Raw genomic sequence first — 57,671 nt, 5'->3', positions numbered from 1 at the left:
GGACGCTGAGAAGTTTACCCAACGCGCCGACATGGTCGGCAAGCAGTACGACGCCTTCTCGCCCCTGGACTCGGTGTACGTGAACGGCAAGCTGACCATGGGCGAAAACCTAGCCGACTTCGGCGGGTTGAGCGTAGCGTACAGCGCCCTGCAGAAGCAGCTCCAGCAGAAATACGGCAACGGCCCCCGGCCCAAATACGACGGCTTCACGCCGGAGCAGCGCTTCTTCCTGGCCTGGGCTCAAATCTGGCGTACCAACGCCCGCCCCGAATACCTGCGCCAGCAGGTGCTAACCGACCCCCACTCACCCGCGCAGTTCCGGACCAACGGCCCCCTGATGAACATGCCCGAGTTCTACGAGGCTTTCGGCTGTAAGGAAGACGCCAAGATGGTGCGCGCCCAAAACCTGCGCGCCCGCGTCTGGTAAACCCGCAAGCAGCCCGTTAAACTTGTTCAGAGGATAACAAAAGGGCAAAATAGGCCCTGTCATGCAGAGGCGGAGCCGAAGCATCTCGCTCGAATTGTTGGGTTGCCATTGCAACCTCAGCACGCGAGATGCTTCGGCTCCGGCTCGGCATGACGGTCTTCCGATTTGCTAAACAACTTTACTAGTAAAAGCCCGCTTGCCCACCGCAAGCGGGCTTTTTTGTGTACCGCTAAAAAATATTTCACTACTTCCTGTATCTAATTACGAAATATTCGTAGTATTACGAAAAGATAGTAATTGCTGATATGGAACGACTTACTCAACCCGAAGAAGAGGCCATGCGCGGCTTCTGGCAGCTCGAGGGCGGCTTTATCAAGGACGTGCTGGAGCTGCTGCCCGAGCCCCGCCCACCCTACACTACCCTGGCCTCCACGGTGCGCAACCTGGAGCGCAAGGGCTACCTGCGCAGCGAAAAGCTGGGCAATACCTTCCGCTTCACGCCCCTGATTCCGGCCGAGGACTACCGCAAGCGGTTCCTGGGCGCCTTCGTGGGCGACTACTTCCGCAACTCCTACAAAGAGCTGGTTTCCTTCTTTGCTAAAGACCAGAAAATCAGTGCCGAGGAGCTGAAGGAAATCATTGATATGATTGAGCGGCAAAAGCCCCAGCAGCCATGATACCCGAGCTACTAGTGTACTTGCTGAAGGTGAACGGGGTCCTGCTCCTGTTGCTGGGAGTGTACTATGCCCTGCTGCGCCGGCTCACCTTTCATCAGCTGAACCGCGCCTACCTGCTGGGGGCGCTGGGGTTTTCGGTGCTGTATCCGTGGCTGGATGTGTCGGCGCTATTGGCCCGGCCGGCTGCGCTGGATAACCAGCTTAGCGTGCTGCTGCCCAACTGGCCCGGGAGTGGCAGTGTCGCGCCCGTAATGCCTGCTGAGGAAGGCGTGAACTACGGATTCTGGCTGCTGGCCATTTACTGGGTAGGCGTGGGGCTGATGACGCTACGCCTACTGCTGCAAGCAGCTTCGCTGGCCGGCGTGCACCGCGCCTCCCGTCCGGCGCAGGTGGCTGGCGTGGCCTGCCGCCAGGTAGCCGCCGACATCAACCCCTTTTCCTTCTGGCAGACGATTTACCTGAATCCAGCCCAGCACGCGCCTGCGGAGCTACCAGCCATTGTGCTGCACGAGCAGGTGCACGTGCGCCAGTGGCACACGCTGGATGTGCTGCTGGGCCATGTCCAGCGGATTTTCGGGTGGTTTAGTCCGGGGGCGTGGCTGCTGCTGCGGGCCGTGCAGGAAAACCTGGAGTTCATCACCGACGAGGCCGTGCTACAGACCAAGCAGCTCGATGTCAAAACGTACCAATACAGCCTGCTGCAACTCAGCACCCTGGCTTCTGGGCCGGCGCTGGTTACTCCTTTCTCCTTTATCACTCTTAAAAACCGTATTCGTATGATGAACGCGCAACGATCTGCCCGCGCTCAGGCGGCCCGCTACCTCCTGGTGCTACCGCTGGCCCTGGGGCTACTCAGCCTCTCGGCTCCCGAAGCTGCCTCCGCTGCCTTGACTTCTTCCGGTGTAAGCACGCCCACGGGACCCGATGTTGAAAAGGAAGCTCCCATTAGTGCCCTACCCCCCGCCGCGCTGGCCTACATCGTAAAGCAGTACCCCGGCTACCGCCTCATTGGCGTCTCGGAAGTGCGCGCCGCCGATGGCAGCAACCTGCGCTACCGGGCCGAAATTGCCTATGGTCGTCGGCCGGAAAAAGTACTGTTCGATGAAAAAGGTAAGCCGCTAGCCGTTGCCGCCGAGCCCCTGTATTTCCTGGACGGCAAGCCCAGCACCAAGGCGGAAGTGCAAGCCCTCGACCCGAAAGCCATTGAGAGCATGAGTGTGCTGAAAGGTGAGCAAGCCCGCACTGCCTTCGGCGAAAAGGCCACGGATGGTGCCATCCTGATTATCACCAAGAAAAACCGAGATTCGGCTGCGGTTCAGGCCTTTATCAAAGAACATAACCTGAGTTTCGAGCCGGCCAAGCCCGAAGATCAGCGGGTCATCAACCTGATAAGCGCCGGTCGGGGCCTGAGCCCGGCTGATGTGGGCGGACGGCTACTGATCATCAACGAGAAGGAAGCCACCATCGAGCAAACCAAAATTCCGGCCGCCCAGCTTTCCTCCGTTTTCGTGATGGATGCCGAGCGGGCTACCAAGAAGTTCGGTGCAAAAGGTCGGCAGGGAGCTATTGTAATAACTACCAAGTAGATAGCGCTGGCTAGATGAACGCTTTTCGCTAGTGACAATAGCTATAGAACAATAGGTTACCGGGCCGGTTGCGGAAAGCAGCCGGCCCGGTTTTGTATCTTGGGAGCCGAACTTTTGTTTGTTGCTACTATGCTCACCTTTTCCTCTTCACGTTGCGCGGTTGTCCTAGCTGGTCTGCTTGTGGCAACTACCTGGTACACTGCTGATAGCCAGGCTGCTGGCCCGGTGCCGGCTGCGTGGGCCGCCGCAACAGAACCCAGCTTGTATTTTCTTGATGGTCAGCCTTCGGACCAGAAAACCATTGAGCAGCTCAACCGCCGGACCATTGCTTCGGTGAACGTAGTGAAGGGCGACGAAGCCCGCCGCATCTTCGGGGCGGAAGCTGGCGAAGGGGTGATGATTGTGGTAACCAAGCGCAACGTAGGCTCGGCGGCCGTAGCCGAGTTCAACCGCCGCTACGATATTCGGCCCGCGGAAACTCCCGTGCCCCCGGCCGTTCCTGGTAAGCCCTAAAACGCCGGTTTCGGGGGCGGCCTCACCTACTGGGCTAGGCAATGCCCCGCGTACTACCTGGGGCAGGCTAGCCTGACTCCTCTGCCACTGGGCCAACGTGCGGCCCGTATGCCCCGTATCCGGACCACTTTATTTTCTCGTCAGCTTCTCCGCTCGCCCCGCATGAATCCTACCACGCTTGCCGACTTTCTGGACTTATCATACCGGCCCGACTTAGGGATTGTGGCCGCCCGCTGGACGCGCCCCACGGCCTCACATGAGCTGCGCGCCGGCTACCAGGAAGTGCTGCGCTACGCCGCTACCTGCGACTCCTGCCGCCACTGGCTTGTGGACTCCCGGCGCCGGCTAGAGGTAGACTCCCGCGACGTGCACTGGCTGACCACCGTGTTCTACCCCCTGTTGCGCCAGCACCTCGGCGACCATGTGTACCTGGCCTTTCTGGTGGCGCCCTACCAGCTCGACGACGTACACGACGAAACCCTGCCGCCCCTGCCCCACACCCACGGCGACTACTGCTCCCTCAACCAATTCACCGACGAGGGCGAGGCTGTGCGTTGGCTCTGCTCCCGAGGGTAAGCGCCTGAACTACCCATTATATACTCTTCTAAGTACTTGCCAGGGCTCCGGGTGCGGACTGCCCGCTAAGTAGTATTGGCTTTAGCAGAAGCTTTCTGTAACCGGTGGGCAGGGGAGGGCAGACCTAGGTAAACAGGTGCCCACCGTTACCGTCCTGGCTACGTCCTGTAGTTTCCGCCGGCTGATTTAGAAAGCAAAGGTGCTAGGAGGCATTGCTAGGCTAGCATAGGAAGCAATGACAGAGCTTCCTCTTGAGCCGGCAGAAGCCAGTACGAATATCAACGAGCTATTTACCTGAGGCTTCAGCATACGCGGGGGGGCTAGCACTAGCGTGCGTCGCTTTCTGTCATCATGCAACTAGGCTCAGGAAAGCTCACAAGATTTAGGTTGATACACGGATCGTATTAGAAAAGTTAAAAGGAATGACGCTAACGTTAGAGAAATAGAAATGAGACTTGACATAGAATTTTTCTTAGAATAAATCTTTATTTCAGCTTGTTACGATAATTATCTAAAGATTCGCTTTATTTGGAGGTACCGTGTGGTGCAGTGCTTCTCTCACCTCTTATTCTTTCTTATGTTCAAAAAGATACTCCTGCTACTTTTGGGCTTCCTTTTGTTCCTAGAGCCGGCTCCTACGCGGGCCGAAACGGGAAGCACCGCCACTTCATCAGTCAGCGCTGAAACGGTAGCCAGCGTTCCGGTCTTTCGTCGTTCATACAAGCGCGGCCGGCCTAACTACAAAGCTTACCGTGGCAACAGCCGTCACAAAATGAAGAAGTTGGGCCCGTTTCGTCGCTGGAAGCTGCGCCTCAAAGCCCAACGCAAGCGCAAGCGTAACCCAAGCGTAAAAGTGGGAGCACCCACCCGCAGTATGCCCAAGAAGTAATTCCACTCCCCTCACACGCAACAAGCCGGTTCCCGTATTCACGGAAGCCGGCTTGTTGCATTATGGTGGCGTAGTAGGTTGTTACCCTTTGGCCCGGCCCCTCAGCCGGAGCCGGCTGGCGTTACCAGCTGCCACTCGTGTTGTCGTCACTGTCGAAGCCCCCGCCGCCGGTATCGTCCGACGACGTGTCGTCGTAGGAAGAGCTGTCGTCGGAGGAGGAGAAATAGTCTGGGGAATCGTTTGCCGTGTAGTCCTCCGAGAAGTAGTCTGGTTCCGCTTCGGGGGTAGCATCGGTGCCGCCCAAGGCCGGAAAGCCACCCGTTGAGGCCGCTCCACCTACCGCGCCAGCTGCCGCTGCTCCACCCGCGGCACCCGCCGCGTCCGGGTCGAAAGTGCGGGAGCCGTCGGGGTGGAAAGCAGAACTGTCGGGGTTGTCGTGGCCCTGGGCCATGCGGTTGCCAAGGTAAGCGCCGGCGGCGGCGGCAGCACCCGTCATGAGCATGCCGCCCACACCACTACCGCCGCTCCCGCCCCCAAAACCAGAAGTACGGTTAGGCAAGAAGTCCGGAACGTTACCGGGCTGGTTTACTGGCCGCTGCCCGTAGCCGCGGGTAGCATCGTTGGGCTGGCCTGGCTGCGTCGATTGGTTGGGCAGAAAATCAGGGGTAGGGCTCGGGCCTGGCGCAGCGGGTGCCCGGCGCCGAAATAGCTTGGATACCAGCCAAATGCCGCCTCCTATAACCAGGGCGCCCAGGGCCAACGTGCCCCAGCCAAACCCCGATGAAGCAGGTTCCGCCGCCGGCAGGGTAGGCGCTACGGGTTCCGGAACGGCGCTTTGGGCCGGAAACTCGCTGGCAAGTTCGGCTCCGCTGCCGGCCCCGTTGGCGCCTACCCCAGCGGCGGCGCTAGTTGCCGGACTAGTGGCAGCGGCTGGGGAGCTAGCCGGAGCAGAGCCTGGGTTGGCGGCCAGCATCAGGGCATTAAGGCCCGAACGCAAGCCGGCGAAATAGCGGCCTTGCTTAAAGCTGGGCGTCATTTTTTCGTTGATAATCTGGCTGGTCAGGGCCGGAGTAATCTGCTGGCGCAGCCCCGAGCCGGCCTGAATGGTGACGTTGCGCTCCTGCGCGCCGATTAACACCACCACGCCGTTGTTTTTGTCGCGCTGGCCGATGCCCCAGGCCGTGCCCAGCTCCCGGGCGTACTCGGCCACGTTGCGGCCTCCCAGGGAAGGCACCGTTACCACCACAATCTGGGTACCGTTTTCGTCGGCGTAGCGGCGCAAGCCATTTTCCAAGGTCTTGGCGTTGGCTGCGGGTAGCAGTTGGGCCTGGTCATTTACAAACCGGAAGGGAGCGGGGCGGGGTGGCAGCTCTTCCGCGGGGGCGCCCACGGCGGTCTGGCTTAGGCCGGCCACCAGCCCCAGCCACAGAAAAAGAAGGATGCGGTGCATAAGGAGTACGAAGTGAAGTGGAAAGATGCTCGTAGCGGTGTTTTACGATGCGGCGCGCGACGCGGCTACCAGCCGGGCCGCTTACCCACCAAAACCAAAAGCCGATTCGGAATCCGAACCGGCTTGGTGCACCAACAAGAGGCAAGACCTTAGGAGCCTACCCCCGAGCTTTGCGGGCGGTTTTTCATTTCCTCGGCCGGATCTACGGAGCCGGTGGCTTGGGGCTGGCCGTTGCCATTGCTGCCCGTTTGCACGGCTACGTCGGTGGCCTGCTCTCCCAGGCGCTCCGACATCTGGCCGGGGCTACTACCCTGGTTCTGGCCGCCGCGCACCTCAATCTGGTGGCGCATGGTTTTCTTCTCGTCCTTGGGCACGCTTACCCGCAGCACGCCATCTTCAAAAGCAGCCTGAATGCGGCTGGCATCCACGGTATCGGGTAGCTGGAAGGCGCGGTGAAACGAGCCGAAGGAGCTTTCCACCACGTGGTAGCGGCGCTGGTTTTGCTCGTTGCGGAAGTGTCGCTCCCCCGATATGGTCAGGCGCCCCTGGTGGAAGTCAACCTTAATGTCTTCGCGCTTCAGGCCAGGTAAGGCGGCCTCAATCTCGTAGCTTTTCTCCGTCTCGTAAGCATCTACGTGGGGCGAGAAACTGTTCACGCGCCCCCGCGAGGCCAGGGAGTCGTTGAAAAACCGGTCGAGCATGGTGCTGAAGCTCGAGGAGTTCATGTCAGAAAAGGAATCCTGATATTTCTGAATAGCCATGACGGTACGCTGTTGTAACGTGAAACATCACTGAAAACGGCGTTTTATACGACCTTGAAAATCAGAGGTTATAGGCGAGCTAGAAGCACCCTGCGCCCGGCTGCGGTAGTAGTACAGTGGCCGGATTATCAGCCCTGAAACCGTCATTTTGCTACAGCCAGCGGTTTGGGTAAGCCCTCCTCCAGGCAAGCGGCATCTAGCGGGCCACCGCATGGCCCTTGGCAGCGCCAGCATGCCGGCTTCGTGTGTTACATTTCCTGGAAAAGGACCGATTGGCAGCTTCGCCGCCGCTGCCGGGCAGGTAGGCGCTGTCGGTGTACTAGTGGGCAATATGGGCCTTGCTACCCAAGCAGGGCGGTTCTGGTTCTGAATGTCACTTCATGTAGAAACCGTGCTTGGCTGCTAGCAGACCCGGCGTAAAGGCGTACTTTAGGCCCAATGAAACCCACCGAGCAGCAGCCCTTGGTATATTTTGAGAATGCAGCGGGCCGCCTGCTAGAGGATCCGGCTGGTTTCATTCGGGCCAATTGGAGCGGCAGTACCTACGGCTTGGCCGATGTGCGCGGCTTGTTCACCCACATGATGCTGGGCTTGCAGCGGCGGGGCTGGAGCCGGATCCTAATCAACCAGCTTACCATGCGCCCGTTCACGCATCAGGAGCAGGAATGGATAGCGCAGAAATGGCTGCCGCAGGCCGTAAGTGAGGGCGGCTACCGCCACGGCGCCGTGGTAGTTTCGCCGGAAGTAATGGTGCGTCTGGCTACGGCTTACATCACCACCCAAAGCCAGAGCCTCGCCATCACCTACCGTTCTTTCGAAACCGACGCCGCCGCGCAAGCCTGGCTCTTGCAACAGCCCAGCTCCCCGCTGAAATATTAGCCTGACGAGCCTGGCCCCACGCCCCTAGCTAAATGCGCCAGCAAGCGAGAGGCCGTTCCAACCCCTGCACGTTGCCCCGCTGGAAGCACCAAATGGTATGTGTTGTAGCAATTATTGTAGAGAATAAATTAAATGCTACTTACTTGTGTCATAAGTCGTAGAAGTATTAAAATACGACACAGCGAAGGTGCATCCTGATTTTCCCCAGCTGGCTCTACCTGCCTACCCAAGGAAAGTGCGGGGAGTAGCGTGGCGTTAGTCAGCCTGGTGCTGTTGAAAGCCAGGTAATGATACTGAGACGCGGGTGAGGACGCCAGTGGCAAAAAGATTAAGTCTAGAAGCCGTGGAAGCCGATAGGTTAGGCTGGTAAAGTGCTGCTTGGTGAAGCCAGGCTTGCTTGAACTTGCGGTGGTAGCGCGCCGTACTGCTACCAGCTGGTTCTGCACTAGGCTTCTGCCGGGAGCAGAACCGTAGCCGGGCGGTGCCGCCCGTTGCCCTACCCTTTTCATTTAATGCCGCGTGCTGCTATATGCTCCGCTTCCTGTCGATTACTCTGCTAACCTTGAGCCTAGCCGCTGAGGCTGCCCAGGCCCAAAACCGGCCACCCGTGCAGTCTGTCCGGCGCCACCCTACTGAGCGCGTAAGCCCCGTGCCCGGTGTGACTCTGCCCGCCGGCGTGGGGCAAGACAAGGCCGAACCCGTTCCGGCCCCTACCCAGGTGCTGCCCAATCATCCGCTGCCGCTGCCCTCCGTGCCAAGCGGACAAGTAACCGTAGGCCCCCTCGACTCGGCCCAGGTGCAGCCCGCCCCACGCCGCCGCGCCACGCCTGCCCGCTCGCCGAAGCGCCGCCCCTAACTCTGGGGTGCAACTCCGGGAGTATAGGCAGTGGGTGGGGCTGCCGATAGGGTAGGAGCGCACTAGGGCGCTGGGCGGCGCGTGCGGGTTGGGCCAAGGCCGACAGTATCCTTTGCTTCCTTTATATTAGGCTTCCCTTACACTGCTTTCCCTATTGCCCCTCTCATGAACGAGCAACTTGACGTCATCAATTCGTATTTCGATCTGGTTCAAGCGTTCAACACCGACCCCGCCGCTTACGCCGCCGTGCTGCATCCGGAAGTAGAGCAAACGGAATATCCTAACCTGCTGTACCGCAGCATCCAACGCCGCTCCTTCACGGATATCCTCGACAACCTGCGCGCCGGCCGGGAGCTGCTCCGCGACCCGCAGTTTGAGGTGCAACGCACCCAAGTAACCCCCGACGGTAGCGTACTGGTAGAAGGCCTCTGGCAGGCTACCACCACCAGCGACATTGGCCCCCTCTTGCGCGGGCAGCGCCTGCTTGGGCAGCTATGCCTGATTTTCGAGTTCAAGGACGGGAAGATTTTCCGGCAGCGGCGCTACCCCTGCTACGAACTAGCATAGCCGTTGCGCCACTACCGGCAGCCTGCTCATTCGGCGGCAAGAATAGTTCTGCCGGGGCAATAAGCAGCTTATGTACGTGGCCTCATATTTGCCCGCGCTACTGCGCTGAAACTGGTTGCGCTGGTTTCAGGAGTTGTATTCTTTCTACTCTCTCCCACATGATGAAATCTTTTCTCGCTGCCGCCTTGCTCACCCTAGCGGCTCTGGCCCTTAGCCCTACCTCGGCCCAAGCCCAGGTCTCTATCAACATCGGCCGGCCCGCGCCCCAGTACGTGGTAGTGCATGAGGCCCGGCCCGTAAAGAAGTACAAGGCCCCCAAATACAAGAAAGGCACCGTTCTGCTCGTGCCCGCGGGGCCGGCCTACTACGCCCCCCGAGGCGGCCACGGGCACGGCCACGGCCGAGGCAAGGGGCGCCACTAAGCAGCAGGTGTTATAAGTAAAAAAGGCTTCCACGGGTTGTGGAGGCCTTTTTTATTGATGAACAAGTGGTAAAGCGGGGAGGCAATGAGTCATCAGGCCTTCATCAGCAGGAAGCTGTGGTTAGCCGATAATCTGGCGAGCCAGGGAGGGCAGATCTTTCCCTTGATAAGTGGGCGGCGTGGCTAGGGGGTAGAGGGTTTGGCCCGGGCGGGCGATAAAGCCACTGCGCAGTCCGGCGTCCTGGGCCCCGGCTACGTCCCAGCCGTGGGCGGCTATGAGCAGGGCCTCCGTGGGAGCTACGCCCAGGGTTTGCACGGCCGCTTGGTAGGTATGGAAGTGAGGTTTGTACAGCTCCACCGCCTCCACGCTCAGGCCTTGCTCGAAGTAGTGAATGATGCCGGCGTAGCGTAGTTGCGCATCCAGGGTTAGCTGGGGAGAGTTGGTGAAGGCCACCAGCCGAAAACCAGCATCGAGCAGCATTTGCAGGCCGCGGGGCACGTCGGGGTGGGCGGGCAGCTGGGTGAGCAGACCCACCAGCTCCTTTTTGGTGGTGGGCGAGAGGCGCTTTTCCTCCAGCATGTCGGCCGTCATGTCCAGGGCCGCTTCCGCAATGTGGCCGAAGGGGTGGTAGGTGCCCGTTACGGTATTTACCAGCGAGTAGTGCAGTAGCAGCCCAAACCACTGCTTGAAGGCGTGTTTATTGCCGAAGGCTTTCGGCACGGCCCGCTTGAGCTTGCCCATATCGAGCAAGGTTTCGTTCACGTCGAAGAGCAGCACCTTCGGCAGCGGGCGGTAAATGGACGTATCAGGCATAGAGAGTAGCAGCTAGAGCCGGCACGCGCCGGACTACCCGGTGGTACGCAGCCGCCCCCGCCGCGGCGGTACAGGATGATGGGGTTACGACTATTCCTACCCCACTCAATGCCCCGACCCTCACGCCTCAGCCGCTTCTCGGCGGCCCCGCCGCCCCTATTACCGGGCAAGCGCCCTCAATCAGTCCCACCCGGCCACCTCGCAACGGGCTACCTACCCCAATGGCTTGCCGGCCGAAGCGGCCAAGCGCAACCGCAGGTATTGTTGCAGCCAGATGGGGTACAGGTTATAGCCTATGTTGAGCACCGTCAGCAACCCGGTCCAGCCCCAGTAGCCCCGCGCGGCAGCATACGCACCGGCCCATAGAAAGACCAGCAGCGCCGCCACGTGAAACCGCTCCATGTGGTAGCTGCTGCCCACTAGTGCCGCCACCGACGGGCGGCCCCGTACCCGGCGGTACTGCGGATAGCGCCGCCGGATAAGCGCGTTAACTGCGGCGCCGTGCTGGGCCAGACGGTTAACCCAGGGCACACCTAACCGCCGATAAACGGCCGGCGACTTGCTCAACTGCCAGTACCGAAACCAGGCGCGGGGCACAACATACGCTAGCACACTCACCCCCAGTAGCCCGTACAGCCACGGCCGCGCCATGTGCTGGTAGCAGAACACCGTCAGCGGCCCCCAACTCAGCCCCGACCATACCACCGACGGCACGGCATTATAAAACGCCAGCCGGCCAGCCAGCGGAGCATCAGCGTTTCTGGGAGGTGCCATAGCAGCAAAGTACGCACCAACGCGCAGGTAGTAAAACCAGCCTCAACCACCCCAAGCGCCCGCGCTCCACCAGCTTCTTAGATGTACGAGAAATTCCCTGCACCAACGGCCCCAGCTAGGGCACTAATGGGGTGCGGTTTTACGCACAACATACTTCCATGAAGTTTAACCTACTCTATCGCTAGTCCAGTGTATGTGGCCTAGCGGGCTGGCTATTCTGCCTGCTTCAACGGCACGTTGGCGAAGGTGCCCGTAATAGTAATGTCGCACTTTCGCTTCGGGAAGGTGCTGTAGGCCACTGTTGGGTCGCCAGACCCAGTTAAGGTGGCGGTGTAGGTGCCGCTCAGGAGTTGCCGCTTGGCATCGTAGCTGCTGATGGTGAAGCTACCCGTAACGTGCTGCATGCTGCTGAAGTACAGAATGGTACCGCCGCCCAGGCTTTCGGGTTGGTCGTAATAGTAGCGCACATCCGCATGAAGCGTTTGGTCGCGGAGGGTTTTAAGGGTGTATGTGCCGGTAAGAGCGGCGGCTAGTTTCGTGCGGTCCAGCGCGAAGCCAATGCCCTCGGTACGGGTGATGGGCTCCACGCTTACCGATAAACTCTGGGTAGTCTGCGTGACATTGCCCTTCAGTTGTGGCGCCTGAAAGGTGGTATCCCGGTGTTGGCCGTTGTCCTGAAACACGATGGAGCGGCTATAAGTAACGGTGGGCTCCGGTATAGACTCGGGCGTTTCTTCCCGATCATCTTTATCACAGCCAGCGGTAAAGGCTAGCGTCAGGCTCAGTAATAGCGAGGGAGTAGCGTTGTATTTCATAAGGAATAGAGAAGTGTAAAAATGCTATACAGAAAACTGTGCCAGATTGAGCTGCTGGCTTTGTGACTCCTGCCGGAACAAAAAACGCCGCCCGGATTTATCCAAGCGGCGTGGTTTCGGTTTGCCACGTTGCGGCAGTGTAGGTATAACCTCCACCTCAAGGTTGGTCACGAGTTACGCTTTGCTAAACTAGCGCCAGATGGGTGCTTAAGAAACAGGTCTATGCTGCTACAGGTATAGGATCTGGTGGTGTTTCATCAGTACCCAGTTTGGATGCGACTACTTGTTTAAGGCGATTTTCCCATCCCCTCTTATGCTCAATGCGTGTATAGTCCTTTTCAGGTCTACTTAGTACTTCGGTTCTGCTCAGCTTGCTGAGCTCAGTCCAGTTTTCATACATGACATAGAGTGCGTTACCATAGTCAAGATTTTCAAAGACTGCTAAATCAGGTGCAAAACGAGCCCCAAAGTATTTCCTTACGCCACTTGCTCCTAGTATGATTTCTGGAGTCGGCTTAATACTGAATAGCAAATCGTAACGCTCCTGAATTTGTCTCTTGAGTTCTTCAGTCACCTTGCTGTATTTGCCCAAGATTCTCTCCAAGTCCTTGTCTCGTTCACCGGGAGGGAAAATTTCCCAAGCAACATTCAGCGTTTTGAGGTAATCAGCTACTGTTGCATTTGCAGCAAATACGCTGGCACTAAACACATCTGCACTATATGTTGCCTCCTGCAACACATTTAGATTAAAAAGCAAACTCTCTTCAAAGTCGGGAGCTGTCTTGTCCAATACCTCATCAACTGAAACAGTTATAGTGAACAGTTTCTCGCCGCCTTCATCAGTAGTATCCAGCAACTCAATAGCAACTGCTAGATGCCTAGGGTGCTTGAATTGCTTCTGATAAATGTGTCTTGTTTGATTAAGGGAAAAGCTACCTTTTGACCAATCGCCAAATATGGGCCTCTCACCCATGTAGATGGTCTTGTATACTTTAGGCAGGTCTTTCCTAACTATGGTCTTGCCTGCGGTATTCGCCTTTGCATAGCGCCCAATTGTTGGGTTTGGAACAAAGCTTGGCTCAAATACCAGAGCATTATTCTCAAAACCCAAACTTAGGTTTCTATACCTGCCACGTAGCAAATCTGCCTGGGTGACCTTCAAAACAGTAGCAACAATAACCTCATTTCCAGGAATGGCCGCTATTGTAGCCATAACCTGCTCAGGTATTTTATTTAAGTTCTTTCTCATTACGTTTTCAATGATTTGGATGTAAGCAAAAAGGAGCAGTCATCTTTCGATAACTGCTCCTTCCAGTAAGCCCTAAGACTCCTTTGTGACGCCTTTAAAAGGCTTACTATCGGCCTTCTGGTCCATAAACTGACCGTTGGGGCCTCGCTTAGTCCAAGTGTCATTGCTTGGGTTGTAAACTTGAGTGCGGTCTTTGACGGCACCAATGCGGAAATTCTGACCGGTGTTCCGAGCCATAACTGTTGTTTTGGGGATGTGACCAACAAAAAGAGCTGTTGGACCTATGCTCCATAGTGTAGATGATCCGGTAATGATTACTTTCGCATCCTTCTAAGAAACGTGGCATGGGGTGAAGAGCCCCATGAAACCGCCAAGTTTTACGTTTCTCCATAAAAGCGCCCACTATGAGGGCGCTTTTTGTTTTATGTCGATTGTGTTCCTTCGTGCAACAGACTTTAAAGAGTTATATAAACAAATATAACCTTTGTGCTCAACTATTTAGTACTGAAAACTGCATTTTTTCAAATAAAAAGCCGGTTTCTTATGTGAAACCGGCTTTTTATTTGAAAGCACTATGCTAAAATTATTGTCTTACGAACCGCAGGCCTCGCAAGCGTCTGGGTTATCCAGGGAGCAGGCCATGTCGGAGGCGTTCTGGGCCGATACGTTCAGCGGCTCCAGGGTCTCGGCGGCTTGCTTCTGCACCGTGAACTTGATGGCATCCACGGCGGCTTTGGTGCGCAGGTAGTACATGCCGGTTTTCAGGCCCTTCTTCCAGCTGTGGAAGTGCATGCTGGTGAGCTTGCCGAAGTTCACGTTCAGCACGTGCAGGTTCAGGCTCTGGCTCTGGCAGATGTAGGCGCCCCGGTCGGCCGACATATCAATGATGCGGCGCTGCGAAATCTCCCACACCGTCTTGTACAGGTCCTTGATGTTCTGCGGAATGTTCGGGATGTCCTGTACTGAGCCGTTGGCGGCAATGATGGCGTTCTTCATCTGGTCGTTCCACAAGCCTAGCTTCACCAGGTCCTTGAGCAGGTGCTTGTTCACCACCATGAACTCCCCGCTCAGCACGCGGCGCACATAGATGTTGGAGGTGTAGGGCTCAAACGACTCGTTGTTTCCCAGAATCTGGGCCGTGCTGGCCGTGGGCATGGGGGCTACCAGCAGAGAGTTGCGCACGCCGTGCTCCATTACCTGGGCGCGCAGCGTTTCCCAATCCCAGCGGCCCGACTCCGGCGTTATGCCCCACAGATCGAACTGGAACTGGCCCTTGCTCAGGGGCGAGCCGGGGAAGGTCTCGTAGTGCCCGTCGCGGATGGCCAGGTCCTTGGAGGCCGTCATGGCCGCGAAGTAGATGGTTTCGAAGATGTCCTTGTTCAGGCCGCTGGCTTCGTCGCTCTCGAAGGGCATGCGCAGGGCAATGAACGTATCGGCGAGGCCCTGCACGCCCAGTCCGATGGGGCGGTGGCGGCGGTTGCTGCGTTCGGCTTCGGCTACGGGGTAGTAGTTGATGTCGATGACCTTGTTCAGGTTCATCGTGGCGTGGTAGGTTACCTCATAGAGCTTCTGGTGGTCGAAGATGAGGTTGCCGGCCTCGTCGGGGCGCACGTAGCGGGGTAGGGCCAGGGAGGCCAGGTTGCACACCGCTACCTCGTCCTTGTCGGTGTACTCCATAATCTCGGTGCAGAGGTTGGAGCTCTTGATGGTACCGAGGTTTTTCTGGTTGCTCTTGTTATTGGCGGCGTCCTTGAACAGCATGTAGGGCGTGCCGGTCTCGGTCTGGCTTTCCAGAATGGCAAACCACAGGTCCTGGGCCTTGATGGTTTTGCGGCCGCGGCCTTCACGCTCATACTTCTGGTAGAGGCGCTCAAACTCCTCGCCGTAGCACTCATCGAGGCCGGGGCACTCGTTGGGGCACATCAGGGTCCAGTCGCCGTTGGCTTCCACGCGCTTCATGAACAGGTCGGGCGTCCAGAGGGCGTAGAACAGGTCGCGGGCGCGCATCTCCTCCTTGCCGTGGTTCTTTTTCAGGTCCAGGAAGTCGAAGATGTCGGCGTGCCAGGGCTCCAGGTAAATAGCGAAAGCGCCTTTGCGCTTGCCGCCGCCCTGGTCCACGTAGCGGGCCGTGTCGTTGAACACCTTCAGCATGGGCGTCAGGCCGTTGGAGGTGCCGTTGGTGCCCTTGATGTAGGAACCCGTGGCACGCACGTTGTGCACAGCCAGGCCAATACCGCCGGCGCTCTGCGAAATCAGGGCGCAGTTCTTCAGCGTGTCGTAGATGCCCTCAATGGAGTCATCCTTCATCGTGAGCAGGAAGCAGGAGCTGAGCTGGGGCTTGGGCGTGCCGGCGTTGAAGAGGGTAGGGGTGGCATGCGTAAACCACCGCTCCGACATCAGGTTGTAGGTCTCGATGGCAGCGGCAATGTCCTCCTTGTGAATGCCCACGGCCACGCGCATCAGCATGTGCTGGGGCCGCTCCACCACCCGGCCATCCAAACGCAGCAAATAGCTCCGCTCCAGGGTCTTGAAGCCGAAGTAATCGTAGTTATAGTCCCGGTCGTAGATGATGGCCGAGTCAAGGGTAGCGGCGTGGGCGTGCACGATTTCCCACACGTCCTGGGCAATCAGGGAGGCGTTTTCGCCCGTCTTGGGGTCCTCGTAGGTGTGCAGCCGCTTCATGGTGCTGCTAAACGACTTGCTGGTGACCTTGTGCAGGTTGCTCACGGCAATGCGCGCGGCCAGAATGGCGTAGTCGGGGTGCTTGGTGGTGAGCGAGGCGGCGGTTTCGGCCGCCAGGTTGTCCAGCTCAATCGTGGTTACGCCGTCGTAAATGCCGTCGATAACCTTCTTGGCCACCTCAATCGGGGAGATGAAATTCTGGTTGAGCCCGTAGCAGAGCTTCTCGATGCGGGCCGTTACTTTATCGAATTTCACGGACTCGCGGCGGCCGTCGCGTTTGATTACCAACATAGGCGTAGCAGGTAGATGAGTGTTGGAGTAGGGAAAAGACCGGTGCAGGCCGGCCGAAGCTGTCGAGGTGAAAAGCGGAGCGTTGCCGGGCTAGTAAGCCAGGTCAACGGTTCCGAATATATCCGTCTCGTAATCTCAGGACAAACCTTCTTTTCAGAAGTTTTCCACATAAGCCTAAAACGGTGCTACTCAGGCCGTTTTTCTATGTTTACGCCGGGGTATAAAGCTGGCTAAAATGGTTAGAAATTAGGTTGCGGATTTCGGGGAGAAGTGGTATTGTCGGTGAGGGACGGGGTAGCCTCCAATCACGCACTACCCAATACAAGCACGTCATCCTGACGCAGGAAGGATCTTATCACGCTTGAACAGATTGCACCAGAACAGTTCTAGTATACTTGCTCTGGGCTAGTCGCTCAAGCATGATAAGATTCTTCCTGCGTCAGGATGACGTGCTTATTTTAAGCTATCGATTCAAATTGTTCTCTGTGCTCTACTACGTCTACATCACTACTAACCAGGCCGAAACGTTCTGTACATTGGCGTGACTAATAATTTGTCTGCTCGCATGGCGCAGCATTATGAGAACAGTGGTACCCCGCAAACCTTCGTGGGCCGCTACTATTGCTGCTACCTTGTCTATTTCGGAAAATACCCCAGCAACGCGGCGGCTATTGCCCGCGAGAAAGAACTGAAAGGCTGGCGCCGGGCAAAGAAGGAAGCGCTAATAGCTACTCAGAACCCAAAGTGGGAGTTTCTGGTAGCCGGTTAAGGACTTAGAGGAAGGCCCCCAAAGCACGTCATCCTGAGCGTGCGAAGGATCTTATCACGTTAGCACGAGTCGTTATTACGATTATCGTTCCTACGTGATTAGATCCTTCGCACGCTCAGGATGACGTACTTTGGGGGAGGTTTATGCCAGGCTGATTTGGATCAGCCGGTAATCAACCTACCACTGCCTGGCCTTACCGATTAAAAATCCTCGTCGAGAGAGAAGGCATTGGAAGTCCGCTCGCTCAGCACGCCGGCCTTCTGGTACTCGCCTACCCGCTTCTCGAAGAAGTTGGTTTTGCCCTGCAGCGAAATCATTTCCATGAAGTCGAAGGGGTTGGTAGCGCCGTAAATCTTGCTGTAGCCCAGAGAGTCAAGCAGGCGGTCGGCCACAAACTCAATATACTGGCTCATGAGCTGGGCGTTCATCCCAATCAGGTTCACGGGTAGGGCATCCGTCACGAACTCCTGCTCAATCTGCACGGCGTCCCGGATGATTTCGTGCACCCGCGACTCGGGTAGCTTGTTCTGCAGGTGGTCTTTGTAAAGCAGGCAGGCAAAGTCACAGTGCAGGCCTTCGTCGCGGGAAATCAGCTCGTTGCTGAAGGTCAGGCCGGGCATCAGGCCCCGCTTCTTGAGCCAGAAGATGGAGCAGAACGAGCCGGAGAAGAAGATGCCCTCCACGGCGGCAAAGGCAATCAGGCGCTCGGTGAAGTTCTCGGAGTTAATCCATTTAATGGCCCACTCACCCTTCTTCTTCACGCAGGGCACGGTTTCCAGGGCGTTGAAGAGGTGGTCTTTCTGCTTGGGGTCTTTAATGTAGGTGTCAATCAGCAGGGAGTAGGTTTCCGAGTGAATGTTTTCCATCATCACCTGAAAGCCATAGAAGCAGCGGGCCTCGGCCATCTGCACTTCCTGCATGAAGTTCACGGCCAGGTTTTCGTTTACGATGCCATCGGAGGCGGCGAAGAAGGCCAGTACGTGCGAAATGAAGTGCCGCTCGCCGTCGTTTAGGTTTTCCCAGTCTTTCTGGTCCTGGCCCAAATCAATTTCCTCGGCCGTCCAGAAAGAGGCCTCGGCCTTCTTGTACATCTGCCATACATCATCGTGCTGAATGGGGAAGAGGACGAAGCGGTTGGGGTTCTCGGTGAGCAGAGGTTCCATGGCAACAGGAAGTAGAATGGATAAATGGGTGCCAGACGAGCCGTCTGGGCAAGTGAGGTGCTAACTCCTGCCGCGCCGGTTTGTTTCGGGTAGTACGGGTAGGCGGCTAGCGAGTCAGGATGCCAAAGATAAACCTCACTTCCGGGAAGGAAGGTGGCGTTTAGGCATTTTTTGTATGTTAATTTTTGCGTATGCCACTAAGCTGCTGTCTGTTGCAAAGCCTCTGAAATTCATGGAATAAGGTTCGTACGGAAGGACCGTTGCCAAGAAGTTATCCACATTTGGCTTGTGGACAATTATAGTTATCCACAAAATTCTATTCGCGTACCCGCCAGCGCGTTCCTGCATAAGAGAAGGTAAGGCTGCTATTCTGCGGGGGCAATGAGGTTTAGTGAGTTAGGGTTTGGATTTGTAAAACCATCCTTCTACTTTTGCCTTCCATTTTTCAGAAACCGCGAAGACGCCGATGTACGCAATTGTCAACATAGCCGGGAAGCAGACCAAGGTCGAAGCCAATAAATTTGTATACGCCCACCGTTTGGCTGGCAACGTCGGCGACACTGTGGAGCTGGGCAAAGCCCTGCTGACCGATGATAACGGAACCCTCACCATTGGCGCCCCTGAGCTGGACGTGACCGTAAGCGGCACCATCCTGGCTCACGTGAAGGGCGACAAAGTGTTGGTATTTAAGAAGAAGCGCCGCAAGGGCTACAAGAAGCTGAACGGTCACCGTCAGCAGTTCACCAAAGTAATGATCAACAGCATCGGCTAGTTTACTTGAGCTGTGAGCTGATGGCAATTAGCTGTTAGCTTTCGGTTTGACTGGCTTGCTCTTTTACACAAAAAAGCTAACAGCCACCAGCTAGTAGCTAAAAGCTAAATAATACCATGGCACACAAGAAAGGCGTAGGTAGCTCCAACAACGGCCGCGAATCAGAAGCAAAGCGTCTGGGCGTGAAAATCTTCGGCGGGCAAAGCATCATTGCCGGCAACATCATCGTGCGTCAGCGCGGCACCAAGCACCACCCCGGCCAGAACGTAGGTATCGGTAAAGACCACACCCTGTTCGCTATGATCGACGGTACGGTGCAGTTCCGCAAGGGCCGCAAGGACCGTTCGTTTGTATCGGTACTGCCTGGTGTTGCTGAAGCCGCTGAGGTACACACATCGGCTCCAGCTTCGGCTGAAGCGCACGACAACGCGTAACTTTCGGGATTAACTCGGAATTTTGAGCGAAGGGGACTGTCCGCAAGGGCTGTCCCTTTTTGCATTGTGCTAGCTGCAATCAAGAGCCACCCCAAGGAGTATAGGCTAAACCAACCCTGAGTAAGTTGCAGATTACTACCCCCCCACTAGCAGGGTAAGAACACTACCTGTGCGAGCTTCTCACGCTCAAGTAGGTGCGCCAAGCGGAACAGTACGTTCTATGAGTCCAACCGGCAGAAAACTCCAGGCGTCTAGAATTGCGTGACGGCGGAGTAGTTGAACTAAGAATGCAGCGGCTGTGACTACGGTAGCGTTAACAGGCAATGCCTGTAGTGCAGCTCCGTATAGGTTCAAGAGGCAAATGGCCGCTCCGGTTACAGGTACGGACAAAAAGAAGCGTCCCGGCTGCCGTGGTGGCAACCGGGACGCTGTAGGTAGCGGGGACTGGACTCGAACCAGTGACCTTTGGGTTATGAGCCCAACGAGCTACCAACTGCTCCACCCCGCACTGTTTGGTAATACAAATGTACTAGGGTTTTTCGGATATGCCAGCCCAGGAAGTAGAATTAACCCTAATGCCGCTTCTTATAGTTGATAATCAGGGAGAAAAATTTATTTGGTAAGGCGACGAGTTCCTGTGTAGGTACAGAATTTAGGCATATTCAACACTTCGTAGTAGCTCTACCGTACGGGTATCTGTTTCGTTCTACTTTCTCTTACCCTAATACTATGGCTCTTTTGTCATTACTCCCCTCCCTGCGGTGGGTGGCTCCGGTAGTAGCCGCCAGCGTTGCACTCGCGTCTTGCAATTCCTCCCAAACCTCTGAGTCAACCAATGCCGCCGCCACGGCCACTGACTCGATGAGTACCGCTCCGGCTACCGCCAACCCAGCTACAGCCGGGCCGCAGCCAGTGAAGCCTACGGGGCCGAAACCCGCGTGGGGGCCCACTATTGCGCCAGAAATGCAGGCTGTTATTGAAACGTTGGCTAGCCTCGGTGGAAAGCCTATCGAAACCTTATCGGCCCAGGAAGCCCGGCAGCAGCCTACCCCCGCTGATGCGGTAATGAAGCTGATGCGCGACAACAATATGCCGACGCCGCCCGTTACGGCCGACACGATGAGCCGGATGGTGATGCCGGGAGTGAAAGTGCGCATTTATACCCCCCGCAATGCCAGCGGTACATTGCCGGTGGTGGTGTACTACCACGGCGGCGGCTGGGTAATTGCCAACCTCGATACTTACGATGCTTCCGTGCGGGGTCTCGTGGAAAAAACTGGCGCCATCTTCGTATCAGTAGCGTATCGGCAAGGGCCGGAGCATAAGTATCCCACTGCCCACAACGATTCCTTTGCGGCCTACCAGTGGGTGCTGAAAAATGCTGCCTCTTTCAAAGGCGACCCACAGAAGGTGGCCGTAGTGGGCGAAAGCGCCGGTGGCAACCTGGCCGCGACCGTGAGTATGATGGCTCGCGACAAGAAAGTAATGCTGCCCAAGCATGAAGTGCTGGTGTACCCCATTGCTGGCTACGACCTAAACACGCCTTCTTACCAGAAATATGCCCAGGCTAAGCCGCTGAACAAGCCCATGATGGCGTGGTTCTTTGAGAACTACCTGCGCGGAGCCGCCGACGGCAAGAGCCCCATGATTTCGCTGGTGAATGCTAATTTGAAGGGTCTGCCACCTACCACCATTATTACAGCCGAAATCGACCCGCTGATGAGCGATGGTAGCATGCTGGCTGATAAGATGAAGGCGGCGGGCGTACCCACTAAATACCAGAACTACGATGGCGTGACCCACGAGTTCTTTGGAATGGCTGCCGTAGTGCCCCAAGCGGGCCAGGCCCAGGATATGGCCGCCGCGGAACTAAAGAAAGCTCTGCAATAGGCAGGTAGCTTTAGAAATAAAAAGGCCCTTCGCTGCACGTAGTGAAGGGCCTTTTTATTTCATATAAATTTAGATCGGGCTCCACACGTTACTTGCTAAAGACCCCCCAATTTATTCTGCTCTAATTGATAAAGAGCTTGAATTGTTATAGTTAGCAGCTTAGAAACGACTGGTAATGCCGAAATGGATCTTGCCAGAGTTTAGGGCGAAGCGCTGCTGCCGGTCGCGGCCGAGGGCGTATACGAACTGAAACTGGCCGGCCCCTGTGCGGAAGCTCAGGCCGGCCCCAAGGCCCGTGGGCGTATCGTGGGGTAGGCGGGTAGCGGGTAAGTCGCGGCGCAGGTAGGCTTGGTCCACGAACAGAAACACGTAGGCATCGGGGCCGGTGAATTGGCGGAACTCGGCGGTACCCACCGCGTACTGACTGGCGTAATAGTTCAGCTCGTTGAAGCCCCGCAAGGTTGCCAGCCCGCCCAGCCTGAATAAGTCGTTGAGGAACAGGCGCTGGTTGACGAGGGCCTCACCCCGCAGGCGGGTCAGCAGCACGCCGCCCTGCCCCACCCGGAAGTATCGCTCAACCCGCAGGCCGAGGCTTACCTGAGTGGAGCGCAGGGCCAACCCCGCATACAGGGCCTCATTAACATCAGGATTTTTGCTGATGCGCTTGGTACCGATGGAGGCCTGTCCGCTGGCTAGCAACCCGCGCCGCGGGAAATAAGGGTCGTCGAGGGTATTCCAGGAGTAGTCGAGGCCGTAAGAGGTGAAGCGGGAATCGATGTTTTCGGGTAATACCGTGGCCCGTTTGAGGGTAGTGTCAATCAGGCGGGAGCTACGCCACTCCACGAAAAAGGCGAGGCGGCCGGCCTGGGCCATGGGGTATACCAGCTGTAGGCGCGGCCGGGCCGTCAGGAACAAGTCGTTCTGCTTAAGTAAGTTAAACGAGCCGTTTAGCTCCAGAGGCGTGCCGAAGAAAGCAGGATGCACGTACTGCGCATCCAGCAGCTGGGAGCTGGCATCGAGCTTGCGCCACTGCACGCCTACCCCCTTACCGCCCCCGCCAATGTTGCGCAGGTTAATGGTTACGTCGCCGGTAACCTGGATGCGCTTCTGACCAATGCCGGGGTTGGGGTTCGGCAATACTCCCACAATGGCGTCAAATTGGTTGGCAGTCCGGTCTTCGAGCAGGAAAAAGACCCGCGCCCGCCCGCGGGCAAACCGCACCTCGGGCTCGGCTTTCAGGCGCAGATAGGACAGCTGGCGTAGGCGGCGGGCGGCCTCCTGGATGCGCTGCTGGCTGAAAGGCTGGTTGGGCTCAATCTGCAGGTATTTGGTTAGGAAGCGGGCGCGGGTTTTGTTTTTGCCCACAATCTGCAGGGAGTCGAACACGATGGCAGGGCCGCGCCGCAGCACTACCCGGCCTTCCACATCAGCGCCCCGCAGGGCCACCGAGTCGAGGCCGATGGTGGCAAAGGGGTAGCCCTGGTTTTCCGCCTCGTGCAGTACGTTTTCCTGAAGTTTGGCCCACTCCTGAGGCCGTAGCGGTTGCTCGTAAAATAGCTTCTCGCGGTAGCCGGCTCGGGTCAGGAGTCCGTCGCCGAGGTTGCCGTTGCGCAGGCGGGCCCAGCGGAATTTCTCGCCCACGTACAGCTGCACGCGCAGCGTATCGTGGTGCCAGCGCAGTTCATCGGCCGAGGCCGTCAGGTAGGAGTTGGCCTGCAGGGCTAGCACCAGGGTGCGCACCTCGCGCAGGGCGGCCAGCGAATCGGGAAGGGCGGAGCGGTAGCGGTAGGGGCGCACCACGGGGCGGTCGGCGGCTTCTACTGCCAGTTGCAGCACCACGGGCCGGGCCGGGCGGAGCGGGGCCGGGGTAGCGCGCCGGCCAGAATCGGGGAGCAGGGCCGGCGGCGCGGCTTGCAGAGGGGGCGCGGCCGGATTGAGCGGGGCCGTCTGCTGAGCCCACGCAGCCGCACCCGACCCGAGAGCCAGCAGTAGCAGCCAGAAAACCAAGACGCGGGCGTACATTTGCAGTCAGAAACGCGAAACGCCGCGTTTAATTTCCCGAAAGTACGGTAGCCCCGGGGTTAGTTCCGAAGGCTCCCATTTCCCACGGGTTTTCAGCGGCTTTCTGCTTTGCGCCACTATTGAGTCAGCCTATTGGGGTAGCAGCCTAGGTAGCATACGGCAAAGGCTGCCGCGCCGGAATGGAACGCGCGCCGGCTGGCATCCTGTTTTCACCTCACCGCCCTCTTCCTCGGCCTGCCCGGCACTACCGTTAAGGGTAGGGAGGTAGCCGCCGCTGGTGGGTTTCGTTTCTCATTCATGTCTGGTCTGTACCTTCATATACCGTTCTGCAAGCAAGCCTGCCACTACTGCGACTTCCATTTCAGTACGTCCATGGCCCTGAAAAGCCGCTTGGTGGAAGCCCTGACGCGGGAGCTGGCGTTGCGGCAGGACTACCTCGGGCCGGCGGCCGAACTCACAACTATTTACTTTGGTGGCGGTACTCCTTCTCTGCTGACGGCGGCTGAGCTAGACACGATTTTCGGGGCTATTCACCAGCATTTCCGGGTGGCTTCCGATGCGGAAATTACCCTGGAGGCCAACCCCGACGACCTGACCCTGGCCAAGGTGCGGGAGTTGGCGGCCTCCCCCGTGAACCGCCTGAGCATTGGCCTGCAAAGCTTCCACGAGCCCCACCTGCGCCTCATGAACCGGGCTCATTCGGCCCAGGAGTCGAGGGCGGGCGTGCTGCGGGCCCAGGATGCGGGCTTCGAAAACATTTCCGTGGATTTGATTTACGGGGTGCCCGCGCCTACCCATGCGCTGTGGGAAGCGGATATGGCGGCGGCCTTTGCCCTGAACGTGCCCCATCTGTCTTGCTACGCCCTTACCATTGAGCCCGATACGGTGTTCGGGCGGCAGTTGAAGAAGGGCAAGTTCGCGGCCCCCCCTGATGAGTTCGTGGCCCGGCAATTTGAAATGCTGCTTCTGGAAATGGCGCGCTATGGCTACCAACAGTACGAAATCAGCAACTTCTGCCGGCCCGGCCGCGAGTCGCGCCACAACTCGGCCTACTGGCGCGGGGTGCCCTACCTGGGGCTGGGCCCGAGCGCCCACTCCTTCAACGGCTACAGCCGGCAGTACACGGTAGCTAATAATCCGCAGTACGTGGCGGCGGTGCTGGAACGAGGGGAGGTGCCCGCCACCGTAGAAACGCTCAGCCCCCAGGACCGCGCCAACGAGTACCTGATGACCAGCCTGCGCACAGCCCGGGGCTGCGACCTAGGCCACCTGCGCGACGACCTTGGCGTGGATGTGCTAACCCAACGCGCCGGCTACTTGCAGGAGTTGCAGGTCACTGGCCTCGCCACCCTAACCGGCACCGTACTGCGCCTGACCGATGCTGGTAAGCTCCTAGCCGACCACATTACCCTGGAGCTATTTCAGGGGTAGGGCTGCCCCGGGTCGCATGAGGAAAGTGAGGAAGTAGCCGCGCCAGTGATACACTCCGGCCGGAAATCTGCTAATTTCCCGGCCTGCCCACTCTTTTTACAGTGACTGGTTTGCCGCCGTCCGCTGCAGCCGCGGTGCTGTTTGCTGCCGGGCCGGCGGCTGCCTTTGCTTAACTTCGTGATTATGAGAAGACTGATTGATGCCCTGGCCGACGACACGGATTTTTTTATCGAACAGGTGCAGATAACAGCCATTGTGTTCGATAACTCCGACGACGTTACTATCTGGGCTACCACTTACTTCGACCAGGAATCCCACTTTTTCCATTTGGGCCTGCCTTTCCAGCAGCTCGACCTGTTGCTGCGCCTAGCTGGCGCCCGGGCCGAGGCCTTGCAGGAAGACGTAGCCGATGCCCTGGCTACCGTGCACGAGTGGCCCTGCCTGCTGGAATACACCACCGACGCCGACCCGCCCGTGCCCCTGCCCAACGTGGCCCTGAAGCTCTCCTGCACCTACCCCGCCGATGAGCCCTACGAGGAGGGCGAGGAAGGCGAAGAGGAAGAAACCTTCGACATCAGCATGGACGCCGAGAGTGAGGAAGCCGCCGAATACGAAGCCGGTCAGCCCCACAACATCTTTTACCTGGAAGGCGTGTTCCTGCGCGTGGAGCCGTAAAGGTGAAATAGTGAACTGGTGAGATGGTGAGTTTACCGTTTTATCTGCCCATACACGCGCCTTCTGAACGGCAAACTCACCATCTCACCATCTCACCATCCCACCACTCCCCATATGTTCTACCTTTTGCCCGGGCTGGGGGCCGATGAGCGGGTGTTCCGGAATCTGCTACCGCTCTTGCACGGGCCGGCGCAGGTGCTGCTCTGGCCCACGCCGGAACCCGACGAAACCCTACCCCACTACGCGGCCCGCATGGCGGCCCGTATTCCGCTGGAAGCGGAGGGGCTGTTGGTGGGAGTTTCCTTTGGTGGGGTAGTAGGTCTAGAAATCAACCGATTGCGGCCCCGGTTGCGTACCGTGCTGATCAGCAGCATTCCCGATGCTAGCTGCCTGCCCCCGCTGCTGCGCCTAATTCGGGCAACGCGGGTGTACCGGCTGTTTCCGCCGCAGTGGCTGAAGCTGTTTCCACGGGCCGGACAGTGGTATTTTGGCGTGAGAAATGGAGAAGAGTACCGCCTGTTCAAGCAAATTCTGCGCGACATGGAGCCCGTGTACACCCGCTGGGCCATTCACCGCCTCCTGCACTGGGACAGTACCCACGTTGGGCGCAGCGTCCAAATCCTGGGCACTCACGACCGGGTGTTTCCGCCCGGCCCTACCCCCGTGGAGTACCTGATTCGCGGCGGCGGACACTTCATGGTGCTTAGTCACGCCGAAGAAATCAGCCGCATCCTGAACCGGTTGCTGGAGGAAAACAGGGGAGCAAGTGTGCCCGTCGGCTGAGTTTCGCCCATTTCACTTGGCCCGCTGACGGTAGCTGAAAGCAGCCTCCCGCTGTCATGCCGAGTGCAGCAAGGAACCTGAGCCAAGCAGGTCGAATGATTCCCTAGATGCCTCGCTACACTCGGAACGACAGCGGGAGGTGGCCGGCTCTTGCCTGCATTTCTGTTCACTTTATTACGTTCCTTCATGCTAGCCACCTATTCTTACCAGGGCCGCTCGTTCGCCTTCGATCCGGCCGCGCCCCTGGATATTTCCCTGCCGCTGGCTCCGGGGGAGCAGCAGGTAAACTGCTTCTGGGCCGAGCCGGTAGCGTTTGATGTAATTCGGGTTGGGAATTTCGTGGGCAGCGTGGCCGAAGGAGGCAGCACCAACTACAAGCGGGTGCACCTCACGCCCCACGGCAACGGCACGCACACGGAGTGCTACGGCCATATTTCCCCTGACCCCCGCGCCACGCTGAACCGTTGCCTGCGCCGCTTTCTGTTCGTAGCCCGGCTAGTATCGGTGCAGCCCCGCCCCCAGGCCAACGGCGACGAGGTAGTGCTGCTGGAAGATGTGCGCCGGGAGCTGGAGGGCGGGCCCGATGCCGCTGTACGTCCCGAAGCCCTGATTCTGCGCACCCTGCCCAACCACAAAAGCAAGCGTACCCGCCACTACTCTGGCACCAACCCCACTTACCTGGAGCCCGCCCTGGCTCACTACCTGGCCGGACACCACATCGAGCACCTGCTCCTAGATTTGCCCAGCGTGGACCGGGAAGAAGACGGCGGACAACTTCTGGCCCACCACGCCTTTTGGCAGTACCCCCACGCCACGCGCCAGGCAGCCACCATCACAGAACTGATTTTTGTGCCCGACGAGCTGGAAGACGGACTGTATCTGTTGAATCTGCAAGTCACGAGCTTGGAGCTAGATGCCAGCCCCAGCAAACCCATTCTCTACGCCCTGCGCTAGGGTAGATGGGCAGTGAAAGAACAGTAACAGCTTTTGATTCCAAGAAGGCCGTCATGCAGAGCGCAGCGAAGTATCTGGCGTGCTCAGGTTGCTAGGCTACCCCAACGATTCGAGCGAGATGCTTTGCTGCGCTCTGCATGACGGCCTTTCAATGTACTCGTTCGTCTATACAGCCTACCCTAGCTATTTACAAGCACTTCATAAACGTAAAACGGCTCCTGCTGAGGTAGCAGGAGCCGTTTTACGTTTTGAACAACAAAGGTTAGTTCAGCCACACGGTTAGCAGCATTTCAAAGCGGTGCGGGCCGTAGGCGTTGTAATAAGGAGCTTCGCCCTCAAAGCCGAGCACGTGCACCAGCGGTATGCCTTCCGTACGCGAGTCAACTACGCGCACGGGGTAGAGGCGGCCTTCTTCGGGCCAGTCGCCAACGTGGTTGTAGGGGCGTTGGCCGGCATCAATGCAGCGGGCGTAATCAATGAAGGGCGCGTGACGCGTGGCTTCCGCCAGCGTTAGGTTGGCAACTTCGTACTTAGGCATAGATAAGTCAGTCTACGAAAAAACGGCCCCTAGGCAGCGTCAATTACGGGGTAACTGCCTGGGCTATTTAATGATAAGAGCTGCAACAACCAGCTCATGTGCCCTCAAAGGTACGGGCTCCGAGCGAGTTCCGCTACCAGTGTGGGGTTGTCTATCCAACGCCTACCACCCGCGGATTGTTCTGTGACGGGGCTGAAATACGGCGCCGGGCCGCAGAACCTTGCCATCATCCAAAAAGCTCTTTGATGAACTCAAAAAAGCAGGAGCAGACCCGGGGATTAGGCGATGAAAAACCGCTCCAAAAAAAGAAACGGTTCTGACTTTTTTAAGTTTGGGAGCTATTGTTCAGGTTATTAGCGTACAGAAACAGCTTCGATGAGAAGCGGGTAGCAAGCAGCTTGATTTTTGTCGGCAAGTCTGCTGTATGAGCTATCGGAGCCTACGATTCTACTACTGGTTCAAGGGCGCTAACTCCCGCCACGATGGTGGCCGTGTACGTTTCCAGGGGTAGGCCCAACTGCTGTTGATAAGCGGCGGTTTGGTGGGCAATGAACTGCTCTACCTGGTCCGGGGCTACCAGGTTGATGGTGCAGCCGCCGAAGCCACCGCCCATCATGCGGGCCCCGAACACGCCCGGCGCCTGCTGGGCCGCGGCCACCAGCACGTCCAGCTCGCGGCAGCTTACCTGGTAATCGTCGCGCAGCCCGGCGTGAGAGGCGTACATTTGCTGGCCGAAGGCGCGCAGGTCGCCGGCCAGTAAGTGCTGGCAGGCTGCTTCTACCCGTAGGTTTTCATCTACTACGTAGCGGCAGCGCCGGTACACCACGTCGCCCAACGCAGCCCGGTGGGTTTGCACGTGCGCTAGCGTGGCATCGCGCAGGCTCTGCAGCTGGGGGTAGTGCTCCCGCAGTACGGCCACGCCCTGCTCGCACTCCTGGCGGCGGGTGTTGTACTCGGAGCTGGCCAACGAGTGCTTCACGCCGGAGTTGCAGAGCACAACCTGGGCCGCGCGGGTGTCGAAGGGGAAGTATTCGTAGTCCAGGGAGCGGCAGTCCAGGCGCACTACCTGCCCGTCTTGGCCGAACAAGCTAGCAAACTGGTCCATCAGCCCACACTGCACCAGGGCAAATTCGTGCTCGGCTTTCTGGGCCATGTGCGCCAGCGTCATCCGGTCCAGGTGGGTGTGCAGCAGCGTGTTCAGGGCAAAGGCCAGCCCGCACTCCACCGCCGCCGACGAGGACATGCCCGCCCCCATCGGAATAGTGCCCCCAAATACGCAGTCAAAGCCGGGCACATCAACGCCCCGCTTCTGAAATTGTGCCACTACGCCTAGCAGGTAGTTGGCCCAGGGCGTATTGCTGCGCTGCACGTTGGCCGCCGCCACCGAAAACGTCTTCTGCAAATCGTGGGCTACCAGCCGGATGGTATCAGTCTGGTTGAGCCCCACGGCAAAGCAAATTTCCTTGTCAACGGCCGCCGGCAGCACGTAGCCCGCGTTGTAGTCGGTGTGCTCCCCAATCAGGTTTACCCGACCAGGCGCGCGCACCAGCAGCGGCTCGTGCTGAAAATTTTGACGGAAAGAAGCGGCAATGGCGGAGGCTAAGAGCATGACGAAGAACAGCTTAAGTAGAAGTTCGGAGAAACATAGGCGTCGGCTGCCGGCAACGTGGCGGCGCGACGTAGGGTAGTGGTACGAGAGATAGTCAACTTTCGCTGTTCCGTAGGGCGCCTCGGCTGTACCCACCAAAACGCAAACCTTCGCTGGCCTAGAGCTTAAACTGAAAACTCACTTTCACCCCGAAGGTGCGGGCCCCAGGCGAGTTGCGGTAGGTGAGGCGATGCAGAAAATCAACCCGAGCAACCTTGAAGATATTCTCGACCCCGTAGCCCACCTCCGCGTAGGGCAGGCGACCCAGGGGCCGGAAGGAGGGCAGGGGGCCGCCGTTCACGGGGTCTTCCTGGGGGATGATGCGCCGGTTAGCCTCCCGGACGCTACCCCATAGTACGTTGCCGGTGGCTACCAACCGCCAGTTCAGCTGCTTTACGGCCGGAATGGAGTTGAGCAGAAATCCTTCGAAATGGTTCTCGGCCCGGAAGGATACGTACTGGTCGCTCACGAACTCGAAGTAGCGCATCAGGTTAAAAGCCCCCGCGTTATAGAACGGCGACTGGTTGCCCAAGTGGGTTTTGAGCACCGGATACGGCACCGTGCTAGGGATGTAGCCCGCATCGAGGCGGTAATCAGTGCGGCCCAGCTGGCCCAGCCGGATGCTCTGGTCGACGAGCAGGTTGAGCTTGTGGTAGCGAAAGTCGGAGCCCAGCACTTTGTCAACACCCAGGGTATAGCGCACCGTAAACACCGGCCACCGTTTGAGCCCGATGGCCGTGCGGCGGTTCTGGTTGTTTTCCACCAGCACCTCGTCGCGGGCGTAGCGCGACTCCAGCACAATCTCCGACAGGTCGAAGTGGTCGTTGGTGGGGGCGCCGGGCCGGGGCTCCTGGGTGTAGTAGGCAAACGGATACAGGGGCCGGAACTGCTGGTGGCGCAGCAGCACGCGCTGGGTAAAGCCCCGGAACAGGTCTGATTGCAGGGCTACCGTGGTCAGGTCGCGGCGCAGCGGCCGGCTGCTGCTGATGTCGCCCAGGCGGGCCGAAGCCTCAAACAGCGGATTTTCCAGGGCGTAGTCGTTGTCGAGCAGGGCTACCTGGTCCAGGTCCTGGCGATGCTCAAAGTTGGCTACCGTCCAGTGGCGGCGGTCCAGTACCCGCTGCACCCGCAGGCCATACTTGAAGCGCCCGTCGCGGGTGCCGTAGGCCAGGTAGGTGCGCAGCAGCCAGTCGCGGCTCAGCTCCGGCGTCGTCCGGAATCCTACCCGGAAGCGGTGCCCTTCAATGCTGTTAAAGCTGTACGCCGTCAGAATTGGCCCTAAGTCTACCTTGCCTGCCCGGTAGTACCCATTCACGGCCACATCCGCCACTTCCAGCAGGGAACGAACCGCCGGCAGCTGGCGCACGGAGTCCAGCACCTGCAGGGTGGCAGCTTCCTCCCGGCTCAGCGAGTCGGGCCGGTTCTGCTCGAAAAAGTTTTTGGGCACATCGAAGGCCGAAGCCAGGGTTTCCAGGGGCCGGTCGTAGAAGGGTAAGGGCTTGGGCTGATTCACCACAAAGCCGGAGTTGACCGTGACAAAGCGGGCCACTACCCCAGTGCTGCCCTTGGTCGGCTTAATGCCGATAACTACGCGGGTGCGGCGGGGCAGCTCCGGACCCCCGGCGGGGGTAGGCGTCATTTCCTGGTACACCCGCACCTGCTCCACAAAGTTTAGGTTGGCTTCGGGGCTAACGGCCAGGTCCAGTTGGCGCAGGGCGTAGGTGGAGGAGCTGATCCAGATGGTACCGGTAAACGCCAGGTCTTGGGGGCGGCGGGGCACTACCCCAATCTTGTAGCAGAAGTCCTGGCCCACCATCACCGAGTCCTGCAGCTCATACTCGTAGGTGAACTTCCAGCCATCGGCAATAGGCGAAATAAAGTCCTTGCCTAGGAGCTGCTGCCAGTTGCGGTAAAAATCCCAGTCCTGAAACGAGGAGCCCATAATCTGCGATACCACCGAGCCCTCGCGCGGGGCCGCGCCCCGCATTTGGGTCTGGCGAATTTCCTCGCGCCTCCGCAGGGGTTCGTTGTTCTGGTAAAAGCGCGACAACACCTCGGAGGCGAAGATGGGCACCACCGGCTTGCCGTTAGCATCCCGAGCCACGCCCAGGCTGTCGGCTACCTGGGTCATCTGGCGCAGCAGCTTACGGCGGCTGAGCTGGCTGGGCAGGTTATTGAGCGCTACTTCGGTGCGATTGTAGCTTTCGAATTCGAAAGAACGAAGGAAACGCTTGTCGTTCTGAGGTTTATGCTGCTGCACCCGGCGCAGAATAGCGTAGGCCGGATTTTCCCGGGGCCGCACCACTACCTCACCCAACGACACGCTACCGTTACCCAAACTGAAGTTGATGGTCTGGTGGTCGGGGCTGGCGGCCACCTTTTTTTTCTGGGGCGCAAAGCCAATGGCGGAGGCTATCAGCGTGTCGACTGGCCCGGTTAAGGTGAGCTGGTAGCGGCCGTTGTCATCGGCGGTAGCGCCCTGGCTGGTGCCCCGCACAAACACCGAGGCAAACGGCACGGGCTGGCCCGTAGCCGCCTCCGTGACCCGCCCGCTGAATACCACCCGCTGGGCCCAGGCCACCGGTGCCCCCGCCAGAAGCAGGAGCAGACAGAGCAGCGAAGACACGACTTTCATACAATACACTATATACGGGCAGTTGGACGCAGGTTCGGTAACAAGATACTGGTTAGCCGCTCAGCAAAAGCCAGTCGCCCCAGAAACTTACCCAACCAGTGCCCCGGCTACCCCCAAACAGAAGGGCACCTAGCTATAAGCCAGATGCCCGCAGTGCTAGTTCAGGAAGAATGAAAAAAGAGCAGAGCGGCCCCGGTGGGCTACCCCTGCTACTTCGGACATTCTTCCCGGGTCAGGGTTTCATTGATGCTGATGGCGGCGGCGCTACCCTCCGCGGCAGCCAGAATAGCTTGTTGCGTGCCCGGGGTAGTGTCGCCGGCTGCATAGAGGCCCCGCACGGTGGTTTGCTGCTTTTTATCCACCCAAATGGCGCCTTTACTCGTGAGCCGGCAGCCGATTTTTTCGGCCAGCGGGGTGCGTTGGTGCTGGTGAGCATGCACGAACACGGCCGCCCGCGCCAGCTTCTCCCCCGACGCAAACACAATGTGCTGCAACTCTCCCGTAGGCGTGCCTTCCAGCCGCACGACGGGCTCCTCGCGCACCTGAATTTTCTGCTGGCGCAGGCGGCGGCGGGCGTTTTCCGTCAAGAACCCCGGCCCGTCGATGCAGGCCACCACGTCCTTGCTCCAGCGGCTGACCAGCAACGCCAAGCCGGTTACCATTTTGGCCCGGCCGTACACGGCTAGGGGCTGGTCGCGCACTTCCCAGCCGTGGCAGTAGGGGCAGTGTAGCACGCCCCGGCCCCATAACTCACGCATACCGTCGATGGGTGGCAGTTCGTCCTCCACGCCGGTAGCCAGCAGCACCTTGCGCGCCGTCAGGGTAGACTTGCGCCCGGTTGGGCCTTCCAGGGTCAACTCAAACACGTGTTCCAGGGCCACTATTTCCACCACGCGTGCCTCCCTGATTTCTACTGAGTTGTAAGGGGTCAACTGCTCTCGTCCCAGCCCAAGCAGGTCAGCGGGCAGGGTACCGTCGCGGGTGAAGAAGCCCTGGACGGCGGGCGAAGGAGCATTGCGCGGGGCACCCCCATCCAGCACGACTACCTTACGCAGGCAGCGGCCCAGCACCAAAGCGGCGCTGAGACCCGCGCTGCCCGCCCCCACAATAGCAACGTCGACGTCAGTAAGCGGTTGGGCAAGGGGGCGGTGGCGGGCAGGACGAGGGGTCGGCATAGTTAACTGGGTTTTCCGTCTGCCTATACCAATAATTCCCATCAGAAGTTAGGTTGAGCCTACTACTGCTACCTCACCAATAAGCAAAAAGCCGCTTCCCAACAGGGAAGCGGCTTTTCATGGTTGTAAGGCGAAGCTAGATTACTCTTTCACTAAGCGCTTGGTGAAGCTCTGGCCGTTGCCTTTAATGGTAATAAAGTAGCTACCCTGGGGCAGGCCGTGGAGGTTAATAACCTCCGTAGTGCCACCTTGCTGGGAAAGCGTCCGTACCGTGCGGCCCGCCAAGTCGGTTACGATTACCTGATAAGTGCCCGCAGCCAACGTAGACAGGTTCAGGCGGGTAGGCGTAGCGGCCGAAGTTGGGTTCGGGAACACTGTTACTTCCGTGATAGCGCCAAAGCGAACCAGTTGTACTGCCGTGAGCGAGGCGGTACCATCGGTATCCACCTGACGCAGGCGGTAGTACACCGTGCCCTGGGCTTTGTTGCCTGCCTTGGCATCCACGAAGCTATAGGTGTGCGCCGTGGGGGTAGTGCCGTGGCCTTTGACCGTGCCAATGGCCTCAAAGTTGGTACCATCGAAGCTACGCTCCACCGTGAAGTGGTCGTTGTTCAACTCCTGAGCCGTAGCCCAGGTCAGCTTAGCATCTTGGCCAGCCGCTTGGGCTGTGAAGCTTACCAGTGTTACGGGCAAGGGGTATTGCTTAATAACAATGTTAACTATTTGCGTGGTCAAGCCGCCGGTAGCATCCGCCGTTCTTACCTCCACCGGATAGGTACCGCTGCGCAACAAGAGTCGATTGGTCACGGTAAACTGGCCAGTGCTGCTGTTCAGGCCCACCCCTGCGGGCAACGTAGAGTTATTCAGGACGGCATTGGAAATAGGGCCATCAACGTCAGTTACATTGGCGAGGGCATAGCCATCCGAGTAAGTTCCGCTCGGTTCGGGAGTGGTAGCATATACCGATTCTGTTTCGAACAGAGTAACACCTACGTTAAGAGTCGATTTGCCACCGGTTGCGTCTAATGTATTTACCGTGAAGGAGTAGTTGCCAAGTGTTAAAGCGCTAGTATTGCTAACCATGAATTGGCCAGTAGTAGAATTCAGCGTGGTGCCTGCGGGCAAACTGCCGGAGGAAAGCGCCGCCGATGTGAGGGCTCCATCTTGGTCTGTTACTGTCGCCAGAGAACTGTTAGCAGTCAAAGCATCTACGTTGTAGGCTTGCACGTTCGAATAAGCGGCCTCTATGTCATCCCTAACCGTAATAGTTACGGGAACATTAGTTGAACTACCTCCAACTGCGTCGGTGGTAGTTACGGTATATGTGTAGGTGCCAGCGAAAGGAACGGAGGTAGAAGTAGTGGTAAACTGACCAGTGGTAGTATTGAAATTCATGCCGGTCCCCAATGTGCCCGTTACACGGGCGGCACTGGTAATGGCTGCATCGGGGTCAGTTACCGTAGCCAGCGTAGCACCGGCAGTAAGTGCATCTCGATTGTAAACGTTGTTGGTAGAGTAAACAGCGACAGCATCAGTACCTATAATCTTAATGGTCACAGGGATGCTGTTGGTAGTGCCGCTACCGTTAGCAGCGCCCGAAGTAGTAACCGTAAAAGTATAAGTGCCAGCTGCTGGCGGCGAGTTCTTATTGTCGTTTAGGGCTACGAAGCTTCCAGCTGGGAAAGTAATCTGATTGCTGCCGTTTCCGACAGTAGTTGTGGTTGAGTAAAATACTAGTCCGGCTGGCAAAGCGCCCGTTAGCGTAGCGTTAGTAATTGTACCATCAGGGTCAGTAACGGATGCTAATATCTGGTTATTGGTTACGGCACCGCGCTGATACGTATTGGGTGAGGAGTACACTGCCGGCCGGTCGCCCACCGTAATGGTATAGTTAGCTAAGGCACTAACACCACCGAACCCGTCGGCAGCCGTATAGCGCAAAGTTCCTGAGTTACCAGTTGCCGCTCCCGTAGCTACTGCTTTAAATTCCAGGCTGGCTGCTTCTGCGCCATTCAGCGTCACGTTGTCAGTGCCACTTAGGTTCGTGCGAATACCATCCCGTACAAACGATACGGTTCCGAAACCGATATTAGCAATGCTGGATCCGTCAATTGTATAGGTGAGGGCATCATTATCCGGGTCAGTGCCAGTTAGGGCTGGCAGAGCAGTAAATACGGCCGAATTGCGGGTTACTGTAGCCGATTTGGCTTGGGCTGTAGGTGCTTGATTTGTAGTTGTGGTTACCCGGGCCGCTAGCAGAGAGCCGTTGTTATCCGATGGGTCCGAATCGTCCGTATCAATGGTGCTGCTTGCTGTGCCTGCTATAGTAGTAGAAGGCATATTGAACCGAATAGTGGAGGTGCTGATAGCGCCTACGGCCAAATTAGGAATTGTAGCCAGCGTGAGCAGGCCTGTAGTATTATCGTAGCTGCTGCCAGCTGGAAACACGGGGTTTTGCGAGTTTAGGCCTGCGCTCAGTTGCACCTGTGGGCGCACCCCAGTGGCGGCGTAGTCGCCGGAGGCAGTAGTAGTTACCGTATAAGTTACCTGGGAGCCCGGAAGAGCCCGGGCCGGCCCGCTGAGGGTAGTAGCAACGTTAGCCTGTGTGCACCAAGTAATATAATCAATACCAATGTATTGAATTCCTGGATCCGCAATTGCAAAGCGGTTCTCATAGGTAATAACGAAGCGAGTGATGGGTTTGTTGAAAGTAACGGTGACGGTACCATTCTGCTCAACATCTGGGTTTTGCCGAGCGCCCAGAATCGTATTATTGGTCCGGGAAGTGTAATCAGGGTTGTTTAGCAGCACAGTAGCATCCGCCGTAGCGTTCATGTTTAACAGAACACCGTTGGCTTGATATGCGTCGAAGGTTACCGCGTCAATAAAGTCTGTGGTATTGCGGTCAACATCATTCAGGCGAATGGAGAGGTTATTTACTGGCCGGTTGAAATAGTACGTAATCTGGGTGGTGGTATTGCTCTGGGTCGTATAGTTCGTAGACCAGAACAACTGCTGCCCCGCGCCGCCTACGTTATTGGCTGCTCCAACAGCCAACGTAGTTTCCGCTCCGCCAGTCGGCTCCACGTAAGTGCCGGCCGTGCTGATAGTAGTGTTGTTAGGTGCTCCCCCAATAATTACTGGATTCAAATTCTTCCAGTTTTCGCCAGCCGTTCTTTGGCCAAAATCCAGCGTGGTAGTTACTGCACACGTAGCCGTCGGTCGAGCAAATATCGGACGGACAGCCGGCTTATTTACTACAGGTAGTTGAGGAGTATCCACTGTTTCCTCAATGCGTACCTCTTGAGCAGTAGCAGTGAAGCTACCCAAGGGTAACAGCGCTAACCCAAGAAGCAGTAGGTGTAGTCGTGTTTTCATTTATGAAAGAAAGAATGTAACTATTGAGTAAGAAAACTTGCCGATGGGTAGGTTAAAGTCCTATTAACTGAATGGCAAACGTCTCAAAATTACATCTTTCTATTCCCTAATTGAAAAATTGTACAAACAAACACGTAAAGATAACATAAGATGCAAGTAGGATATTAATCATAATACTGATAATCAGGTGTTTGCTTATAAATGTAGATGAAACCCAATTTGAGACAGGCATCTAGTATAGCACAAAATAGCTGCGTGCTAACAGCCATACACAACAACAGGCCGCCCCGAATACCGGAACGGCCTGCTATTATGAAAAGAGCCTACTTGCTATTCCTTGCTAAACCGCAGGGTAGTAACAGCGCCTTGAGTTGATTGCACACGTACGAAGTAGACCCCAGTGGGCCAGTTTTGTACAGGCAGTTCCAGTGTTTGTTTACCAAGAGCCGTTGTTGTGTAGACTAAGCGGCCTGTGGCATCTAATACCTGCACCTGGTAGCTACCTTCAGTCTGATTGCGCAGATCAAGGGTAGCTTGAGTGGTGGCCGGGCTGGGATATACGGCCACGTCAACTGACGCTTTCGGGAAGGTAACGATCCGTACCTCCGTGCGGGTTGCGGTGCCATCAGTATCTACCTGCCGCAGGCGGTAGTAGCCAACTGAGCTAGTAGCCACTCGGCTTACGCCGCGGTCCATGAAGCTATAGGTGTGCGCCTGGGCAGTAGTACCCTGGCCCTTCACTTCCCCAATTGCCTGGAAGTTCACCGCATCAAAACTGCGCTCCACCACGAAGTGGTCGTTATTCAGCTCCTGCGACGTAGCCCAAGTGATTTTAGCATCCTGACCAGCCGCCTGGGCCGTGAAGCTTACCAGCGTTACAGGCAGCGGACGGGCACCAATGGTGAAGGTAACCGGGGCCGTGTTAGTACCGCCATTGATGTCGGTAGTGGTTACGTTTACCGTGTACGACTGGGCCGAGGTAACGGGCAGCAGCAGACGAGCGTTGCTCACGAAGATGCGGCCCGTAATCGGGTCTAGGCTTACCCCCGCCGGCAGAGTGCCGGAAGCTAGGACTGCATTAGTACCCGTGGTAGGCAGACCGTTAACTGCACCGGTTTGCAGCAAGCCGGTCGCTGGGTCATAGATAACGCCGGCACTGTTGTATACAGCTGTATTCAGGTCCGTAATCTGCGCCAGCACATCACCATTGACGTAAGGATTCGCGCCGCCTTTGCTGTCATTGAAGACAGTATAGGCTGAACTGAGATCCTGAGCTACCGGGATGGTATACAAAGCTGCCGGGGATACCAAACCACCATTGTCGGTGGCCGTGTACGTGAAGAATGCATTACCCACAAAGTTGGGAGCCGGTACGTAGCTGAGCTTCGTGGGGTCCGTAACTAGACCAGCCGCAGTGGTAGCAACTACGCCGTTGTAGTACAGGGTGCCCGAAGTCGGAAGCGACGTGATGGTGTACGAGACAATAGATCCGCCTGCATCCGTGGCGTTCAGCGGGGAAATAGCCAGCGGCGTGGCCGAGGTGTTGCCCCGAACGCTTTGCAAGGTGTTCCACACGTTTTGAGCTACCGGCGCAATGTTGAGCGGAGTAGTGGTCAACTGGTCCGTGTTGGGCAGCGAGTTAGCGTCTTCACCAGCCGAAGTTACCGATGCAGAAAGCAGCAGGTTGCCCGTCGCAGGCATCGGCAGCGAGAAGGAGTGCACTACTGCATTCGCCACCCCAGCCGGCAGGCTAGTAATAGCGCTGAAGGTTAGAGTACCCGAACCAGTGTTATAGGTAGCTACCGGCGTCGAGCCGCTCGTGAACGTGATAGTCGAGCCTGAGAGCGTGCCCGTCAGACCATCTACCTGCAGGTTGGCAACCGTTAGGGCCGAGGGCAAGGTAACCGTCTGGGTAGTGGGAGTCGAAGCAGCCGACGGACCATTGTTAAGCGTAGTTACCGAGTACGTGTTGATAGTGCCGGGAGTCGCCGTGGTGGGGCCTTCCAGGCTGGTCGTCACGTCGAAGCTGTTGTTAACGGTAACGCTGCTGTTAGCGCGGTTGACGCCCGCGCCGCTTTCAGAAGTAGCCGAAGCTATTTCGGAAATTACTACCAACTGACCGCTGCCCACCGGAGCCGGGAACGACACGGTGTAGCTGTCACTAGCAGCATTCACGGCCAAGCTAGCGAGCGGAGCGAAGGTCAAGAGGCCCGTTGTTACGTCGTAGGTGGCGCCGGAAGCCGGGCCGCTGCTGAACGTAATTACGTTACCGGACAAAGTACCCGTTACCCCGCCTACCTGGAGCGTACCAGCCGACAGACCGGTGGGCAGGTTAACCGTACGTACTACGCTAGTGGCTGTGCTGCCCGCCTGGTTTCGGTAAGCAACAATGTACGTGACGGTGGAACCCGCAAGCACCGAGGTAGGTGCACCATTCAGGGAAACGCTGGTTACCAAATCTGCCGTTTCCGTTGTAGTGGGAGCAATGCTGGTAGTCAGAGCCACTCTGTTATTGCTAGCTACTACATCGGTGGTGGCGCTGCTCACGCTAGCAACTGGCGTGAGCGAGCCACCCGTGGGGTTGGGCATGGTAAAAGTCACGTAGTTTACTACGCTGCCACCTGTGGCCAGCGTAGGCGCCGTGGCGAAGGTGAGCAGGCCTGATCCAGTGTCATAGCTGGCAGTGCTGGTGCCAATGCCGGGACCTACTTGCACGTTGGTTAGGTTAGCGGGCAGCTGCAGGGTAGCGAAGGCGTTGCTGGCCGTGGTGGGGCCGTTGTTCGTCATCGTCACAACGTAGGTGACCGGGTTGCCGATTACAGCCGTTTCTGGACCGTTGATGCTCACAGTCAAGTCAGCATTAGCCGTTACCGCCGTCAGTAGGTTGGCCGAGTTGTTGGTGCTCACGCCATCAGCGGTTACGCTGGTAATGGCGCTAATAACCGGGAAGTTCTGGCCAGGAGCCGTGAACGTTACGGTGTACGCTTGTACCGCGCCGGCGGCGTCGAAGGCTACGTCGGGGAAGGTTACCAGGCCCGTCGTGCTGTTGTAGGTCGCGCCAGTTACGGTAGTGCCGTTCGCATCCGTAACGATTACGCCGTTGAGGCCGGCAGGCAGCTGGGCAGTTTCCTTCACCGTGGTAGCGGTAGTAGTGCCGGCATTGGCGAACCGTACTACATAGGACACTGGCAGGCCGGCCACCGTCGTGCTGGGGCCGCTGATGGTCGTAGTTACCTCGGGGGTAGTACGCACCTTCACGGTTACCGAAGCTACGTTATCAGCCGGTACGTTGTCGCTCAGGTTTGATGTCACCGAAGCCGTAGCCACCATCTGGCCATCGTTGCCAACGGTAGGGGGGGTAACCACGGTGAAGGTGGGGAACGTGTTTGTGTTACCGCTGGCTTGGTTGGTCAGCGTGCCGTAGGTCAACACACCCGTCGCTACACTATAGGTAGCCGTGCTACCAAAGGTGATAATAGCTGTTGCTCCCGAACCTGATGCAACGCCGTTGGCACCGGTAACGCTCAGGTTGGCCGTGGTCAGACCGGGCAGCAACTGCACGCGCTGTACTACGCCCGTGGTTGAGGTGGGGCCATTGTTAGTAGCCGTTACGGTGTACGTAACCGCCGTTCCAGCTGCCACTACCGTCTGGTTCGCCGTGATAGTCGTCGATTCGTTGGCGAGCGAAGTGGTAGCGCCCGTCAACGTCAGGTTGGTGCTTGTGGCGCTGTTCAGGTACGCGACGTTGTTGTTCGTAACAGTTTCCGTACCGGAGGTGGTGCTCACCGTGGCCGAAGGCGCAAACGGGGTAGTTGGGGCCAGGAAGCTGATGCTATTGGTTACCGTCTGGCCGGCGGGCAGGTTGTTCAGGGTCGGGAAAGTAACCACCCCGTTGCCGCTGTTGTAGGTGCCGCCGTTGGTGATGTACAGGCCACTCAGGCCGGTAGGGAGCTGCACCACTTGCGCGGCCGTAGCAGCCGTGTTGGCGCCGTTGTTAGTCGTCGTGACGTAAAGCGTAACTGGTGAGCCAGCAATGGCCGAAGTCGGACCGCTGAGCGTCGTTGTCAGGTCGAAGGCCGTACCTATCGTGGCGTAATCCACGTTGTTAGCCGTGCGGCCTGCTTCGTTGGTCGTCGTCGTCACCCGAGCCGTAGCTGTTACCGGCGCCGAGGAACTGCTCAGGGTGTACGTGATGGTAGGAGCAAAAGAGCCGCCGTTAGCCAAGGTGGTAGCGGCCGCAGGGAAGGTCACCAAACCCGTTGCGTTATCGTAGCTGCCGCTGTTGCTGGGGGTTACCGTGTTCCCGGTACCAGTAGTCAGGCCGGCCGGCAACTGTACGGTGTACACTACTCCGGCCGCATCTTGCGGACCGTTGTTGCTGAAGCTCACGTTAAACGTGCCGGTAGTGGCACCAGCTACCACGGGGGCAGCCGTAATGCTGGCCGTTACATCGGCAGCCGTTACCGTGCTCAGTGTCAGCGAAGCGTTGTTAGGTGCAGCATTCGCGCCCTCCGCCGTGGCGGCGCTGGTGCTGGCCGTTACAGCCAGGGTGGTGCTGATGGCAGTTGGAGCCGTGAAGGCAAACGATACGGTGCTCGTGGCGTTATCGGCTAGTGAAGCAACCGAGCCGAAGTTGATGACGCGCGTTGTGGGGTCGTAGCTGGCAGTTGAGTAAGCATTCTGGATGGCTGTCAGCTGATCGGAAGAAAGCGAGGCCCCAACCGGTAAGGTTACCGTGCGGCCTACCGTGGTAGCAGTGCTGGGGCCGAGGTTGGTAAAGGTAGCCGTGTACGCGCCCGTGGGCTGGCCGGCGTAAAGCGTGGTCGGACCAGTGATGCTCACCGTGACGTCGGCAATCGGCGTCACCGTATACGACACGCTAGCTGCATCCAGCGCCGAGTTAGCTCCTTGGCTGGTAGTAGTGGATGTGTTGCTGGTTACAGCCAGAGTGTTGCCGCTGGCGGCTGCCGAAGGCGTAATGGTGAAGTTGTAGCTCACCGTACCAGTTGAACCGGCCGCCACGTTGGTACCGGCTGGGAAAGTAACCGTCCAACCGGTCGCCTCATTACCGCTCACGGTACCAGTCGGAGCCGATACCGCCGAAACCGTGTTAGCGGGAATCGTGACGGTGCGCGTGGTGCTAGCTGCTACGGAAGGACCATTGTTGGTAAACGTAGCTGTGTAGTTGCCCGATACCTGGCCGGTAGCCAAGCTACCTGGACCGGTAATCGTAGTAGTTACATCCGCAACAGGGGTAACAGCAGTGGTTTCCGTATCAGTATCAGCTGCAACGTTGAGGCCTTGGCTGGTGGGGGTGCTGGTATTGCTGGTAACAACAACGTTAGCTACGGGTAATGGCGTTAGGTTGAAGCTGTAGCTTACTGAGTTGCCCGAAGCTACGTCACTTCCGGCCGGGAAGGTAATCGTCCAGCCGCCCGCTTGGCTACCAGTTACGGTGCCACTTGGAGTCGACACCGCCGAAGCCGTATTACCCGGAATCGTGACGGTGCGCGTGGTGCTAACCGCCGCCGAAGGACCGTTGTTGGTGAACGTGGCCGTGTAGTTGCCGGATACTTGACCAGCTGCCAAACTAGCTGGCGCCGTCAGGGTTGTTGTTACGTCGGCTACTGCACCGACGGTGCGAGTTACAGTAGCGGTGTTGGCAGCGGTATTAGCGCCTTCATTAGTGGTGGTGCTCGTGCTGCTAGTTACAGCTATGTCCTGACCGCTGGTAAGCGGGCCGGGCGTCAGGGTAAAGTTGTAGCTTACTGCGCCACCTGCGCCAGCTGCCACGTTAGTGCCGGCCGGATAAGTAATCGTCCAGCCTGCCGCTTGGCTGCCAGTTACGGCACCAGTTGGGGCCGATACAGCCGAGGCCCGGTTAGCCGGAATGCTAACCGTACGCGTGGTGCTGGCGGCTACATCGGGGCCGTTGTTAGTGAACGTGGCCGTGTAGTTACCCGAAACCTGACCAGCGCTCAACGAGCCAGGAGCAGTGATTGAGGTCGTTACATCGGCTTGAGTGCACCAGGAAATCTGTTCAATACCAATGGTTTGCAGGCGCGTGGGGTTGGCAGCTCCAGTGGCCGTAAGATTAGACGTATTAAGGTTACGAAAGAACATCGTGACCGTACGCACAGGTTCAGCAAACGTGACAGTTACGTTACCGGCTCTGTTTGGTGTAGTAGTAGTACCGTTCAGGGCAGTGCCCCGCACGCCTTGTGTAGAGTAAGTACCAACACTGGTGGTAATAGCTACTCCACTAACGAAACTGTTTGTGTTGTTGCTTCCTAGCGTAACATTGCTGCCAGCTAACGGAACCGCTTGGTTGCTGCCGTTTAAGGCGCTGAAAGTCAGTTCGTCTGTGTACTCGCTGCCACCATTCGTAGCAGCATCTGCTGTTTGCCGGCCTTTATCAATATCCTGTACCACAAAGGACAGGTTTGATACCTCACGAGTAAACGTGAGCGTAACCTGAGTTACATAAGGTGTGTTCAGGTTAATATCTGTAGAAGCAGTGCCAGCCGGTAATGCTGACGCCCGCTGCTGACGCCAGATAAGAGCTCGTCCATCTATCTGAGCAGTGTAAGTGCTGCTTAGATCAAAAATATCGAGCGTGGAAGTACCTGGGTTACCTACCGTATAGGTACCATAGGTGAAATTAGTACCGCCAACTGTTTCAGTGGCCGTCCTTTTAGCTACATCCGTAGTTCCGGCATTCGTTCGGTAACCAACGGTACTGGTTTGAGCACAGGTCTGCGCCCGGGCTTGCGGTATTTCAACCGCCCCCCATGCCAACAGCAGGACTGCTGATCGTAAGAGTGTTTTCATGTGTAAGTAAGTGTGTGAAAAGTGTCAGTGCAAAGTGCCGTGTTAAGCGGCGTCTTAAGGAGTAGGTATAAGCTCAAAACTACTTCGCTCGTGTAGTACAGAGGAGTTGTTCTCGCTCAATAGTCCTGTGTTCTCGGTGAATACACAATTTTATTAAGCTAAGCTTAGGTATAAGAATCATCCTATATGCTTCAACATTCACATTCAAATACAATTATACTTTTCCTTCTACGAAATAGAAATACCAATTGGATTTACCGGAAGTGTTAACAAAAAAAGAAGCCTTGCTATGCCAGCAAGGCTTCCATATATGAGATAAAAAGAAGAAAGGCTAGTACACCTGTATTCTGCCGCTCTGGTGTACTGTTTTTTTGATTTCGTGGTTAAAATCAACTTCTTCCAGCAACTCTTCAATTGGAAGGTGGAGCCGGTATTTCCAAAAATGGGTCGGGTTGGCGGGCACGTTAATTTGTTCGGCCAGTGGGTCCTGCCGGCGTAGTGGTTCGCTCATGGCCAGCAAATCCTGCAGGGGGAAGATGGCCCACATGGCGGGGGAGTGCAGGTGCTGCTCCGTGATTTCGCGGGCTACCCAGGGCTCGCAGTACTGCGGCGCCTGCTGGCCCCAGTGCCCGAGCAGATGCTCGAAGAAGCGCTGAGTTTGCTCCCGGTCTTCTTCCCACCAGCCCCGTACCGTGCTCATGTCGTGGGAGCCGGGGCTGACGACGGAGAGGTAAGGTGCCACGGCCGGGTTACCGAACTCCACGCTTGGATCAGAGGGCATGCGCTGAATGTTCAGGCCCAGAATGCCGAGGGCTTTCATCACGCCGGGCACCGATTCGGGTACCATCCCTAGGTCTTCGCCGCAGATCAGCATGTCGGTGGCCCAGCGTACGGCGGGGAGCTTTACTAGGCCCTGGCGGCGCCAGAAATCCTCGTGGCGGCGGTAGAAGAAGTCGAAGTACAGCTCCTGCAGGCGCGGACGGGTCTGGTCGTCCAGCTCCCGGAACGAGCGGCTCAGGTGCAGGGTAATGCGCGGGTGGTAGAAGCCGGGCTGCTGATCATCGGGCACGAATAGCACCTCGTTGATGAGCCGGTACAGGCCAGTGCGCAGCCAGGTGTAGTGGTCGGTATTAGCTGGGTCTTGCTGCATCTTTTCGCCCATGACCGCCTCTACCTGCCGCTGGGTCCGGACAAACTCCTTCAGGCGGATAGCCCCGTAGCCGGCATCCTCCATGAACTCATCGAACACGGCCTGGGCCTGCCCGTGGAAGGTTTCCTGCAGCACGTGCCAGCGGATGTAGGGCTCGCACAGGCGGCCGTAATCAAACCACCCAATGCGCTGCTCAATTTCGTGCTGGGGTAGGGGTAGAGCCGGTGAGAAGTGACCCAACAAGCCCTCAACCGAGTGGCCAGGAATCTCCCAGATGCGGAAAAAACCCAGGATATGGTCTATGCGCAGGGCGTCGAAGTAGCGGGCCAAGTGGCCCATGCGCTGCTGCCACCACTGGTAGCCATCTTCGGCCATCCGCTCCCAGTTATACGTTGGGAAGCGCCAGTTCTGACCCGTCACTGAAAAGTCGTCTGGGGGGGCGCCGGCCTGCTGGTGCATGTGGTAGAGCTCGGGCTGGGTCCAGGCGTCTACGGAGTGGCGGTAGATGCCAATGGGTAAGTCGCCTTTCACCACTACCCCGTGCTGGCGGGCGTAGTCTACGGCCTCGCGCAACTGCTTGTCGAGGTAGTACTGGGTGAAGAAATGGATGCCGAACTCGTCAAAGCCGGGGCTGTCTTCGCGGGTTAGCTCGGCTACCTGGGCGGGGGTGCGGAACTCCTCGGGCCACTGGCTGAAATCGGCGGTGTTGAACCGGTCGCGCAGACCCGAGAAGGCCGCGTAGGGTACCAACCACGCCTGCTGCTCCCGCCTGAACTGCTGGTAGTCGGCATCGGCCAGGAAGCGGGTTTTTTCCTGCTGATACAGCTGCTTAATGAACTTCCACTTGGCGTTCATCACGGGCTCGTAATCCACGAAGTCCTTGGCATTCAGCTCCTCGCGCAGCTGAGCTAGCTCCTGGCGGGCAGCCTCGTCCTGTAGCTCGGCAATGGCCTCCAGGTTCAGGTACTGAGGGTGCAGGGCAAACACCGAAATGGCCGCGTAGGGGTAGCTGTCAACCCAGGTGTGGGTGGCTACGGTATCGTTGATGGGTAGTACCTGCACCAGCTTCAGGCCGGTGGCTACGGCCCAGTCAACCAGTAGCTTGAGGTCGGGAAACTCACCCACACCCAAGCCGCGGCGGCTGCGCAGGGCAAACACCGGCAGGGCTACGCCCGCCCCGCGCCAATTGCCGGTAGGGTAGCGGAAGTGGTCATCGGCCTTTACCCGCAAGGTGCGCTTATCCTCGGCGGCGTAAATCAGGCGGTCCTCACCGGCCTCCAGGTGCACGATTTTCTGCTCGCGCGGGTCCCAGATGCCGTACTTGTACCGGGCCGTTTGCTCCGGATTCACCAGCGCCACTTCGGCTTGCCAGGTGGGGTAGGCGGCATCAGAGAGGATAACGGCCCGCTGGGCGTCCCAGCTACCCAAAGCCGGGTCGGAGCCCAGTACGCACAGGAGGTGGTCAGAGTCTACGCGGGGGGCTGAGAGCTGGAAGCGCACCACGAAGCTGGCCGAGCCTGGGAGGGGAGCCGCCGGGGTAGGCGGGCCGGGGCGGCGCATCAGGGCCTTGGTGAAGGCAGCCGTGTGCAGCTCGTTTTCGGGCAGGGCCGGAGCCCGCCAGAAGTCCTCCAGCACAATACGCGTGAAGCGGCCGGCCTCGTTGGTGATGGCTCGGTTGGGGCCCCATTCCCAATGCTTGCCCCCGTCGCCTTCGTCCAGCAGCACGTATTTGTACTCCACCACACTCAATTGGTCATCGGGCAAACTAATTTCTTGCGCCCAGGTGCCAGAATCAGGGTGATAGTGCAGGTTCAGAGCGTGGTCGAGGTTCCACTGGCCCAAGCTGGGTAGGGAGCCGCAAACTACCAGGCGCTGACCCCAGGTCGTGCGGAAGGGTAGCGTAAAGCGAAGAATCATCGGGGACTGATTTACTTAGAAATGGGTCCGAAAGATAACTCTTAAAGCGCTGAAGAAAAGCCGTCGGAGCGGGCACAGCTTGGCCTAGAAGGGCTTATTTACGCCGCCTAATGCTTCGTTGATGAGTGGTTGATGCCTGGTTGATTTCTCGCTTGCCGACGCGCCAGAATAGCTCCGTCACTCAGGCGAAATAAAATCCGGCAGCCAGCCCAGGGGCGCCCTGCAAATTAGTTGCGCCGGGACTTGCTGCGGCCGCGGCCGGCCTTGTCTGCCTGAGTCTGGAGAGTAACTACCAGATTTTTTTCCTTCTCGGGGGCGCGCAGCTCTACCTGCTCAGGCGTGTGACCGGGAAAAGCCACCAGAAAGCGCACGGGCTGCCCCGCGGTCAGCGGCATAATAAAGAAGCCCTCAGAGTTAGTGGTTACGGTGCTGGCCGCCCGCCCGACTACCGTAACGGTGGCCCCAGCCAGAGGGTGTCCACTGTCGCTGAACACGGCTCCTGTGAAGGAAATGGTACGCGTAGGGGCGGCTACCGCGCCGGGGGCAGACTGAGCGGCAGCCGGCGTCAGGGCAACCCCTAAAACCAGCGCTACTACCCCAATGGCTCGCCGACAGCAGCCAATGATGTGGGCGTGAGAGTGGGCGGAAAAGAGCAAAGGCGAGGGCGTAGAAGAGCGAAGTGGGAGAACCTGAAATTCTGGAGTGGAAAGTACGAGGTTTCCGGCCGGGCGCGGCGTGTTCTTCGATGGGAAGAATCTTCTGGTCGATATAAGCGGCAAACAGGTCGGTAAAAGCCGGACAGAGCCAACCTGCGCACGGGTTTTCCCGTTTGGCTGACTGAGTTTCATTTCTACTTGTCTGCCCTTTGCCTGTCTATCTGCGTCGTATTCTCTACGCCCTGTTGGGGCTGGTTGCGTTAGTGCTGCTCCTGGTGGCCGGGGTTTTTGTGTACCTGCAAACCGATTCGGGGCAGGATTTTGCCGCCCGGAAAGCCGAGAGTTATCTACGGGACAAACTGCAAACCGACGTACGAATCGCCAAATTTCGTACAGATTTCAAGCACGCCATCAGCCTGGATGGGGTCTACCTTGAGGATCAGAAGGGCGACACATTGCTGTCCGTGGGCCATCTGGGCATTGATCTTGACCTCTGGGCTCTGACCAAGTCGCAGATCAACCTAAAAAGCCTGGAGCTGAACGACGGCCGCTTGGCCATTACCCGCACTGAGCCGGACAGCATCTCTAACTACGACTTTATCGTTAAGGCCTTTGCTACCGGCGACACCACGACCGTAGCCACTACCCCCGCCGATACCACTGGCGCAGGCTTCCAATACAACATCGGCGACCTGCGCCTGACCAACATCCTGCTTACGTATAACGACCAGGTGGACGGTATGAACGTGCGCACCCGGGTCGGCGAGCTGGCCGTGAGCATGGATGAGGTAGACGTGGATGGCTCCACCTACCGCGTGGATCAAGCCGCCCTGCGCAACACCGGCATCAACATCCGGCAAACCAAGGTGCCGCCGGATACGCCCCAGGACACGGCGGCCCTAAAGCTGGAGTTCGGCCTGAACCGGGCCCAGTTGCAGAACGTGAGCCTGACGTACCGCAACGACCCCTCGGCCCAGTTTATCAACACCCGCATCGGGGAGGCGGATGTAACCGCCGACAACATTGACCTGGTGAACAGCCAGGTGACTCTGAATACACTGAAGCTGCGCAACACCAGCTTCGCCTACGCCCAGAACGAAAACGTGCCAGTGGAGCAGCGGGTAGTAAACCCCGCCGAAGCCGTGCGCGACCTGAACGCCGCCGTGGAAAATGCCACCGGCCAGGAAGCCAGCTGGGTAGTAAGCCTGAAGCAGTCCGACATCACCGGGGTGGATGTGGCCTTCGACAACTTCAACGAGCCTCGGCAGCGCACCAAAGTGCGGGGCATGGACTACAACCACCTGAAGTTCACGAACCTGACGCTCAACACCGAAAACCTGCGCTACTCCGCCGACAGCACCACCGGCCGCATCACGCAGCTGGCGGGCCAGGAGCAGAGCGGTTTTGCCATTACCCGCGCCGCCGCTCAGGTGCACTACGACGACCACCGCATTCAGCTCAACGACCTGGACCTGGTGACGCCCCACAGCCACCTGAAGCGGCGCATTGGCATTGGGTATAAGGACCTAGCCGGTATTGCCGACGACTTGCCCAACCTGAAGCTGAACGGGGACCTGCGCGAGGCGCGTCTGGGCTTCCGCGACGTGCTGTACATCACGCCTACCCTCATTGATACGCCGCCCTTCAGTAGTGGCCCCAACCAGTCCTTCCTGATTAGCGGGCTGGTAAGCGGCCGCCTGGGCGACCTGCGCGTGCAAAACCTCGATTTCGTCGGCTTCCGCAATACCGTGGTCCGCGGTGGGGGCCGCATTCAGGGCCTGCCGAACACCGACGACCGGCTGATTCTGGACTTGAACCTGGGCTACGTGCGCACCACCGAGGCCGACATGCGCAGCCTGCTACCCGCTGGCACCCTGCCAGAACTGGGCATCAACCCCAACGCTCCACTCGTGATGAGCGGGCAGATACGGGGCCGCATCAGCAACTTGGCCCTGACCAACATTGACTTCCGCGGCCTTCAGGGTACCCGCATCCGGACCACGGGCCGCTTGATAGGCCTTCCCAACACAGACCGGCGCCTCTACGCCGACTTCAACATCCGGGAGTTTACCTCTACCGCCGCCGACATCAAGGGCCTACTACCCGCTGGCACGCTGCCGGCCGGCTACCAGCTGCCGCCCCGCCTGACGGTGAGCGGCACGTTCCGGGGGCGGCCCACGGCTTTGATCTTCGATACCAACCTGCGCGCTACCACCAGCTTTGGCAACCTGACCGCCAAGGTAAACGTGGGCGAAGGGCCGCAAGGCCAGGAGCCGGTAGCGGCTACGTTCAGCACCCAGGGCCTCGACGTGGGCAAATTCCTCGGCGACCCAACCATTGGCAAGGTAACGGCCAGCGGCACCCTGAACGGCCGCGGCGGCCTCGACCCCAACCAGCTGCGCGGGCAACTGAACGCCACCGTGCAGCAGGCTACCTACAACGGCTACACCTACCGCGGCATCACGGCGAAAGTGGACATTGACCGCAACCGCTACGTGGTGAATGCCAGCAGCAAGGATGACCCCAACCTCAACCTCGACCTGCTGGCCACCATTGACCTGCGCAACGCCTCGAACCCGACGTATACCGTGGACCGGCTGAACCTGCGCGGGGCCAACCTGACGGCCCTGGGCTTTTACACTGGCGGCGACCTGCGCGTGCAGGGCGACCTGACGGCCAACATCAGCGGCTCCGATTTGAATACCATTAACGGCACGTTCTCCGGCAACCGCATCGTCATTGTGAACAACAACCGGCCGTTTGCCCTGGACTCCGTGAGTGGCCGCATTGTGCAGCGTACGGGTCGCACCGAGGTCGACTTTGCCTCTAGCGTGGCCGACCTGACCCTGCGCGGCAACACCCGCCTCGGCGACCTGGCCCTGGAGCTGCAGCGCCACATTGATCGGTATTTTGACCTACCGGGCGTGCAGTTCCGGCCTTCTTCGGAATACCGACAGTTTACCTTCGAGGCCAACCTGAAGCAGCCGCGCTTGGTGCAGCAGCTGGTGCCCGACCTCAAGCGCCTCACGCCGTTCAAGCTCACGGGTTCCTACGACAGTCGCGCCGCCGACTTGCGCCTGAACACCCGCATCGGCCGCATCGTGTACATGGGGTATGCCCTGGACTCGCTGAAGCTAGCGGTGCAGTCGGACCCGCAGAAGCTAGATTACGCCCTGGGTCTGCGCCAAATCAGCCAGGACACCACCCTGCAGATTCCGAACCCCAGCCTTCAAGGTAGCGTGCAGAACAACGAAATCGGGACGCGGCTGCGCATAGCGGAGTCAGACAGCGCCGAGAAGCTGAACCTGGCCGGCGCCCTACGGGTGTTGAACCAAGGTACTACCTACGCCTTCCGCTTCGACCCCAAGCTCATGCTGGATGAAAAGCAGTGGGACATTACCCCGAATAACGAAATCCGCTACACCACTTCCTCCGGCGCCCTGTTTGCCCAAAACTTAGTTATCAGCCGCAACCAGCGCCGCCTAAGCCTGCAAACCCTGGCGGGGCCGCAGTACCCCCTGCAGGTGAACATGGTGAATCTGGACATTAACGGGCTGGGCCGGGCCGCGGGCTTCCAGGATTCCCTGATTGCCGGCACGCTGAACGGGCAGGCCATTGCCTATAGCTTGGGCCAGCCCCGGCAGGCCTTTACGGCCAATGCCAACCTGGCTGGCTTCGTGTATAACAAGGCAGCCATCGGCGACCTGGCCGTGCAAGCCACCAACCCTACCCCCGACCGCTACAACGTAGATGCCCGCCTGACCAACCAGCAGGGCATGGACGTGCGGGCCGTGGGTTACTACCTCGCTACCCCGCCCTCGCCCATCCAGTTTGATGTGAATGTAAACCGCCTGGACCTGCGCATCATTGAGCCGTTCTCCCTGGGGCAGTTGCAGCAGATGGGCGGCGGCGTGAGCGGGCAGCTGGCCGTGACGGGCAGCGTGAGCCAGCCCAACATCAACGGCACGCTGACCACTACCCCCGACGCCACATTTACCCTGACTCAGCTGGGAGCCCCTTACTTCTTGGCTTCCCAGGATATCGACTTCACCAACCAGGGCATCGGCTTCGATAATTTCGTGGTGAAGGACTCGGTGGGCAACCAGGCTGTCATCAACGGGGCCATTCGCACGCGGGACTACGTGTCGGATTTCCGCTTCGATTTGCAGGCCACGACTACGAACTTCTTGGCCATCCAGAGCTCCCGGCGCGAGAACAACTTGTTCTGGGGCAAGCTGCTGGTTGACTCCGACTCGCGCATCACGGGCACCCTGAACTTGCCAGTAGTTCGGACCCGAGCCCGGGTGGCCGATGGCTCTAACTTCTTCGTGGGCATTCCGAACGACGACCCGGTGAAAGTAGAGCGGGACGGCATTGTGGAGTTCGTGGACAAGAGCGCGCCCATTGACACCATGCTGACCCGGCAAGTAGCCATCGACTCGGCCGAAACCGCCGCCGGCTACGACATTCAGGCCTTGGTGACGGTAACGGACAACACACCCTTTACCATTGTAGTCGATGAGGCTTCCGGCGACAACCTGCGCGTGCAAGCCAATGGCACCCTGAATACGGCCATCGACCCCACCGGCAACATTACCCTCACCGGCCGCCTCGACGTAACCCAGGGCAAGTACCAAATGTCGCTGTATGACTTGGCCTCGCGGGAGTTTGACATTGCCCGGGGCTCGTCCATTACCTGGAGCGGGGACCCTTACAACGGACAAGCCAACGTAACGGCCGTTTACAAGGTGCGCGCGGCTCCCGCCGAGCTGATTTCCTCCCAGGGGGGCACCGATGAAACCCAGAACGCCTTGGCCCGCAACCAGCTACCCTTCGAGGTGGACCTGAAAGTAACGGGGCAGCTGCTGAAGCCGCTGATCAGCTTTGACATTCGCTTGCCTGAAGAAGCCCGCTCCGATTTGCGTGGCCCCATTGAAGCTCGCCTAACCCAGCTGCGCCAGCCTTCCCAGGAAAGTGAGCTAAACAAGCAGGTATTCTCCTTGCTGGTGCTGAACCGCTTCCTGGCCGACGACCCCTTCAAGAGCAGCAGCGGCAACTTGGTAGCTGAGCAGTTACGTGGCTCAGCTAGCCAGGTGCTCACCCAGCAGCTCAACAACCTCACCGGCTCCTACCTCTCCAACCTGGGCGTGGAGTTGGGCGTGAACTCCTACGCCGACTTCAGCAGCGGGGCCGAGAAAACTCGCACCGACCTGAACGTGGCCGTGCGCCGCCAACTGCTTAACAACCGCCTCACCGTGCGCCTGGGTACCGACGTGCCCCTGGGTGGCGGCAACCAAAGCAGCACGGGCCCTGGGCAGTCTAGCGTGAGTGCCTTTGCCGGTGATGTGAGCGTGGAATACAACGTGCTGGCGAACGGCCGCATCCGCCTCCAGGCCTTCCGCAACAATGCCTACGGCGACATTGACGGGCAATTTGTGCGGACCGGGGCCTCCCTCATCTTCCAGCGCGACTACCGCGACCTAGCCGATCTGTTCAAGGGCATCGACGAGACGGTGAAGGAGGAAGTGAAGCTGGAAAATCGCCGCCGCCGCCAGGACCGCCGCGCCAACCGAGACTCCACCAACGCGGCTCCCAATACGCCCCGCCGAGATTCTACCCGCCTCCGTCCCGTAGTCGCCCGCCCCGATTCGGCGCGGCGCACGGCGGCCCGGTCGGCCGCTACCCGCCCCGACTCTACCCGCCGCTAATCTGCCGGTTTCTGCCACCACACGCGGAGCCTAGTACTCTACCGTCTTTCTGAATTACGCTTTCATGTTGCAGCATCAGCCCTTCTTTCCGCAAACTAAGGACGCCGCCGAGACTAATCGTCAGGCTCCTCCCTCTCCTCCTGGAGAGAGAGGCCGGGGAAGGGAGGCGCTCCGTTGGCCCCTGCTGCTGAGCGTTGCGCTGCTGGCTTCCTGTTCCGGGCTTAAATACATTCCGGAGGGTAGCAAGCTCTACACGGGTAGCACCGTGAAAGTGAAATCAACTAGCCCTATTCCGCGCGAAGCGGAACTGACCACCGAGCTGGAATCGGTGATTACGCCCAAGCCGAACACGTCCTTCCTGGGCATTCGGCCCAAGCTTTACTTCTGGCACCTGGGCGAGGGCAAAACCAAGGGTTTGGGGCACTGGCTGGCTAACAAGTACGGCGAGAAGCCCGTGCTGCTCAGCCAAGTAGATACCCAAAAGGTGAAGGGGTTGATGACCAACCGCCTCTACAATAACGGCTACTTCCAGCCCGTGGTGCACAGCCGCGTGACGGTGAAAGGCCAGGCTGCCAGCGTTGATTACACGGCCATGGTAAACAAGCCTTACACCATCAAGGAAATTTTCTTTCCCGAAGGTGACTCCCTGCTGCCCCGCGCCGTGCGGGCTACCCAGCCGGGCTCCCTGCTCAAAGTTGGCGACTCATACAGCTTGCAAACTTTCACCAATGAGCGGTTGCGGATTGATGGCGAGCTGAAAAACCAAGGCTTCTATTACTTCACTCCCGACTATATTCTGTTTCAGGTAGATAGCACCCTGAACAACCAGGTGAACGTGTACCTGAAAATCAAGGAGAAGACTCCTGAGCAGGCCGCCAAACCCTACGTGCTTAACCGCATCCGGCTGAATACCAGCTACTCCCTCAGCGACACCACCCTCAGCGAGCGGCCCATGCGGTACCGGGGCTACATCTACTACCCCGATGAAAAGATGTTCAAGGCCAAGGCCATTACCAACGCCACCTTCATCTACCCCGACAGCCTGTACCGCCGCCGCCGCCAGGATCAGACCCTGAGCCGCCTGATGAGTTTGGGTACGTTTAAGTACGTGGACGTGGGCTTCCGGCCCACCCGCCAGAAGCCCGACTCCGCCGGCTACGGCTTCTTGAACTCCTACGTGCGCATGACCCAACTGCCCAAGAAAAGCCTGCGGGCCGAGGTGTTGCTCGTGAGCAAGTCGAACGGGTTTGTGGGGCCGGGCTTCCGCATCCAGTTCCGTAACCGTTCGGCGCTGCGCGGGGCCGAACAGCTGCTGGTAAACCTGACTGGCTCCTTTGAAAACCAGCGGCGTAGCAACACCAACACCATCGGGCTAACCAGCTACGAAATTGGGGCTGACGCTCAGCTGCTGGTGCCCCGCCTGATTACGCCGCCCTTCGACATCCGACTGGTAAACTCCGACTTCCAACCCCGCACCACCTTCGGGGCCGGCATCCGGTCGGTGACGCGGGTAGATGCCTTCACTCAACAAGGTTTTAACCTAAACTACGGCTATACCTGGAAAACCAAGCTCACCAACGAGCAGGAGCTGCGCCCCATTGATATTCAGTACCTGCGGCTGAGCAATACCACAAAAGAATTTGATACCCTACTGGTGCAGCGCCCTTTCCTGGCTAACTCCTTCCGGCAGCAATTTGTGCTGGCCAGCTCCTATCGTTACACCTATAATCAACAGTCACTGGAGCAGCGCCGCAACCAGATTTACTTTAGCGGCGGGGTGGAAGTGGCCGGCAATCTGGCCTACCTCGTTAGTTCGCTCACGGGTCAGCAGAAGATAACTAATCCGGACGGCAGCCAGTCGTATACCATTCTTAATCAGCCGTTCTCACAGTACACGAAGGTTGATCTGGAGTTGCGCAATTACTTCCGCACCAGCGCTAACCCAACGAGCGGTAACAAGTTTGCTACCCGCTTGCTAGTAGGCGTGGGCCTGCCCTACCAGAACGCTCGGGTGCTACCCTACCTTCGGCAGTACGGCATTGGCGGCCCCAACAGCGTGCGGGCCTTTGCCGCTCGCGGCCTGGGACCCGGCACCTACCGCACCCCAGAATCCAACGAAACCAGCGCTTTCTACGACCAGGTAGGCGACATGCGCATTGAAGCCAATGCTGAGTACCGCCAAGACCTGTTCCCATACGTGAAGGGAGCCTTATTCGTGGATGCCGGCAATATCTGGCTGATCAATGATGACCCCAGCCGCCGGACCGTCGATGAGAATGGCAACCCCGATGGTAAGAATGGGCAGTTTGCCTTCAATACCTTCCTCAAGGAATTGGCCGTAGGCGCGGGAGCCGGCCTGCGCATTGATGTGCAGTTCTTCGTTATTCGCTTCGACTATGCCTACCCCCTGCGCCTACCGTACAGTAACACCCAAATCAAGGGCCTGACTAGCGAAACCACCTACAACAAAACCTCTGATACCGGCCGCTTTAATATTGCTATTGGGTATCCGTTCTAGAGAGTAACCTCCCAAACTAAAAGGGCCCGACCGTGTAATACGGTCGGGCCCTTTTATCTGCGTTATTGTTCGGAACGGTGCGGTTCCGCGCGGTGCTACGCTTCCGCCGCCATCCGAACCTCAACAGGGGCGCCTACCGTTTTGCGGGCTGGCACCACGGTTACTACCACGTACTTGGAGGTAGGCGTATTGCTGGTTTTGGCTACGCTGCCTACGGGCACCAGGGGGTTGGCTTCGGGGAAATAGGCGGCCACGTTGCCTCGCGGAATGTCGTAAGGAACAGCAATGAACTTCTCCACCGTGCGTTTCTCACCTTTGTAGTGGCTGGTAATGTCGATGAGGTCCTTGGGTTGCAGACCGCGGTCGGCAATGTCCTGGGGGTTCATGAACAGGACGCGCCGCTCGTTGTGTATGCCCCGGTACCGGTCGTTGTAGTCGTAGATGGTGGTGTTGAACTGGTCGTGGCTGCGCACTGTCATCAGGATGAGCTGGTCGGGCTCCAACTCCCGCTGGTAGTGTTGCAGCTCCGTGGTGGTGAAGTTGGCCATGCCGTTTTTGGTGGTGAACTTCCGCTCCCGGGGGCCGTTGGGCAGGTAGAACCCGCCGGGCCGGCGCAGCTTCTCATTGAAGCCCTCAAAGCCCGGAATCACGCGGCTGATATGGTCCCGAATGACGTCGTAGTTTTCCGTCATGGCCACCCAGTCGGCAATGTTAATTTTGTCGCCGAAAGTAGCAATGGCAATGCCAGCCAGAATAGCTACTTCGCTCATCATCTGGCCTGCCAGCGGCACCAGCACGCCCTTGTTCTGGCTGACTACCCCCATGGAGTTCTCGCAGGAAGTCATCTGGTGCCCCGACTTCTGCATGTCCACATCGAGGTGGGTAAAACAGGGTAGGAGCAGGCTGGTTTCGCCCGTTACGAGGTGGCCGCGGTTGAGCTTGGTGCCCACAAATACCGTCAGCTTCTGCTTGCGCATGCCCTCAGCAATGACTTCGGTGTCGGGGCCAGCGGCCAGCAGGTTGCCACCGAGGCTGAAGAACACCTTGGTTTTGCCTTTGTACATGGCCTTGATGGCTTCCACCGTGTCGTAGCCATGCTCATAGGGCGGCTGGAAGTTGAATTCCTTGGCTAGCGCATCCTGAAACTGCTTGGTAGGCTGCTCCCAGATACCCATAGTCCGGTCGCCCTGCACGTTGGAGTGGCCGCGCACCGGGCAGGTGCCCGCGCCAGGTTTGCCGATGGCGCCTTTCATCAGCTGCAGGTTCACGATTTCCTGGATGGTTTGCACGCCCTGGCGCTGCTGCGTAACGCCCATGGCCCAGCAGGTAATGATCTTTTGCTTGGTAGCCAGCATGTTGGCCGCCTCCAGCAGCTGAGCCCGTGAAATGCCGCTTAGCTCCTCAATGTCTTCCCAGGAAGTATTGCGCACGTTCTGCTCGAACGACTCAAAACCCGTGGTGTACTTGTCGATGAACGGCCGGTCGACCACCGCGCCGGGGTTTAGGTCCTCGGCCTCGAATAGGTGCTTCATGATGCCGCGCAGCAGGGCCATGTCGCCATCCACGCGCACCTGCAGGAACAGGTCGGTAATTTGGGTGCCGTCGCCGAGCAGGGCGCCCAACGCCCGCAGCGGATTCATGAAATCCTGGGGGTTCTTGAAGGCCAGCAGACCCGCCTCAGGTAGCGGATTCACGGCAATAATCTTGGCCCCATTGCGCTTAGCTTTCTGCAAAGCCGAGAGCATGCGCGGGTGGTTGGTGCCCGGGTTCTGGCCAATGATAAGAATCACTTCGGCCTCGTGAATGTCATTGAGCGTGACGGAGCCTTTGCCCAGACCTAGAGTAGGGCTTAGGGCGGCGCCGCTACTCTCGTGGCACATGTTGGAGCAGTCGGGCAGGTTGTTGGTACCCAACAACTTGGCAAATAGCTGGAACAGGAAAGCCGGCTCATTCGGCACCTTGCCGGAGGTGTAGAATACCGCTTCGTGGGGCGAATCCAGGGCGTTCAGGTTATCGGCTACCAGTTGGAAGGCATCCTGCCACTTGATGGGGGAGTAGTGGTTGTCGCCGGGGCGCTTCACCATGGGGTGGGTCAGGCGGCCGGCGTTGTTCTGGTCCCGGTCGGTCATGCGGGAAAGCTCGGCCAGGCTGTGCTTGGCGAAAAACTCCGGGCCGGCGGCTTTATCGTCGGCATCGGAAGCGGTGGCCTTGGCTCCGTTCTCGCAGAACTCGGCCACGGAGCGGTGGTCGTCGGGGTCGGGCCAGGCGCAGGAGGAGCAGTCGAAACCGTCCTTCTGGTTCATCTTCAGCAGGCCTCGGGTGCCGCGGTTTACGCCGCCCTCACCCCAGCTAAACTCCATTGATTTGATTACGGCCGTAACACCGGCCGCTACCCGG

The 57,671-nt window shown here is 58.4% G+C and carries 37 protein-coding genes and 1 tRNA gene (2 of these 38 cut by a window edge); 19 read left to right on the top strand and 19 right to left on the bottom strand.

Annotation, left to right across the window (positions count from 1 at the left end):
- From MWH26_RS17365 to MWH26_RS17345, 5 genes are all read left to right on the top strand, one after another.
- Positions 1-427, top strand: the final stretch of a protein-coding gene (locus MWH26_RS17365; protein ID WP_247975268.1) for a M13 family metallopeptidase. Its footprint begins 1,697 nt before the window's first position; only the last 427 of its 2,124 coding nucleotides appear in the window; the start codon falls outside the window, past its left edge; its stop codon occupies positions 425-427.
- A gap of 305 nt (positions 428-732) precedes the next feature.
- The gene (locus tag MWH26_RS17360; RefSeq protein WP_244698441.1) at positions 733-1,104 is read left to right on the top strand and encodes a BlaI/MecI/CopY family transcriptional regulator; all 372 of its coding nucleotides are present in this window, start codon (positions 733-735) and stop codon (positions 1,102-1,104) included.
- A complete protein-coding gene (locus MWH26_RS17355) occupies positions 1,101-2,690 on the top strand; it encodes a M56 family metallopeptidase (protein WP_247975267.1) in 1,590 nt (529 codons plus the stop codon). Before MWH26_RS17360 ends, MWH26_RS17355 begins: the two co-directional genes overlap by 4 nt.
- Before the next feature lie 180 nt (positions 2,691-2,870).
- Complete coding sequence (locus tag MWH26_RS17350; RefSeq protein ID WP_247975266.1) at positions 2,871-3,203, top strand: hypothetical protein; 333 nt, start codon at positions 2,871-2,873, stop codon at positions 3,201-3,203.
- 162 nt (positions 3,204-3,365) lie between these two features.
- Positions 3,366-3,779, top strand: coding sequence for a hypothetical protein (locus MWH26_RS17345; RefSeq protein WP_247975265.1), 414 nt, complete (start codon positions 3,366-3,368; stop codon positions 3,777-3,779).
- Positions 3,780-4,789: 1,010 nt separating this feature from the next.
- Here the strand turns inward: MWH26_RS17345 and MWH26_RS17340 are convergent.
- Both MWH26_RS17340 and MWH26_RS17335 read right to left on the bottom strand, forming a co-directional pair.
- Positions 4,790-6,118 carry a TPM domain-containing protein gene (locus MWH26_RS17340; protein ID WP_247975264.1) on the bottom strand — a complete coding sequence of 443 codons (1,329 nt, stop codon included), beginning with the start codon at positions 6,116-6,118 and terminating at the stop codon, positions 4,790-4,792.
- A gap of 149 nt (positions 6,119-6,267) precedes the next feature.
- Positions 6,268-6,879: an Hsp20/alpha crystallin family protein gene (locus MWH26_RS17335; RefSeq protein ID WP_247975263.1), complete on the bottom strand. Its 612-nt coding sequence runs from the start codon at positions 6,877-6,879 to the stop codon at positions 6,268-6,270.
- A 438-nt stretch (positions 6,880-7,317) separates the two neighbouring features.
- Here MWH26_RS17335 and MWH26_RS17330 point away from each other — a divergent pair, with 438 nt between their 5' ends.
- From MWH26_RS17330 to MWH26_RS17315, 4 genes are all read left to right on the top strand, one after another.
- Positions 7,318-7,758, top strand: coding sequence for a hypothetical protein (locus MWH26_RS17330; RefSeq protein ID WP_244698422.1), 441 nt, complete (start codon positions 7,318-7,320; stop codon positions 7,756-7,758).
- Between the two features lie 529 nt (positions 7,759-8,287).
- Entirely contained in the window at positions 8,288-8,614 is a 327-nt protein-coding gene (locus MWH26_RS17325) for a hypothetical protein (RefSeq protein ID WP_247975262.1), read from the top strand.
- Between the two features lie 165 nt (positions 8,615-8,779).
- Complete coding sequence (locus MWH26_RS17320) at positions 8,780-9,181, top strand: nuclear transport factor 2 family protein (RefSeq protein ID WP_244698417.1); 402 nt, start codon at positions 8,780-8,782, stop codon at positions 9,179-9,181.
- Positions 9,182-9,339: 158 nt separating this feature from the next.
- Positions 9,340-9,603, top strand: a complete 264-nt coding sequence (locus MWH26_RS17315) for a hypothetical protein (RefSeq protein ID WP_247975261.1) — start codon at positions 9,340-9,342, stop codon at positions 9,601-9,603.
- A 120-nt stretch (positions 9,604-9,723) separates the two neighbouring features.
- Here MWH26_RS17315 and MWH26_RS17310 read toward each other — a convergent pair whose 3' ends face one another.
- The 5 genes from MWH26_RS17310 to MWH26_RS17290 all read right to left on the bottom strand — a co-directional run bounded on the left by MWH26_RS17310 (position 9,724) and on the right by MWH26_RS17290 (position 16,227).
- Positions 9,724-10,416, bottom strand: a complete 693-nt coding sequence (locus tag MWH26_RS17310) for a haloacid dehalogenase type II (protein WP_247975260.1) — start codon at positions 10,414-10,416, stop codon at positions 9,724-9,726.
- A 213-nt stretch (positions 10,417-10,629) separates the two neighbouring features.
- Entirely contained in the window at positions 10,630-11,190 is a 561-nt protein-coding gene (locus MWH26_RS17305; protein WP_247975259.1) for a glycosyl-4,4'-diaponeurosporenoate acyltransferase CrtO family protein, read from the bottom strand.
- A 212-nt stretch (positions 11,191-11,402) separates the two neighbouring features.
- Positions 11,403-12,005 (bottom strand): hypothetical protein, encoded by a 603-nt coding sequence (locus MWH26_RS17300; RefSeq protein ID WP_247975258.1) that lies wholly within the window; start codon positions 12,003-12,005, stop codon positions 11,403-11,405.
- 220 nt (positions 12,006-12,225) lie between these two features.
- Complete coding sequence (locus MWH26_RS17295; RefSeq protein ID WP_247975257.1) at positions 12,226-13,254, bottom strand: hypothetical protein; 1,029 nt, start codon at positions 13,252-13,254, stop codon at positions 12,226-12,228.
- 591 nt (positions 13,255-13,845) lie between these two features.
- Positions 13,846-16,227 carry a ribonucleoside-diphosphate reductase subunit alpha gene (locus MWH26_RS17290; RefSeq protein ID WP_247975256.1) on the bottom strand — a complete coding sequence of 794 codons (2,382 nt, stop codon included), beginning with the start codon at positions 16,225-16,227 and terminating at the stop codon, positions 13,846-13,848.
- Positions 16,228-16,792: 565 nt separating this feature from the next.
- Here MWH26_RS17290 and MWH26_RS17285 point away from each other — a divergent pair.
- Complete coding sequence (locus MWH26_RS17285) at positions 16,793-16,996, top strand: GIY-YIG nuclease family protein (protein ID WP_311136870.1); 204 nt, start codon at positions 16,793-16,795, stop codon at positions 16,994-16,996.
- 200 nt (positions 16,997-17,196) lie between these two features.
- Here the strand turns inward: MWH26_RS17285 and MWH26_RS17280 are convergent, their stop codons facing one another.
- The gene (locus tag MWH26_RS17280) at positions 17,197-18,159 is read right to left on the bottom strand and encodes a ribonucleoside-diphosphate reductase small subunit (RefSeq protein ID WP_244698387.1); all 963 of its coding nucleotides are present in this window, start codon (positions 18,157-18,159) and stop codon (positions 17,197-17,199) included.
- 466 nt (positions 18,160-18,625) lie between these two features.
- On the opposite strand from MWH26_RS17280, the gene rplU reads away from it, so the two are divergent.
- Both rplU and rpmA read left to right on the top strand, forming a co-directional pair.
- Complete coding sequence (gene rplU / locus MWH26_RS17275) at positions 18,626-18,931, top strand: 50S ribosomal protein L21 (RefSeq protein ID WP_244698385.1); 306 nt, start codon at positions 18,626-18,628, stop codon at positions 18,929-18,931.
- Positions 18,932-19,047: 116 nt separating this feature from the next.
- Positions 19,048-19,365: a 50S ribosomal protein L27 gene (rpmA, locus tag MWH26_RS17270; RefSeq protein WP_244698374.1), complete on the top strand. Its 318-nt coding sequence runs from the start codon at positions 19,048-19,050 to the stop codon at positions 19,363-19,365.
- A 435-nt stretch (positions 19,366-19,800) separates the two neighbouring features.
- Here the strand turns inward: rpmA and MWH26_RS17265 are convergent.
- Positions 19,801-19,873 (bottom strand) — tRNA-Met (locus tag MWH26_RS17265).
- 221 nt (positions 19,874-20,094) lie between these two features.
- Here MWH26_RS17265 and MWH26_RS17260 point away from each other — a divergent pair.
- Entirely contained in the window at positions 20,095-21,255 is a 1,161-nt protein-coding gene (locus MWH26_RS17260) for an alpha/beta hydrolase (RefSeq protein ID WP_247975255.1), read from the top strand.
- 159 nt (positions 21,256-21,414) lie between these two features.
- On the opposite strand, the gene MWH26_RS17255 is transcribed toward MWH26_RS17260, so the two are convergent.
- Positions 21,415-23,277, bottom strand: coding sequence for a BamA/TamA family outer membrane protein (locus MWH26_RS17255; protein WP_247975254.1), 1,863 nt, complete (start codon positions 23,275-23,277; stop codon positions 21,415-21,417).
- A gap of 297 nt (positions 23,278-23,574) precedes the next feature.
- Here MWH26_RS17255 and hemW point away from each other — a divergent pair, with 297 nt between their 5' ends.
- The 4 genes from hemW (at position 23,575) to MWH26_RS17235 (ending at position 27,120) form a co-directional block, all read left to right on the top strand.
- Positions 23,575-24,708, top strand: a complete 1,134-nt coding sequence (gene hemW, locus MWH26_RS17250) for a radical SAM family heme chaperone HemW (protein ID WP_247975253.1) — start codon at positions 23,575-23,577, stop codon at positions 24,706-24,708.
- 183 nt (positions 24,709-24,891) lie between these two features.
- Complete coding sequence (locus MWH26_RS17245; RefSeq protein ID WP_244698364.1) at positions 24,892-25,383, top strand: hypothetical protein; 492 nt, start codon at positions 24,892-24,894, stop codon at positions 25,381-25,383.
- A gap of 114 nt (positions 25,384-25,497) precedes the next feature.
- Positions 25,498-26,166, top strand: a complete 669-nt coding sequence (locus MWH26_RS17240) for an alpha/beta fold hydrolase (RefSeq protein WP_247975252.1) — start codon at positions 25,498-25,500, stop codon at positions 26,164-26,166.
- Positions 26,167-26,352: 186 nt separating this feature from the next.
- Complete coding sequence (locus tag MWH26_RS17235) at positions 26,353-27,120, top strand: cyclase family protein (RefSeq protein ID WP_247975251.1); 768 nt, start codon at positions 26,353-26,355, stop codon at positions 27,118-27,120.
- 262 nt (positions 27,121-27,382) lie between these two features.
- Here MWH26_RS17235 and MWH26_RS17230 read toward each other — a convergent pair whose 3' ends face one another.
- The 8 genes from MWH26_RS17230 to MWH26_RS17195 all read right to left on the bottom strand — a co-directional run bounded on the left by MWH26_RS17230 (position 27,383) and on the right by MWH26_RS17195 (position 47,048).
- Positions 27,383-27,658, bottom strand: a complete 276-nt coding sequence (locus MWH26_RS17230; protein WP_244698351.1) for a hypothetical protein — start codon at positions 27,656-27,658, stop codon at positions 27,383-27,385.
- 439 nt (positions 27,659-28,097) lie between these two features.
- Positions 28,098-29,267, bottom strand: a complete 1,170-nt coding sequence (gene galK, locus MWH26_RS17225; protein WP_247975250.1) for a galactokinase — start codon at positions 29,265-29,267, stop codon at positions 28,098-28,100.
- 157 nt (positions 29,268-29,424) lie between these two features.
- On the bottom strand, positions 29,425-31,941 hold the full coding sequence (locus MWH26_RS17220) for a DUF5686 and carboxypeptidase-like regulatory domain-containing protein (protein WP_247975249.1): 2,517 nt from the start codon (positions 31,939-31,941) through the stop codon (positions 29,425-29,427).
- Positions 31,942-32,150: 209 nt separating this feature from the next.
- Complete coding sequence (locus MWH26_RS17215) at positions 32,151-33,116, bottom strand: NAD(P)/FAD-dependent oxidoreductase (protein WP_247975248.1); 966 nt, start codon at positions 33,114-33,116, stop codon at positions 32,151-32,153.
- Positions 33,117-33,257: 141 nt separating this feature from the next.
- On the bottom strand, positions 33,258-36,266 hold the full coding sequence (locus MWH26_RS17210; RefSeq protein ID WP_247975247.1) for a T9SS type A sorting domain-containing protein: 3,009 nt from the start codon (positions 36,264-36,266) through the stop codon (positions 33,258-33,260).
- Positions 36,267-36,824: 558 nt separating this feature from the next.
- Complete coding sequence (locus tag MWH26_RS17205; protein WP_247975246.1) at positions 36,825-42,617, bottom strand: T9SS type A sorting domain-containing protein; 5,793 nt, start codon at positions 42,615-42,617, stop codon at positions 36,825-36,827.
- Positions 42,618-43,656: 1,039 nt separating this feature from the next.
- Positions 43,657-46,392: a 4-alpha-glucanotransferase gene (locus MWH26_RS17200; RefSeq protein WP_247975245.1), complete on the bottom strand. Its 2,736-nt coding sequence runs from the start codon at positions 46,390-46,392 to the stop codon at positions 43,657-43,659.
- Between the two features lie 227 nt (positions 46,393-46,619).
- Positions 46,620-47,048: a carboxypeptidase-like regulatory domain-containing protein gene (locus MWH26_RS17195; protein WP_247975244.1), complete on the bottom strand. Its 429-nt coding sequence runs from the start codon at positions 47,046-47,048 to the stop codon at positions 46,620-46,622.
- A 209-nt stretch (positions 47,049-47,257) separates the two neighbouring features.
- Here MWH26_RS17195 and MWH26_RS17190 point away from each other — a divergent pair, with 209 nt between their 5' ends.
- Both MWH26_RS17190 and tamL read left to right on the top strand, forming a co-directional pair.
- Positions 47,258-52,756, top strand: a complete 5,499-nt coding sequence (locus MWH26_RS17190; protein ID WP_247975243.1) for a translocation/assembly module TamB domain-containing protein — start codon at positions 47,258-47,260, stop codon at positions 52,754-52,756.
- 64 nt (positions 52,757-52,820) lie between these two features.
- Entirely contained in the window at positions 52,821-55,274 is a 2,454-nt protein-coding gene (gene tamL, locus MWH26_RS17185; protein ID WP_247975242.1) for a translocation and assembly module lipoprotein TamL, read from the top strand.
- Positions 55,275-55,369: 95 nt separating this feature from the next.
- Here the strand turns inward: tamL and MWH26_RS17180 are convergent, their stop codons facing one another.
- Positions 55,370-57,671: the 3' portion of an FdhF/YdeP family oxidoreductase gene (locus MWH26_RS17180; protein WP_247975241.1), read on the bottom strand. Its footprint extends 257 nt past the window's final position; the window shows 2,302 of its 2,559 coding nt (coding positions 258-2,559); the start codon falls outside the window, past its right edge; the stop codon is at positions 55,370-55,372.

The organism is Hymenobacter sublimis, from assembly GCF_023101345.1.
Classification (GTDB): Bacteria; Bacteroidota; Bacteroidia; order Cytophagales; family Hymenobacteraceae; genus Hymenobacter; species Hymenobacter sublimis.
The sequence above is the reverse complement of the archived record's forward strand: the minus strand, read 5'-3'. Positions and strand labels throughout refer to the sequence as shown.

Bases quoted from the DNA above. Each gene is read 5' to 3' on its own strand.
- MWH26_RS17300 (WP_247975258.1), bottom strand. From the start codon at position 12,005: ATGAAATACAACGCTACTCCCTCGCTATTACTGAGCCTGACGCTAGCC.
- MWH26_RS17330 (WP_244698422.1), top strand. From the start codon at position 7,318: ATGAAACCCACCGAGCAGCAGCCCTTGGTATATTTTGAGAATGCAGCG.
- MWH26_RS17315 (WP_247975261.1), top strand. From the start codon at position 9,340: ATGATGAAATCTTTTCTCGCTGCCGCCTTGCTCACCCTAGCGGCTCTG.
- MWH26_RS17305 (WP_247975259.1), bottom strand. From the start codon at position 11,190: ATGGCACCTCCCAGAAACGCTGATGCTCCGCTGGCTGGCCGGCTGGCG.
- MWH26_RS17345 (WP_247975265.1), top strand. From the start codon at position 3,366: ATGAATCCTACCACGCTTGCCGACTTTCTGGACTTATCATACCGGCCC.
- rplU (WP_244698385.1), top strand. From the start codon at position 18,626: ATGTACGCAATTGTCAACATAGCCGGGAAGCAGACCAAGGTCGAAGCC.
- MWH26_RS17220 (WP_247975249.1), bottom strand. From the start codon at position 31,941: ATGAAAGTCGTGTCTTCGCTGCTCTGTCTGCTCCTGCTTCTGGCGGGG.
- MWH26_RS17360 (WP_244698441.1), top strand. From the start codon at position 733: ATGGAACGACTTACTCAACCCGAAGAAGAGGCCATGCGCGGCTTCTGG.
- MWH26_RS17335 (WP_247975263.1), bottom strand. From the start codon at position 6,879: ATGGCTATTCAGAAATATCAGGATTCCTTTTCTGACATGAACTCCTCG.
- MWH26_RS17200 (WP_247975245.1), bottom strand. From the start codon at position 46,392: ATGATTCTTCGCTTTACGCTACCCTTCCGCACGACCTGGGGTCAGCGC.
- MWH26_RS17295 (WP_247975257.1), bottom strand. From the start codon at position 13,254: ATGAGAAAGAACTTAAATAAAATACCTGAGCAGGTTATGGCTACAATA.
- MWH26_RS17205 (WP_247975246.1), bottom strand. From the start codon at position 42,617: ATGTTCTTTCGTAACCTTAATACGTCTAATCTTACGGCCACTGGAGCT.
- MWH26_RS17310 (WP_247975260.1), bottom strand. From the start codon at position 10,416: ATGCCTGATACGTCCATTTACCGCCCGCTGCCGAAGGTGCTGCTCTTC.
- MWH26_RS17255 (WP_247975254.1), bottom strand. From the start codon at position 23,277: ATGTACGCCCGCGTCTTGGTTTTCTGGCTGCTACTGCTGGCTCTCGGG.
- MWH26_RS17235 (WP_247975251.1), top strand. From the start codon at position 26,353: ATGCTAGCCACCTATTCTTACCAGGGCCGCTCGTTCGCCTTCGATCCG.
- MWH26_RS17240 (WP_247975252.1), top strand. From the start codon at position 25,498: ATGTTCTACCTTTTGCCCGGGCTGGGGGCCGATGAGCGGGTGTTCCGG.
- MWH26_RS17320 (WP_244698417.1), top strand. From the start codon at position 8,780: ATGAACGAGCAACTTGACGTCATCAATTCGTATTTCGATCTGGTTCAA.
- MWH26_RS17215 (WP_247975248.1), bottom strand. From the start codon at position 33,116: ATGCCGACCCCTCGTCCTGCCCGCCACCGCCCCCTTGCCCAACCGCTT.
- MWH26_RS17280 (WP_244698387.1), bottom strand. From the start codon at position 18,159: ATGGAACCTCTGCTCACCGAGAACCCCAACCGCTTCGTCCTCTTCCCC.
- MWH26_RS17230 (WP_244698351.1), bottom strand. From the start codon at position 27,658: ATGCCTAAGTACGAAGTTGCCAACCTAACGCTGGCGGAAGCCACGCGT.
- MWH26_RS17325 (WP_247975262.1), top strand. From the start codon at position 8,288: ATGCTCCGCTTCCTGTCGATTACTCTGCTAACCTTGAGCCTAGCCGCT.
- MWH26_RS17355 (WP_247975267.1), top strand. From the start codon at position 1,101: ATGATACCCGAGCTACTAGTGTACTTGCTGAAGGTGAACGGGGTCCTG.
- MWH26_RS17260 (WP_247975255.1), top strand. From the start codon at position 20,095: ATGGCTCTTTTGTCATTACTCCCCTCCCTGCGGTGGGTGGCTCCGGTA.
- MWH26_RS17285 (WP_311136870.1), top strand. From the start codon at position 16,793: ATGGCGCAGCATTATGAGAACAGTGGTACCCCGCAAACCTTCGTGGGC.
- tamL (WP_247975242.1), top strand. From the start codon at position 52,821: ATGTTGCAGCATCAGCCCTTCTTTCCGCAAACTAAGGACGCCGCCGAG.
- MWH26_RS17245 (WP_244698364.1), top strand. From the start codon at position 24,892: ATGAGAAGACTGATTGATGCCCTGGCCGACGACACGGATTTTTTTATC.
- rpmA (WP_244698374.1), top strand. From the start codon at position 19,048: ATGGCACACAAGAAAGGCGTAGGTAGCTCCAACAACGGCCGCGAATCA.
- galK (WP_247975250.1), bottom strand. From the start codon at position 29,267: ATGCTCTTAGCCTCCGCCATTGCCGCTTCTTTCCGTCAAAATTTTCAG.
- MWH26_RS17290 (WP_247975256.1), bottom strand. From the start codon at position 16,227: ATGTTGGTAATCAAACGCGACGGCCGCCGCGAGTCCGTGAAATTCGAT.
- MWH26_RS17340 (WP_247975264.1), bottom strand. From the start codon at position 6,118: ATGCACCGCATCCTTCTTTTTCTGTGGCTGGGGCTGGTGGCCGGCCTA.
- hemW (WP_247975253.1), top strand. From the start codon at position 23,575: ATGTCTGGTCTGTACCTTCATATACCGTTCTGCAAGCAAGCCTGCCAC.